At 52.4% G+C, this 53,561-nt stretch carries 50 protein-coding genes and 2 tRNA genes; 18 read left to right on the top strand and 34 right to left on the bottom strand.

The features are described 5' to 3' along the window. Positions 1 to 186 precede the first annotated feature (186 nt). From mtr to ACSZO4_RS05625, 12 genes are all read right to left on the bottom strand, one after another. Positions 187 to 1,431 carry a tryptophan permease gene (mtr, locus tag ACSZO4_RS05680; protein ID WP_437887896.1) on the bottom strand — a complete coding sequence of 415 codons (1,245 nt, stop codon included), beginning with the start codon at positions 1,429 to 1,431 and terminating at the stop codon, positions 187 to 189. Between the two features lie 141 nt (positions 1,432 to 1,572). Beyond that, positions 1,573 to 3,474 carry a DEAD/DEAH family ATP-dependent RNA helicase gene (locus ACSZO4_RS05675; RefSeq protein ID WP_437887895.1) on the bottom strand — a complete coding sequence of 634 codons (1,902 nt, stop codon included), beginning with the start codon at positions 3,472 to 3,474 and terminating at the stop codon, positions 1,573 to 1,575. After that, positions 3,467 to 3,547 carry a protein YrbN gene (yrbN, locus tag ACSZO4_RS05670; RefSeq protein WP_123349176.1) on the bottom strand — a complete coding sequence of 27 codons (81 nt, stop codon included), beginning with the start codon at positions 3,545 to 3,547 and terminating at the stop codon, positions 3,467 to 3,469. The genes ACSZO4_RS05675 and yrbN overlap by 8 nt, the downstream gene beginning before the upstream one ends. A 104-nt stretch (positions 3,548 to 3,651) precedes the next feature. Next, on the bottom strand, positions 3,652 to 4,536 hold the full coding sequence (nlpI, locus tag ACSZO4_RS05665) for a lipoprotein NlpI (RefSeq protein WP_437887894.1): 885 nt from the start codon (positions 4,534 to 4,536) through the stop codon (positions 3,652 to 3,654). Between the two features lie 108 nt (positions 4,537 to 4,644). Further along, the gene (gene pnp / locus ACSZO4_RS05660) at positions 4,645 to 6,780 is read right to left on the bottom strand and encodes a polyribonucleotide nucleotidyltransferase (protein ID WP_437887893.1); all 2,136 of its coding nucleotides are present in this window, start codon (positions 6,778 to 6,780) and stop codon (positions 4,645 to 4,647) included. A gap of 246 nt (positions 6,781 to 7,026) precedes the next feature. Continuing rightward, the gene (rpsO, locus tag ACSZO4_RS05655; RefSeq protein ID WP_004385056.1) at positions 7,027 to 7,296 is read right to left on the bottom strand and encodes a 30S ribosomal protein S15; all 270 of its coding nucleotides are present in this window, start codon (positions 7,294 to 7,296) and stop codon (positions 7,027 to 7,029) included. Between the two features lie 144 nt (positions 7,297 to 7,440). Next, complete coding sequence (gene truB, locus ACSZO4_RS05650; protein WP_437887892.1) at positions 7,441 to 8,388, bottom strand: tRNA pseudouridine(55) synthase TruB; 948 nt, start codon at positions 8,386 to 8,388, stop codon at positions 7,441 to 7,443. Beyond that, positions 8,388 to 8,798, bottom strand: coding sequence for a 30S ribosome-binding factor RbfA (gene rbfA, locus ACSZO4_RS05645; RefSeq protein ID WP_437887891.1), 411 nt, complete (start codon positions 8,796 to 8,798; stop codon positions 8,388 to 8,390). The genes truB and rbfA overlap by 1 nt, the downstream gene beginning before the upstream one ends. Before the next feature lie 136 nt (positions 8,799 to 8,934). Continuing rightward, positions 8,935 to 11,622, bottom strand: coding sequence for a translation initiation factor IF-2 (gene infB, locus ACSZO4_RS05640; RefSeq protein ID WP_437887890.1), 2,688 nt, complete (start codon positions 11,620 to 11,622; stop codon positions 8,935 to 8,937). A 24-nt stretch (positions 11,623 to 11,646) separates the two neighbouring features. After that, positions 11,647 to 13,149 (bottom strand): transcription termination factor NusA, encoded by a 1,503-nt coding sequence (nusA, locus tag ACSZO4_RS05635; protein ID WP_437887889.1) that lies wholly within the window; start codon positions 13,147 to 13,149, stop codon positions 11,647 to 11,649. A gap of 28 nt (positions 13,150 to 13,177) precedes the next feature. Next, the gene (gene rimP / locus ACSZO4_RS05630) at positions 13,178 to 13,630 is read right to left on the bottom strand and encodes a ribosome maturation factor RimP (RefSeq protein ID WP_437887888.1); all 453 of its coding nucleotides are present in this window, start codon (positions 13,628 to 13,630) and stop codon (positions 13,178 to 13,180) included. Between the two features lie 208 nt (positions 13,631 to 13,838). Next, positions 13,839 to 13,915: transfer RNA gene (locus ACSZO4_RS05625), tRNA-Met, on the bottom strand. Between the two features lie 381 nt (positions 13,916 to 14,296). Here ACSZO4_RS05625 and argG point away from each other — a divergent pair. Beyond that, on the top strand, positions 14,297 to 15,640 hold the full coding sequence (gene argG / locus ACSZO4_RS05620; protein ID WP_437887887.1) for an argininosuccinate synthase: 1,344 nt from the start codon (positions 14,297 to 14,299) through the stop codon (positions 15,638 to 15,640). Positions 15,641 to 15,804: 164 nt separating this feature from the next. Here argG and ACSZO4_RS05615 read toward each other — a convergent pair. The 6 genes from ACSZO4_RS05615 to rlmE all read right to left on the bottom strand — a co-directional run bounded on the left by ACSZO4_RS05615 (position 15,805) and on the right by rlmE (position 21,355). Further along, positions 15,805 to 15,891: transfer RNA gene (locus tag ACSZO4_RS05615), tRNA-Leu, on the bottom strand. 11 nt (positions 15,892 to 15,902) lie between these two features. Further along, positions 15,903 to 16,235: a preprotein translocase subunit SecG gene (gene secG / locus ACSZO4_RS05610; protein WP_437887886.1), complete on the bottom strand. Its 333-nt coding sequence runs from the start codon at positions 16,233 to 16,235 to the stop codon at positions 15,903 to 15,905. Positions 16,236 to 16,462: 227 nt separating this feature from the next. Continuing rightward, complete coding sequence (glmM, locus tag ACSZO4_RS05605; RefSeq protein ID WP_437887885.1) at positions 16,463 to 17,800, bottom strand: phosphoglucosamine mutase; 1,338 nt, start codon at positions 17,798 to 17,800, stop codon at positions 16,463 to 16,465. Continuing rightward, positions 17,793 to 18,641 (bottom strand): dihydropteroate synthase, encoded by an 849-nt coding sequence (folP, locus tag ACSZO4_RS05600; RefSeq protein ID WP_437887884.1) that lies wholly within the window; start codon positions 18,639 to 18,641, stop codon positions 17,793 to 17,795. Before folP ends, glmM begins: the two co-directional genes overlap by 8 nt. Before the next feature lie 97 nt (positions 18,642 to 18,738). Further along, a complete protein-coding gene (ftsH, locus tag ACSZO4_RS05595) occupies positions 18,739 to 20,670 on the bottom strand; it encodes an ATP-dependent zinc metalloprotease FtsH (RefSeq protein WP_437887883.1) in 1,932 nt (643 codons plus the stop codon). Positions 20,671 to 20,725: 55 nt separating this feature from the next. Next, positions 20,726 to 21,355, bottom strand: coding sequence for a 23S rRNA (uridine(2552)-2'-O)-methyltransferase RlmE (gene rlmE / locus ACSZO4_RS05590; protein WP_437887882.1), 630 nt, complete (start codon positions 21,353 to 21,355; stop codon positions 20,726 to 20,728). Positions 21,356 to 21,476: 121 nt separating this feature from the next. Here rlmE and yhbY point away from each other — a divergent pair, with 121 nt between their 5' ends. Next, positions 21,477 to 21,770 carry a ribosome assembly RNA-binding protein YhbY gene (yhbY, locus tag ACSZO4_RS05585; RefSeq protein ID WP_437431727.1) on the top strand — a complete coding sequence of 98 codons (294 nt, stop codon included), beginning with the start codon at positions 21,477 to 21,479 and terminating at the stop codon, positions 21,768 to 21,770. Between the two features lie 152 nt (positions 21,771 to 21,922). On the opposite strand, the gene greA is transcribed toward yhbY, so the two are convergent. Beyond that, positions 21,923 to 22,399 (bottom strand): transcription elongation factor GreA, encoded by a 477-nt coding sequence (greA, locus tag ACSZO4_RS05580; protein WP_437887881.1) that lies wholly within the window; start codon positions 22,397 to 22,399, stop codon positions 21,923 to 21,925. Positions 22,400 to 22,647: 248 nt separating this feature from the next. Between greA and dacB the strand changes: the two genes are divergently transcribed. Then, positions 22,648 to 24,081 (top strand): serine-type D-Ala-D-Ala carboxypeptidase, encoded by a 1,434-nt coding sequence (dacB, locus tag ACSZO4_RS05575; RefSeq protein ID WP_437887880.1) that lies wholly within the window; start codon positions 22,648 to 22,650, stop codon positions 24,079 to 24,081. A 77-nt stretch (positions 24,082 to 24,158) separates the two neighbouring features. On the opposite strand, the gene cgtA is transcribed toward dacB, so the two are convergent. From cgtA to rplU, 4 genes are all read right to left on the bottom strand, one after another. Further along, a complete protein-coding gene (gene cgtA, locus ACSZO4_RS05570) occupies positions 24,159 to 25,331 on the bottom strand; it encodes an Obg family GTPase CgtA (protein ID WP_437887879.1) in 1,173 nt (390 codons plus the stop codon). A gap of 15 nt (positions 25,332 to 25,346) precedes the next feature. Next, positions 25,347 to 26,312: a DMT family transporter gene (locus tag ACSZO4_RS05565; RefSeq protein ID WP_437887878.1), complete on the bottom strand. Its 966-nt coding sequence runs from the start codon at positions 26,310 to 26,312 to the stop codon at positions 25,347 to 25,349. A 95-nt stretch (positions 26,313 to 26,407) separates the two neighbouring features. Beyond that, on the bottom strand, positions 26,408 to 26,665 hold the full coding sequence (gene rpmA, locus ACSZO4_RS05560) for a 50S ribosomal protein L27 (protein WP_003025030.1): 258 nt from the start codon (positions 26,663 to 26,665) through the stop codon (positions 26,408 to 26,410). An 18-nt stretch (positions 26,666 to 26,683) separates the two neighbouring features. After that, the gene (gene rplU, locus ACSZO4_RS05555; protein ID WP_003025032.1) at positions 26,684 to 26,995 is read right to left on the bottom strand and encodes a 50S ribosomal protein L21; all 312 of its coding nucleotides are present in this window, start codon (positions 26,993 to 26,995) and stop codon (positions 26,684 to 26,686) included. A 259-nt stretch (positions 26,996 to 27,254) separates the two neighbouring features. Here rplU and ispB point away from each other — a divergent pair, with 259 nt between their 5' ends. Beyond that, on the top strand, positions 27,255 to 28,226 hold the full coding sequence (gene ispB, locus ACSZO4_RS05550; RefSeq protein ID WP_437887877.1) for an octaprenyl diphosphate synthase: 972 nt from the start codon (positions 27,255 to 27,257) through the stop codon (positions 28,224 to 28,226). A gap of 219 nt (positions 28,227 to 28,445) precedes the next feature. Beyond that, positions 28,446 to 28,718, top strand: a complete 273-nt coding sequence (gene sfsB / locus ACSZO4_RS05545; RefSeq protein WP_437887876.1) for a DNA-binding transcriptional regulator SfsB — start codon at positions 28,446 to 28,448, stop codon at positions 28,716 to 28,718. A gap of 61 nt (positions 28,719 to 28,779) precedes the next feature. On the opposite strand, the gene murA is transcribed toward sfsB, so the two are convergent. The 7 genes from murA to mlaF all read right to left on the bottom strand — a co-directional run bounded on the left by murA (position 28,780) and on the right by mlaF (position 33,577). Next, a complete protein-coding gene (murA, locus tag ACSZO4_RS05540) occupies positions 28,780 to 30,039 on the bottom strand; it encodes a UDP-N-acetylglucosamine 1-carboxyvinyltransferase (RefSeq protein ID WP_437887875.1) in 1,260 nt (419 codons plus the stop codon). Positions 30,040 to 30,091: 52 nt separating this feature from the next. Then, on the bottom strand, positions 30,092 to 30,346 hold the full coding sequence (ibaG, locus tag ACSZO4_RS05535; protein WP_437887874.1) for a BolA family iron metabolism protein IbaG: 255 nt from the start codon (positions 30,344 to 30,346) through the stop codon (positions 30,092 to 30,094). Positions 30,347 to 30,473: 127 nt separating this feature from the next. Next, positions 30,474 to 30,767 (bottom strand): lipid asymmetry maintenance protein MlaB, encoded by a 294-nt coding sequence (mlaB, locus tag ACSZO4_RS05530; RefSeq protein WP_437887873.1) that lies wholly within the window; start codon positions 30,765 to 30,767, stop codon positions 30,474 to 30,476. Next, positions 30,767 to 31,402 (bottom strand): phospholipid-binding protein MlaC, encoded by a 636-nt coding sequence (mlaC, locus tag ACSZO4_RS05525; RefSeq protein ID WP_437887872.1) that lies wholly within the window; start codon positions 31,400 to 31,402, stop codon positions 30,767 to 30,769. The genes mlaB and mlaC overlap by 1 nt, the downstream gene beginning before the upstream one ends. 16 nt (positions 31,403 to 31,418) lie before the next feature. Then, positions 31,419 to 31,970 carry an outer membrane lipid asymmetry maintenance protein MlaD gene (mlaD, locus tag ACSZO4_RS05520; protein ID WP_437887871.1) on the bottom strand — a complete coding sequence of 184 codons (552 nt, stop codon included), beginning with the start codon at positions 31,968 to 31,970 and terminating at the stop codon, positions 31,419 to 31,421. Positions 31,971 to 31,974: 4 nt separating this feature from the next. Further along, complete coding sequence (gene mlaE / locus ACSZO4_RS05515; protein WP_437887870.1) at positions 31,975 to 32,757, bottom strand: lipid asymmetry maintenance ABC transporter permease subunit MlaE; 783 nt, start codon at positions 32,755 to 32,757, stop codon at positions 31,975 to 31,977. 7 nt (positions 32,758 to 32,764) lie between these two features. Beyond that, positions 32,765 to 33,577, bottom strand: a complete 813-nt coding sequence (gene mlaF, locus ACSZO4_RS05510) for a phospholipid ABC transporter ATP-binding protein MlaF (protein ID WP_437887869.1) — start codon at positions 33,575 to 33,577, stop codon at positions 32,765 to 32,767. Positions 33,578 to 33,807: 230 nt separating this feature from the next. On the opposite strand from mlaF, the gene ACSZO4_RS05505 reads away from it, so the two are divergent. From ACSZO4_RS05505 to npr, 11 genes are all read left to right on the top strand, one after another. Beyond that, the gene (locus tag ACSZO4_RS05505) at positions 33,808 to 34,785 is read left to right on the top strand and encodes a calcium/sodium antiporter (RefSeq protein ID WP_437887868.1); all 978 of its coding nucleotides are present in this window, start codon (positions 33,808 to 33,810) and stop codon (positions 34,783 to 34,785) included. Between the two features lie 13 nt (positions 34,786 to 34,798). Further along, positions 34,799 to 35,785, top strand: coding sequence for an arabinose-5-phosphate isomerase KdsD (kdsD, locus tag ACSZO4_RS05500; RefSeq protein ID WP_437887867.1), 987 nt, complete (start codon positions 34,799 to 34,801; stop codon positions 35,783 to 35,785). Positions 35,786 to 35,798: 13 nt separating this feature from the next. Further along, positions 35,799 to 36,365: a 3-deoxy-manno-octulosonate-8-phosphatase KdsC gene (gene kdsC, locus ACSZO4_RS05495; RefSeq protein ID WP_437887866.1), complete on the top strand. Its 567-nt coding sequence runs from the start codon at positions 35,799 to 35,801 to the stop codon at positions 36,363 to 36,365. Next, on the top strand, positions 36,362 to 36,937 hold the full coding sequence (gene lptC, locus ACSZO4_RS05490) for an LPS export ABC transporter periplasmic protein LptC (protein WP_437887865.1): 576 nt from the start codon (positions 36,362 to 36,364) through the stop codon (positions 36,935 to 36,937). The genes kdsC and lptC overlap by 4 nt, the downstream gene beginning before the upstream one ends. Continuing rightward, the gene (lptA, locus tag ACSZO4_RS05485; protein WP_437887864.1) at positions 36,906 to 37,472 is read left to right on the top strand and encodes a lipopolysaccharide ABC transporter substrate-binding protein LptA; all 567 of its coding nucleotides are present in this window, start codon (positions 36,906 to 36,908) and stop codon (positions 37,470 to 37,472) included. The genes lptC and lptA overlap by 32 nt, the downstream gene beginning before the upstream one ends. A 6-nt stretch (positions 37,473 to 37,478) precedes the next feature. After that, the gene (lptB, locus tag ACSZO4_RS05480; protein WP_437887863.1) at positions 37,479 to 38,204 is read left to right on the top strand and encodes an LPS export ABC transporter ATP-binding protein; all 726 of its coding nucleotides are present in this window, start codon (positions 37,479 to 37,481) and stop codon (positions 38,202 to 38,204) included. 48 nt (positions 38,205 to 38,252) lie between these two features. Next, the gene (gene rpoN, locus ACSZO4_RS05475) at positions 38,253 to 39,686 is read left to right on the top strand and encodes an RNA polymerase factor sigma-54 (RefSeq protein WP_437887862.1); all 1,434 of its coding nucleotides are present in this window, start codon (positions 38,253 to 38,255) and stop codon (positions 39,684 to 39,686) included. Between the two features lie 22 nt (positions 39,687 to 39,708). Further along, on the top strand, positions 39,709 to 39,996 hold the full coding sequence (gene hpf / locus ACSZO4_RS05470) for a ribosome hibernation promoting factor (protein WP_437887861.1): 288 nt from the start codon (positions 39,709 to 39,711) through the stop codon (positions 39,994 to 39,996). An 81-nt stretch (positions 39,997 to 40,077) separates the two neighbouring features. Further along, positions 40,078 to 40,569: a PTS IIA-like nitrogen regulatory protein PtsN gene (ptsN, locus tag ACSZO4_RS05465; RefSeq protein WP_437887860.1), complete on the top strand. Its 492-nt coding sequence runs from the start codon at positions 40,078 to 40,080 to the stop codon at positions 40,567 to 40,569. Between the two features lie 45 nt (positions 40,570 to 40,614). Next, on the top strand, positions 40,615 to 41,469 hold the full coding sequence (gene rapZ / locus ACSZO4_RS05460; RefSeq protein ID WP_437887859.1) for an RNase adapter RapZ: 855 nt from the start codon (positions 40,615 to 40,617) through the stop codon (positions 41,467 to 41,469). Further along, positions 41,466 to 41,738 (top strand): PTS phosphocarrier protein NPr, encoded by a 273-nt coding sequence (gene npr / locus ACSZO4_RS05455; RefSeq protein WP_437887858.1) that lies wholly within the window; start codon positions 41,466 to 41,468, stop codon positions 41,736 to 41,738. The genes rapZ and npr overlap by 4 nt, the downstream gene beginning before the upstream one ends. Before the next feature lie 47 nt (positions 41,739 to 41,785). On the opposite strand, the gene mtgA is transcribed toward npr, so the two are convergent. The 4 genes from mtgA to ACSZO4_RS05435 form a co-directional block, all read right to left on the bottom strand. Then, positions 41,786 to 42,505 carry a monofunctional biosynthetic peptidoglycan transglycosylase gene (mtgA, locus tag ACSZO4_RS05450; protein WP_437887857.1) on the bottom strand — a complete coding sequence of 240 codons (720 nt, stop codon included), beginning with the start codon at positions 42,503 to 42,505 and terminating at the stop codon, positions 41,786 to 41,788. Positions 42,506 to 42,510: 5 nt separating this feature from the next. Continuing rightward, positions 42,511 to 43,164, bottom strand: a complete 654-nt coding sequence (gene elbB, locus ACSZO4_RS05445; protein WP_437887856.1) for an isoprenoid biosynthesis glyoxalase ElbB — start codon at positions 43,162 to 43,164, stop codon at positions 42,511 to 42,513. 231 nt (positions 43,165 to 43,395) lie between these two features. Beyond that, positions 43,396 to 45,729 carry an aerobic respiration two-component sensor histidine kinase ArcB gene (arcB, locus tag ACSZO4_RS05440; protein ID WP_437887855.1) on the bottom strand — a complete coding sequence of 778 codons (2,334 nt, stop codon included), beginning with the start codon at positions 45,727 to 45,729 and terminating at the stop codon, positions 43,396 to 43,398. 96 nt (positions 45,730 to 45,825) lie between these two features. After that, complete coding sequence (locus ACSZO4_RS05435) at positions 45,826 to 46,782, bottom strand: TIGR01212 family radical SAM protein (protein WP_437887854.1); 957 nt, start codon at positions 46,780 to 46,782, stop codon at positions 45,826 to 45,828. 670 nt (positions 46,783 to 47,452) lie between these two features. Here ACSZO4_RS05435 and gltB point away from each other — a divergent pair. Beyond that, a complete protein-coding gene (gltB, locus tag ACSZO4_RS05430) occupies positions 47,453 to 51,913 on the top strand; it encodes a glutamate synthase large subunit (RefSeq protein WP_437887853.1) in 4,461 nt (1,486 codons plus the stop codon). A gap of 9 nt (positions 51,914 to 51,922) precedes the next feature. Then, entirely contained in the window at positions 51,923 to 53,341 is a 1,419-nt protein-coding gene (locus ACSZO4_RS05425) for a glutamate synthase small subunit (protein ID WP_437887852.1), read from the top strand. Positions 53,342 to 53,561 lie beyond the last annotated feature (220 nt).

Genomic DNA, 53,561 nt, shown 5'->3' with positions numbered 1-53,561 from the left:
AGGCACGAAGAGAGGGCTCGGGACAGCCGAACTGGCGTGCGGTAGATGTGAGGCTGTTACCGCCTTCCAGATACGCCTGGACGGCGGACAGTTTAATCTCGAATGTGTACTTCATAAGAACCTCCGAAAACTGGTTTGGGATTCCAGGTTTCGGGGTTCAGATCATTCGGGAGAGGGCAGCCCTCTCTACCGATAAACCGGTAACAGATTAAAACTCGACAATATATGCACCAGCGCATTGCCCACACCAAACAACAGGATCAGCACAATCATCGGCGTGCCGCCCCAGACGCGAAAAAGTGGGCTGCCAAAACGCTTGCGCGATGCTCTTGCCAGTAAAGCGGGAACAATCGCCGCCCAGATGGTGGCGGCAAGCCCCGCATAGCCAATCGCATACAGAAAGCCATTCGGCCAGAGTAAACCGCCAGCCATTGGCGGCAGAAAGGTCAGTAGCGCCGTTTTAAAGCGCCCGTTTGCGCTGTCATTAAAACCAAACAGGTCGGCAAGATAGTCAAACAGTCCCAGCGTTACGCCAAGGAAAGTGCTGGCAACCGCAAAGTTAGAAAAAATCACCAGCAGCAGATCCAGGCTGCGGTTGTTCAGGACGTTACTCAACGCCTGTACCAACACATCGATATTACCGCCCTTCTCAGCGATGGCGACAAACGCCGGACGCGGAATATTGCCCATCGTTGCCAGTAACCATACCGTATAAAGCCCCAGCGCCAGCAGAGTACCGTAGATCAGGCTGCGGGTAATGGTTCGCGGATCTTTGCCGTAAAACTTCATCAGACTGGGCACATTGCCGTGATAACCAAAAGAGGCCAGGCAAAAAGGCAAGGTCATCAACAGATAAGGCGTATAGACGGTATTTGCTTCTGCGACGTTAAACAGCGTTGCTGGCTGTACGTGCCCCAGCAGGCTGCCAAAAGTCAGAAAGAAGGTAATGATCTTGGCGCCGAGTACGATCGCCGTCATTCGACTGACGGCCCGGGTGGAAAGCCAGACGATAAATGCCACCAGCAGAGCGAAAGCCACTCCGGCCACCCGCGGCGCAACATCGAACGACAGTTGGGCAAAAGTATGGTGCAGGATAGAGCCGCTGGCAGAGATATAGGCGTAGGTCAGAATGTAGAGCACAAAGGCAATCGAGAGGCCGTTAATCACATTCCAGCCGTTGCCCAGCAGATCTCTGGTGATGGTGTCGAAGCTTGAGCCAATACGATAGTTGAGATTGGCTTCCAGGATCATTAACCCGGAATGCAGCATACAGAACCAGGTAAAAATTAACGCCGCCAGTGACCAGAAAAACCATGCACCCGACATAACCACCGGCAATGAAAACATTCCCGCGCCAATGACCGTACCGCCAATAATCACCACTCCCGCCAGCAACGAAGGTGTTGCCTTTGTGGTCGCCAGTGTTGCCATAAACTTCTTTTCTCCTGTCAGGCTAAAATGCCGCAGCATTGTACCAGTACAAGAGTACATAACAGATAAAACAAACCCCGATGTTTCCACCGGGGTTTGTATTTATTACTTTACAGTGTGTAAAGAAAAATCAGCGTGTGATTACGCATCACCAAAGCGACGACGGCTGGTCGTTGCGGTGTTGCCATCTTCACGGCGTGGCGCACGACGCTCACCGCTGAAGCTACGGCCTTCACCGCGGCCGCCTTCGCGACGTTCGCCACCGAAGTTACGGCCGCCTTCACGACGCTCACCGCCGCCACGACGTTCGCCACCACGGTCAGAACGCGGCTGCGCATCACCCAGCAGTTGCATATTCATCGGCTTGTTCAGAATACGCGTGCGGGTAAAGTGCTGAAGAACTTCACCCGGCATACCTTTCGGCAGCTCGATGGTGGAGTGAGTACCAAACAGCTTGATGTTACCGATGTAACGGCTGCTGATATCACCTTCGTTGGCAATAGCGCCCACGATGTGACGCACTTCAACGCCATCATCACGACCCACTTCGATACGATACAATTCCATTTCGCCAGCATCACGACGCTCACGACGTGGACGGTCTTCACCACCACGCTCAGGACGGTCGCCACGCGGGCCACGGTCATTGCGGTCGCCACGACGCTCGAAACGCTCATCACGCTCTTTGAACTCACGACGAGGACGCATTGGCGCATCGGCCGGAACGATCAGCGCACGTTCGCCCTGAGCCATTTTCAACAGTGCGGCAGCCAGCGTTTCGATATCCAGCTCTTCACCTTCAGCAGATGGCTGGATTTTCGCCAGCAGAGCACGGTATTGATCCAGATCGCTGCTTTCCAGCTGCTGCTGAACTTTGGCAGCAAATTTTTCCAGGCGGCGTTTGCCCAGCAGTTCTGCGTTCGGCAGTTCTACTTCCGGAATCGTCAGCTTCATGGTGCGTTCGATGTTACGCAGCAGACGGCGTTCGCGGTTCTCAACGAACAGCAATGCACGACCCGCACGACCCGCACGACCGGTACGACCGATACGGTGAACGTAGGACTCAGAGTCCATCGGGATGTCATAGTTAACAACCAGGCTGATACGCTCAACGTCCAGACCACGTGCTGCCACGTCGGTTGCAATCAGGATATCCAGACGACCGTCTTTCAGACGCTCCAGAGTCTGCTCACGCAGGGCCTGGTTCATATCGCCGTTCAGCGCAGCGCTGTTATAGCCGCTACGTTCCAGTGCTTCAGCAACTTCCAGGGTGGCATTTTTAGTACGGACGAAAATGATCGCCGCATCAAAATCTTCTGCTTCCAGGAAACGCACCAGCGCTTCGTTTTTACGCATGCCGTACACCGTCCAGTAGCTCTGGCTGATGTCCGGACGAGTTGTGACGCTGGACTGAATGCGCACTTCCTGCGGCTCTTTCATAAAGCGGCGGGTAATGCGACGAATCGCTTCCGGCATGGTCGCAGAGAACAGCGCGGTCTGATGTTCAGCCGGGATCTGCGCCATGATGGTTTCAACGTCTTCGATAAAGCCCATACGCAGCATTTCGTCTGCTTCATCCAGTACCAGACCTTTCAGGCCAGACAGGTTCAGCGTGCCACGTTTTAAATGATCGAGCAGGCGACCCGGGGTACCCACAACAACTTGTGGACCCTGACGCAGGGCGCGCAGCTGCACGTCGTAACGCTGGCCGCCGTAAAGGGCTACCACGTTTACGCCATGCATGTGTTTAGAGAAATCAGTCATCGCTTCTGCAACCTGAACAGCAAGTTCACGGGTTGGAGCGAGTACAAGGATCTGCGGTGCACGCAGTTCCGGGTCAATGTTGTGCAGCAGCGGCAGCGAGAAAGCTGCGGTTTTACCGCTACCCGTCTGGGCCATGCCCAGTACATCACGGCCAGACAGCAGGTGCGGAATGCACTCCGCCTGGATCGGAGATGGTTTTTCGTAACCGAGATCGTTAAGGGCTTCAAGAATAGAGGTTTTCAGCCCCAGATCGGAGAAAGTGGTTTCGAATTCAGCCATGTAGTACAAGTGCCTCAATGTCAGTGGCGGCCAGTCTACATAACTCATCGTGAAATTGATCTGCAATTTTCATTGAAAAGTGTGAACCGGCTCAAAGTAGGTGTATTGACGAACAACAACGCCCTCACCAGTTAAGATGATGGCAATCAAAAGATTACGGGCTGATGTGTACGTCAGCTATTGCTGGTCCGATTCTGCCAGGTCGTCTTGCTCCTGGCCCAAGAGCGATAATTCCAACAATGCATAACGGTGCTCAACGAAGTTGTGTACGTTGTTAGCAACCGCTAATTTGAACAGTGCCGTAGCGCTGTCCTTTTCCCCCAGACTTAGGTAGTACTTACCTAAATAGAAGTTGGTTTCACTGAGATGCTCAGCGAGCGAGGTGTTATCCGTTGCGTTCGCCTTGAGGCGATCCATTAACGTTGCTTCGTTAATGTTGCCCAGGTAGAACTCGACAATGTTCCATCCCCATTGCTCTTTATCCGATTTTTCGAAGCGCTGAGACAGTGCTTCTCTGGCCTGCTTCTCATCAAGCTTACGCTCAACGACATAAAGCCACAGGCTACGGAAAGGATCATTGGGATCGTCTTGATAAAACGCCAGCAGATCATCTTGCGCTAACTTGTCACGACCGCCGTAATACAAAGCGATACCGCGATTTAAGTGCGCGTAGTTGTAAGTTGGATCAAGCTCAAGTACAGAATCAAACGCTTCATAGGCAGCATCAAAATTGCCTGCCTGCGTTAAGTAAATGCCTAAGTAATTGAATACCTCAGGCATATCGGGTCGGATAGCCAGCGCTTGTGAAAAATCATTCCGCGCCAGTGCCCTCAGACCGAGACTATCATACAACACTCCGCGCTCATATAAAAGCTGCGCGCGTTCATCATCGGATAAAGCCCGACTGGCAAGAATTTGTTCCATGCGTGCCAGAATCACTTCTTGCTGCAAAGTCGGTTGCAATGGCACCGCCAGGACTTCGCTCTTACGCCAGGCAGAGTTGCTGCATCCTGCCAGCGTTAGAGCTGTCGCAACAAAACACCAGCGCAAAAAAGACTTCATTTCCCACTCCCGAAGACAACAATTGGATGAACGTCCTGTCCCCCGGCTGCAAACACGGCGTCCTGCCCGATAATGTGCCCTCCGCCAGAGCGGAGGGCAAAAACAACCTTACTCGCCCTGCTCTGCTTGTTGCGCTTCCGGCGCAGTTGCAGGCTGAGTCTGTTCGGTAGCTTCTTTAATGCTCAGACGGATACGGCCCTGGCGGTCAACTTCCAGAACTTTCACCGGCACTTCCTGGCCCATTTGCAGATAGTCAGTCACTTTCTCTACACGCTTGTCAGCGATCTGAGAAATGTGGACCAGACCTTCTTTACCGCCGCCGATGGCAACGAATGCGCCAAAGTCAACGATACGGGTGATTTTACCCGCGTAGATACGGCCAACTTCGATTTCAGCGGTGATCTCTTCGATACGACGAATAGCATGTTTCGCTTTTTCACCGTCAGTCGCTGCAATCTTAACGGTACCGTCATCTTCGATTTCGATGGTGGTGCCGGTTTCTTCGGTCAGTGCACGGATAACAGAACCGCCCTTACCGATAACATCTTTGATCTTGTCTGGATTGATCTTGATGGTGTGGATACGCGGAGCGAACTGAGAGATGTCGCCGCGCGGTGCGTTGATCGCTTGTTCCATCACACCCAGGATGTGCAGACGCGCACCTTTAGCCTGGTTCAGAGCAACCTGCATGATCTCTTTGGTGATACCTTCGATTTTGATATCCATCTGCAACGCAGAGATACCTTCACGGCTACCGGCAACTTTAAAGTCCATATCGCCCAGGTGATCTTCATCGCCCAGAATATCAGACAGAACAACAAAGTTTTCGCCTTCTTTCACCAGGCCCATTGCAATACCAGCAACAGCGGCTTTGATCGGCACACCTGCATCCATCAGCGCCAGAGAAGCACCACAGACGGAAGCCATGGAAGAAGAACCGTTGGATTCAGTAATCTCGGACACCACACGTACGGTGTACGGGAATTTGTCCGCATCCGGCATCACTGCCAGCACGCCGCGTTTCGCCAGACGACCGTGACCAATTTCACGACGTTTTGGTGAACCCACCATACCGGTTTCCCCTACAGAGTACGGAGGGAAGTTGTAGTGGAACAGGAACGAATCAGTACGCTCACCCATCAGTTCATCGATGTTCTGTGCGTCACGTGCGGTACCCAGCGTTGCGGTAACCAGCGCCTGTGTTTCGCCACGGGTGAACAGTGAGGAACCGTGAGTACGCGGCAGTACGCCAGTGCGCACGTCCAGACCACGGATCATGTCTTTTTCGCGACCATCGATACGCGGTTCGCCAGCCAGTACGCGGCTACGAACGACGTTTTTCTCGATAGCGTGCAGAATGTCGCCCAGTTCGTTAGCGTCCAGGGTCTCTTCTTCCGCCAGCAGAGCAGCAACGGTCTCAGACTTGATCACGTCAACCAGAGCATAACGCTCTTGTTTGTCGGTTACGCGGTAAGCATCGCTCAGACGAGATTCTGCCAGGGCAGCAACACGAGCATTCAGCGCGTCGTTAGCGGCTTCCGGCTGCCAGTCCCAACGTGGTTTACCGGCTTCTTTCACCAGGTCGTTGATGTTCTGGATAACAACCTGCTGTTGATCATGGCCGAAGACGACTGCGCCCAGCATCTGGTCTTCGCTCAGCAGTTCAGCTTCGGATTCAACCATCAGCACGGCACCTTCAGTACCCGCAACAACTAGGTCCAGCTTACTTTCTTTCAGCTCTTCCTGAGTCGGGTTCAGCACGTACTGGTCGTTGATGTAACCGACGCGCGCAGCACCAATTGGGCCATTGAAAGGAATGCCAGACAGGGACAGTGCGGCGGATGCACCGATCATCGCAACGATGTCCGGGTTAACCTGCGGGTTAACGGAAACAACGGTGGCGATAACCTGAACTTCGTTAACGAAGCCTTCAGGGAACAGCGGGCGCACCGGGCGGTCAATCAGACGCGCAATCAGGGTTTCGCCTTCGCTTGGACGGCCTTCACGACGGAAGAAACCACCCGGGATTTTACCAGCAGCGTAGGTACGCTCCTGATAGTTAACGGTCAGAGGGAAAAAGTCCTGACCTGGTTTTGCTTTTTTCTGGCCAACAACGGTCACGAACACTGCAGTGTCATCCATGCTAACCATAACGGCAGCAGTGGCCTGACGCGCCATCATGCCGGTTTCCAGCGTGACAGTATGTTGCCCGTACTGGAACTTACGAACGATCGGATTAAGCAAAGTATTATCCTTTCTTAATGAATGACAGCACACCCCTGGCATGCTGTCGTTTAAACCCGATCCTCTATGCATCCTCGCGACTAATGACAACCCTAACCCGTGCTCTTCGGGTAAAGCCTCTCATTAGCCGCGCGAACCTCTGCAACGAAGATCATTCTTAGTAACAATACATTATTGTACCGTTAATTGCTGCCGTCTGGTTGAAAAAAGGGGCCTTACGGCCCCTTTCTATGAAACTCGCCAGACTTAGCGACGCAGACCCAGACGCTCGATCAGCGCAGTGTAGCGTGCAACATCTTTACGTTTCAGGTAGTCGAGCAGTTTACGACGCTGAGAAACCATGCGCAGCAGACCACGACGGCTGTGGTGATCTTTTTTGTGCTCTGCAAAGTGACCTTGCAGGTGGTTGATCTGAGCAGTCAGCAGGGCAACCTGAACTTCGGTAGAACCGCTGTCATTTTCGCCACGACCAAACTCGGAAACGATTTTTGCTTTAGCTTCAACGCTTAGAGACATTTTGAACTCCAGTGATAAAAAAAAGAAAGGGTGCCGATCTCTAATTCAGCAACCCAGGTGCAATGCCCGGACATTGTTAAACAATTACCCCGGCATTGAGCGGCGATATTCTACTCGTAGTGTGTGCTTATCGCAAGGTGAGGCTTAGGCCGGCGGGTATTCAACCACCAGACGACGCGGTGCCAGTCGCCCGTCATCTCCCATTTCCCCCATGCCGATAAACACGGCATCATCGCCTTCTGTCACCCGCACCAGTCCCTCTAATGAGGTAACTTCAGTTCTCACCGGTTGACCATTTTTAAAGTACGCGGCCACGACAGAGGTGATATTAACGACCGGGTAGTCCGCAGCCGGACTGTCCATTGGCATCAATAGCGGATCCAGTAATTCTGCTGGCGGAATATCCTGTGATGCAGCCTGCTCAGCTAATGCCTGCAACTGTTCAAGCGTCACCATACGACTGGCCGGGTATTTGCTTACCGCCAGACGACGCAGGAAAATCACGTGCGCGCCACAGCCTAGCTTCTCACCCAGATCATCAATGATGGTGCGAATATAGGTGCCTTTCGAGCAGTGGATTTCCAGTTCGAGCTCATTACCTTCATGGCGAATAAACAGCAGTTCGTAAACCGTAATAGGTCGGGCCTCACGCGGGACGTCAATCCCCTGTCGGGCATACTCGTACAGTTTTTTACCCTGGTACTTGAGGGCGGAATACATAGAAGGTATCTGCGAGGTGTCGCCCCGAAAGCTATCCAGTGCGACAGCAAGTTGCTCTGCACTAAATGTGACCGGGCGTTCGTCGACAATCTGGCCATCGGCATCAGAAGTATCGGTACGCTGCCCGAGTCGGGCAATCACACGGTAACGCTTATCTGAATCCAGTAAATACTGGGAAAACTTGGTCGCCTCACCCAAACAAATGGGGAGCATACCGGTTGCCAGCGGATCCAGCGCACCCGTATGCCCGGCGCGGTTGGCATTGAAGAGACGCTTCACTTTTTGCAGCACATCATTGCTGGAGGCACCTTGCGGTTTATCCAGCAACAATACGCCATGCACATCACGGCCACGACGACGAGGACGACTCATCAGCCCTCCTTGTTATCGCCGCTTTCATCCGGATTCACACGACGCTCATCATCGTGCTTCACGACGCTGGTCACCAGGTTCGACATACGCATGCCTTCAACCAGGGAGTTGTCGTAGAAGAATGTCAGTTCCGGCACAATACGCAGGCGCATCGCTTTGCCCACTAAGGTACGGATAAACCCGGAAGCATCCTGTAACGCACGAATGCCCGCTTTCACTGAGGCTTCATCCTGGTCGTTCAGGAAGGTAACAAATACTTTGGCATACGCCAGATCGCGGGAAACTTCGACACCGGAAACGGTGGTCATCATGCCCAAACGCGGATCTTTGATTTCGCGCTGCAGGATAATGGCAATTTCTTTTTGCAGTTCCTGTGACACGCGCTGCGGGCGACCGAATTCTTTCGCCATAATAAATTCTCCAGAATAAAGACAAAAAAGGGGCCAAAAGCCCCTTTTTAAATTTCTTGCCGGGTGGCGCTCCGCTTACCCGGCCTACTCATTTTCCACTTCAGATTTTGAGCCGCAGCCCAAAAGATGCGGTGGATTAATCGATGCTACGTTGGATCTCGATAATCTCGAACACTTCGATCATATCGCCAACGCGAACATCGTTGTAGTTCTTAACGCCGATACCACATTCCATACCGTTACGGACTTCGTTAACGTCATCTTTGAAGCGGCGCAGGGACTCCAGCTCGCCTTCGTAGATAACCACGTTGTCACGCAGAACACGGATTGGGTTGTGACGTTTGATCGTCCCTTCGGTAACCATACAGCCCGCGATGGCGCCAAATTTCGGTGATTTGAACACATCACGAACTTCGGCCAGACCAATGATCTGCTGTTTCAGTTCCGGAGACAGTTTACCGCTCATCGCCGCTTTCACTTCGTCGATCAGATGGTAGATGACGGAGTAGTAACGCAGATCCAGACTTTCAGCGTCAATCACACGACGCGCAGAAGCGTCGGCACGAACGTTGAAGCCAACCAGGATGGCGTTCGAGGCAGCAGCCAGGGTTGCATCAGTCTCAGTAATACCACCGACGCCGGAACCAATGATTCTGACTTTCACTTCGTCGGTAGAGAGTTTCAGCAGAGAATCGCTGATCGCTTCCACAGAACCCTGAACGTCCGCTTTCAGCACCACGTTCACTTCGTGAACTTCGCCTTCAGTCATGTTAGCGAACATGTTCTCAAGTTTAGATTTCTGCTGGCGAGCCAGTTTAACTTCGCGGAATTTGCCCTGACGATACAGCGCAACTTCACGTGCTTTCTTCTCGTCACGGACAACAGTAGCTTCATCACCCGCAGCCGGAACACCGGACAGACCGAGGATTTCGACCGGAATAGACGGACCCGCTTCGGTAACTTCACGACCCAGCTCATCACGCATGGCGCGAACACGGCCATATTCAAAGCCGCACAGAACTATATCGCCTTTGTGCAGGGTACCTTCACGAACCAGAACGGTAGCAACCGGGCCACGACCTTTATCGAGGAAGGATTCGATTACCGCACCGCTTGCCATGCCGTTACGGATAGCTTTGAGTTCAAGTACTTCAGCCTGCAACAGAATGGCATCCAGCAGCTCGTCGATACCGGTACCGGCTTTCGCTGATACGTGAACGAACTGGCTTTCGCCGCCCCACGCTTCCGGCATGATGCCGTACTGGGAGAGTTCCTGCTTAACGCGATCCGGATCGGCTTCCGGCTTATCAATTTTGTTCACCGCAACCACAACCGGCACCTGTGCCGCTTTGGCGTGCTGGATTGCTTCAATAGTCTGCGGCATCACGCCATCGTCAGCAGCAACAACCAGAACAACGATATCCGTCGCCTGCGCACCACGAGCACGCATGGAAGTAAACGCGGCGTGACCCGGGGTATCCAGGAAGGTGATCATACCGTTGTCAGTTTCAACGTGGTACGCACCAATGTGCTGGGTAATGCCGCCTGCTTCGCCGGAGGCCACTTTCGTGGAACGAATGTAGTCAAGCAGCGAGGTTTTACCGTGGTCAACGTGACCCATGATGGTGACAACAGGCGCACGAGCTTCTGCCGCAGCACCTGTATCACGGTCGCTCATTACCGCTTCTTCCAGCTCGTTTTCACGGCGCAGGGTAACTTTGTGACCCATTTCTTCAGCGACTAACTGAGCAGTTTCCTGATCGATAACCTGGTTGATGGTGGCCATGGCACCCAGTTTCATCATCGCTTTGATGACCTGAGAACCTTTAACCGCCATTTTGTTCGCCAGTTCACCCACGGTGATGGTCTCGCCAATCACAACGTCACGGTTAACTGCCTGAACAGGTTTCTGGAAGCTCTGTTGCAGAGAAGAGCCTTTACGCTTGCCGCCTTTACCGCCACGAACGGCAGCACGGGCTTCTTCACGATCGGCTTTCGACTCGGCATGCTTGTTGCCTTTTTTAGCCGGACGCGCTGCTTTACTGGTACGCGTACGTCCACGGCCGCCTTCAACTTCACGGTCGTTTTCGTCTTCAGCCTGGCGGGCGTGTTGAGAGGTGGTGACATGATAATCGCTCTTATCTTCTTCCACTTTCTCTTGCTCAGCCCAAGCACCAGCGTTTTCTTCAGCCATACGGCGTGCATCTTCAGCAACACGGCGCGCTTCTTCTTCCAGCTTACGGCGTGCTTCTTCTTCGGATTTACGCTTCAGCTCGGCAGTTTCAGCTTCACGGCGGGCTTTTTCAGCATGGGCGGTTTTGGTCATATCGTCGGTTTGTTGATTGCTCACTTTGTCTTTTTCCGCAACTTCACGTTTCGCTTTCTCAGCAGATTCACGTTTCGCTTGTTCTGCGGCCTCACGTTCAGCTTTTTGTTGCGCCTCGCGTTTCGCAGCTTCTTCTGCTTCACGATGGGCTTGCTCTTCCGCTTCACGCTGCGCTTGCTCTTCCGCGGCCAGGCGTTCTGCCTCTTGCGGATCGCGTTTTACAAAGGTGCGTGTCTTGCGGACTTCGATTTGTACCGATTTACTTTTTCCACCGGTACCAGGAATATTGAGAGTACTGCGCGTTTTACGCTGCAATGTCAACTTATCCGGCGCAGAACCATTTTCACGGTTCAGGTGCGCCAGTAAAGTTTGCTTCTCTTGCGCGGACACAGAGTCGTTAGCAGACTTCGGGATCCCTGCGTCAGCAAATTGCTGTACCAGGCGATCCACGGAGGTCTGTATCTCTGCGGCCAGCGTTTTTACGGTTACATCTGTCATGCTGTTCCTTCCTGCTACAGTTTATTACGCTTCGTCACCGAACCAGCAAATATTACGGGCTGCCATGATCAGCTCACCGGCTTTTTCGTCGTTCAACCCTTCAATATCAGCCAGATCATCAATGCCCTGTTCGGCGAGATCTTCCAGCGTACAAACACCACGGGCAGCCAGTTTGAATGCCATTTCGCGATCCAGACCTTCCAGATTCAGCAGATCGTCGGCTGGTTTGTTATCACCAAGGCTTTCTTCCTGGGCCAGTGCCAGAGTGGTCAGTGCGTTTTTGGCACGCTCGCGCAGCGCTTCAACGGTTGCTTCATCAAGACCGTCGATTTCTAACAGCTCTTTCATTGGCACATAGGCCAGTTCTTCAAGCGTTGCAAAACCTTCTTCAACCAGCACCGTCGCGAAATCTTCATCGATATCGAGATACTTAGTGAAGGTGTCAATGGCTGCATGCGCTTCAGCCTGGTGCTTGGCTTGCAGGTCATCAACGGTCATTACGTTGAGTTCCCAACCGCTCAGTTGCGATGCCAGGCGGACGTTCTGACCGTTACGTCCAATTGCCTGAGCCAGATTACCGGCTTCAACTGCAATATCCATGGTGTGCTTGTCTTCATCAACCACGATAGAGGCAACATCAGCTGGCGCCATCGCATTGATGACAAACTGCGCCGGGTTATCATCCCACAGGATAATATCGATACGCTCACCGCCGAGTTCGGTTGACACTGCCTGAACACGTGCACCACGCATACCTACGCAAGCGCCGACAGGGTCGATACGTTTGTCGTTGGTTTTTACTGCAATTTTTGCACGGGAGCCAGGATCGCGGGCAGCGGCTTTAATCTCAATCACTTCTTCGCCAATTTCCGGTACCTCAATGCGGAACAGCTCGATCAGCATTTCAGGTTTGGAACGGGTGACAAATAACTGAGCGCCACGCGCTTCCGGGCGAACTTCATATAAAACGCCACGGATACGATCGCCTGGACGGAAGTTTTCGCGCGGCAGCATATCTTCACGCAAAATCACCGCTTCAGCAGAAGCCGCCATTCCTTCCGATTTAATTTCGAGAGAAATGTTATCGCGATTCACCTTTTTCACTACACCGGTGATGATTTCGCCTTCCTGACCGCGGAACTGGTCAACAACCATCGCACGTTCAGCTTCGCGAACCTTCTGAACGATAACCTGTTTTGCCGTTTGCGTCGTAATACGGTCAAAGGTTACCGATTCAATCTGGTCTTCAACATATCCACCCACGTCGAAGCTCTCGTCTTCAAAACGGGCGGCTTCAAGGGTAATTTCTTTGGTTGGCTGGGTTACTTCTTCGACAATAACCCAACGACGGAACGTATCGAAATCGCCGCTTTTACGGTCAATGCTGACGCGGACATCGATTTCTTGCTCGTATTTTTTCTTGGTTGCTGTAGCCAGAGCACTTTCCAGCGCTTCGAAGATTTTTTCACGCGGCAGCGCTTTCTCGTTAGAAACAGCTTCAACAACAGCCAAAATTTCTTTGTTCATCGGGGGCCTTTCACCTCAATCCAGACTGTTAAAAGTGGGGGACCAGGTTCGCTTTCTGAATGTTGCTCAATGCGAACACTTCATCTTTACCTTCGACCGTAACGGTGATCATCTCGCCATCGACACCTTTGATAATGCCCTGCCATTTACGACGGTTCTGCACCGCCATACGCAGGACCAGTGTCACTTCGTCGCCCGTAAAACGTTCGTAGTGTTCCGCCGTAAATAATGGACGCTCAAGACCTGGTGAAGAGACTTCAAGGTTGTAAGCGACCGTGATGGGATCTTCGACATCCATCACCGCACTGACCTGGTGGCTAACATCAGCACAATCTTCAACAGTGATGCCATTTTCACTATCAATATAGATGCGCAGCGTAGATGTGCGACTACGCACAAATTCAATGCCAACCAGTTCATAGCCCAGTGCTTCGACTGGTGCAGTGATCATCTCTGTTAATTTTTGCTCTAATGTGGACAAGCCCACCCCCAAGACATAAAAAAAGGGCATAAAGCCCAGTTATTCCGTAGTCAGATAACAAAAAACCCCGATAAATCGGGGCTTTAAATAACTGAACCCTAAAGCCGCAACTGCGGCCTGGAGAACCTTCCGGGAGTATTTTTTTCAAATCCAGCGACGAAGGCATTAAGTCTTCATAGTATATTTGAAAAAGAACACTTCGGGAAAGTGGTTGCGGGGGCCGGATTTGAACCGACGACCTTCGGGTTATGAGCCCGACGAGCTACCAGGCTGCTCCACCCCGCGCCTGAAACGTGGCAAATTCTACTCGTTTAACGGTAGATTTGCAAATAATGCTGGGATTTGGTACCGAAGACGGGACGTAAAATCTGCCGACATTATATTGATAAACATAAGTTACTGTCAACTGCGCTCACTTTGCATTTTATGCGCATGGCTTTATATTAACCGGGCCAAAAGTTTTTCTTGCAGCTTATCGGCATTCAGCGCCATTTTGGCAACGAAAATAGCACTCTTCTCTTCCGGTCATCGCGAAAAGATGTTTAAATGAAAACTCATTTATTTTGCATAATCATTCACTCTATTTTCTTCGGTGTATGGTTTAAAAACATCATGGCGTGGCTGTTAAGTCTCTCACCATAGGTTTATCAAGCAGGGATTTATTTTATGACGACGATTCTCAAGCATCTTCCGGTAGGTCAACGTATTGGTATCGCTTTCTCCGGCGGACTGGATACCAGCGCGGCGCTGCTGTGGATGCGCAAAAAAGGTGCCGTTCCTTACGCGTATACTGCAAATCTGGGCCAGCCAGACGAAGACGATTATGACGAAATTCCTCGTCGTGCTAAGGAATATGGCGCGGAGAATGCCCGCCTGATTGACTGCCGTAAGCAGTTAGTTGCCGAAGGGATCGCCGCTATCCAGTGTGGCGCTTTTCACAATACAACTGGTGGACTGACCTACTTTAACACCACCCCACTGGGGCGCGCTGTCACCGGCACCATGCTCGTTGCCGCCATGAAAGAAGATGGCGTAAACATTTGGGGCGATGGCAGTACCTATAAAGGCAATGATATTGAGCGTTTCTACCGTTATGGTCTGCTGACCAATGCCGAGCTCAAAATCTATAAACCCTGGCTGGATACCGACTTTATTGATGAGCTCGGTGGTCGTCAGGAAATGTCTGAATTTATGATTGAGTGTGGTTTCGACTACAAAATGTCGGTCGAAAAAGCCTATTCCACTGACTCAAACATGCTTGGTGCGACCCATGAAGCGAAGGATTTAGAGTTCCTGAATTCCAGCGTCAAAATCGTTAACCCGATCATGGGCGTGAAATTCTGGGATGAGAGTGTGAAGATCCCGGCAGAAGAAGTCACCATCCGCTTCGAACAGGGTCATCCTGTTGCCCTCAATGGCCAGACCTTCAGCGATGATGTTGAGCTGATGATGGAAGCGAACCGCATCGGTGGTCGTCACGGTCTGGGTATGAGCGATCAGATTGAAAACCGTATTATCGAAGCGAAAAGCCGTGGTATCTACGAAGCCCCGGGTATGGCGCTGCTGCATATTGCCTATGAGCGCCTGCTGACCGGTATCCATAACGAAGATACGATTGAGCAATATCATGCGCATGGCCGCCAACTGGGCCGCCTGCTGTATCAGGGTCGCTGGTTTGATTCTCAGGCGCTGATGCTGCGTGATGCGCTGCAACGCTGGGTCGCAAGTGCCATTACCGGCGAAGTGACACTGGAGCTGCGTCGTGGCAATGACTACTCCATTCTCAATACCGTTTCCGACAATCTGACCTATAAAGCAGAACGTCTGACCATGGAAAAAGGTGAGTCAGTCTTCTCTCCTGACGACCGTATCGGCCAGTTGACCATGCGTAACCTGGATATCACTGATACCCGTGAGAAACTCTTTGGTTATGTTCAGTCCGGTCTGCTGTCATCCTCTTCGGCGGCAGGCTTGCCGCAGGTTGAAAGCCTGGAAAATAAAGCGAAGTAATCTGATGTGCCGTACTGAAGAAAGCCGCGAAAGCGGCTTTTTTTATGCTCTTATGCGGAGGTATCAGGCATAAATCGCCATGACGATATCCAGAAGTCTGTTCTGGCAACGCCTGATGACAGACGAAAAAAAAGACGCTTTTCAGCGTCTTTTTTTCGGAATATTGGTACCGAGGATGGGACTCGAACCCACAAGCCCGTTAGGGCACTACCACCTCAAGGTAGCGTGTCTACCAATTCCACCACCTCGGTACGACTACTTCTTATTTAGGGATATCGCTGCCCGGTTGTACCGGTGCTGCTGGCTGAGTTTGCTCGGCTTTAACCGGAGCATTCAGCGTTTCCCATTCGCTTCCTTTATTGGTTTTGTTGGCATTGATATTACCCAATACCAGGCTGATGATGAAGAACAGCGTACCAAGGATACCTGTTGTACGGGTCATGAAGTTACCAGAACCACTTGAACCAAACAGAGTACCAGAAGCGCCTGCACCAAATGAGGCTCCCATGTCAGCGCCTTTACCTTGTTGCAGCATGATCAAACCAACCAGGCTTATTGCCACAATAAGGAAAACAACTAAAAGAGCTTCGTACATAATCAACCTGTTCCTTGCGGTGTTGCCGCATCTCAGAGCTTCAAACCAATAAAAGCGGGGCTGTTATTTATTCCCACCAGAAGCGGGTGTGAATACTAACCAAAGCGAATGACCTTCGCAAGGGCAATTTAAGCGCATTGTATCAAGTGCGGAAAAAAACAGCAAAAACAGAAAACTAGAACAATAAAAAAGCGGCAAAAGCCGCTTTTTTGAGCACGAACTGGCCATCACACCGCTTTAACGGCATCGGCAATGCGTGTAACAAAATCAATAACCTGTGCTTCGTCTTCACCTTCCACCATCACGCGGATGAGCGGTTCAGTACCTGACTTACGCAACAGAACACGGCCACGGTTCCCCAGTGCCGCTTCAACTTCTGCGGTTACCGCCTTAACGGACTCTTCTTCGAGCGGATCGCTGCTGCCTGCCGTGAAATGAACATTCACCAGCACCTGAGGGAACATTTTCATGCCGCTACACAGATCGTGAAGCGTCATGTGATTACGTACCATCGCCGCGACGATCTGCAAACCAGCGACAATGCCATCACCAGTGGTCGTTTTATCAAGCAGGATGACATGCCCGGAGTTCTCGCCGCCAATGCGCCAGCCTTTCTCCTGCATTTTTTCCATCACATAACGATCGCCGACTTTTGCACGAGTGAAAGGAATACCGAGCTGTTTAAGCGCCAGTTCCAGCCCCATATTGCTCATCAACGTCCCGACGGCGCCACCACGCAGCTGCCCCTGGCGCAGACTCTCACGGGCGATAATGTACAGGATCTGGTCACCATCGACTTTATTGCCTTCATGGTCAACCATGATCACCCGGTCGCCATCACCATCGAAGGCAATACCAATATCGGCCTTTTCTGCCAGAACCCGTGCCTGCAAAGCACGTACATCGGTCGCCCCAACTTCGGCATTGATGTTGACACCATCAGGCTCACATCCCATGGCGATAACCTTCGCCCCCAGTTCGCGGAATACGCTCGGCGCAATATGGTAAGTCGCCCCGTTGGCACAATCGACAACGATTTTAAGCGTATTCAGGCTCAGTTCATTAGGGAAAGTGGCTTTGCAAAATTCAATATAGCGACCGGCAGCGTCAACAATGCGACTGGCTTTACCCAGTTCAGCGGAATCAACACAGGTCAGCTCTTTCTCCATTTCGGCTTCAATCGCCTCTTCTACGGCGTCCGGCAGCTTTGTACCGTCGATGGAAAAGAATTTGATGCCATTGTCATAGAAAGGGTTATGAGAGGCTGAAATGACAATGCCGGCTTCCGCGCGAAACGTACGAGTAAGGTAAGCCACCGCAGGGGTCGGCATCGGGCCGGTGAAGGAAGCGGAAAGACCAGCGGCAGCCAGACCAGCCTCTAATGCAGATTCAAGCATATAGCCTGAAATGCGGGTATCCTTGCCGATGATGATTTTTCGTGAACCATGACGGGCCAGGACTTTACCCGCCGCCCAGCCCAGCTTTAAGACAAAATCAGGAGTGATAGGCGCGTCGCCAACGCGACCACGGATGCCATCGGTACCAAAATATTTACGATTACTCATAGCGTTTCTTTTCCTTCGCTGACAATGTGGCTTCAACCACCCGCATGGCTTCTACCGTCTCTTTCACATCATGAACCCGAATAATATGCGCACCCTGCATCGCCGCAATCACGGCACAGGCCAGGCTGCCACTTAGCCTTTCCGTCGGCCCTACGTTCAGCAACTGGCCCACCATCGATTTACGCGACATTCCGACCAGCAACGGAAGATCAAAGTGGTGGAATTCAGCCAGCCGCGCAAGTAACGCATAATTGTGGGAGAGATTCTTACCGAAACCAAATCCTGGGTCGAGCAACAATTTGTCTTTTGCGATCCCGGCACGTTCACATCTGGCAATCTGGTCAATAAAGTAGCGATTCACATCAGCGAATACATCGTCATAGCGCGGAGCTTCCTGCATGGTTTTTGGCTGACCCTGCATATGCATCAGGCACACCGGTAAACCCGTCGCTGCGGCAGCCTCCAGCGCGCCAGGCTCAGTTAATGAGCGGATATCGTTAATAATGTGCGCCCCGACTCTGGCTGATTCACGAATCACTTCAGGTTTAGAGGTATCCACCGAAATCCAGACTTCAAAACGCTGAGCAATCGCCTCCACAACCGGGATAACGCGCGCCAGTTCCTCTTCCACACTCACGTCTGCCGCACCCGGACGGGTAGATTCGCCACCAATATCAACAATGGTCGCACCGGCATTGATCATCAGGTTGGCGTGCTTAACCGCATCAATCAGCGTGTTATGTGTCCCGCCATCGGAAAAGGAATCCGGTGTGACGTTGAGGATCCCCATTACGTGAGGATGTGAAAGATCGAGAATGCTGCCCTGGGCATGAAGTTTCATGAGTGAACCTGATTTTTACCATAAGCCAATAAAGAAAAACCCCGGAGCATACGCCCCAGGGTTTCAGCAGAAGAACCTGACATCAACAACGGGTAACTTATTTATCGCCCAGTTGCTCTGACATGGTATTACCCGCATTCGGCGTGCCTGGTTCATCGACCGGGCGCGGCGCGCGAGGGGTACCACTGTTGTCAGAATTGCTTGTACCTGGATCTTCCCAACCTGCAGGTGGACGCACGTCGCGACGAGCCATCAGATCGTCAATCTGAGGAGCATCAATGGTTTCATACTTCATCAGCGCGTCTTTCATCGCGTGAAGGATGTCCATGTTCTCACCCAGGATATGGCGAGCGCGGTCGTAGTTACGTTCAATCAGGGCTTTCACTTCCTGATCGATGATACGCGCCGTTTCATCGGACATATGCTTCGCTTTCGCAACGCTACGACCGAGGAATACTTCACCTTCTTCTTCCGCATACAGCAGCGGACCAAGTTTGTCGGAGAAGCCCCATTGAGTCACCATGTTACGTGCCACGTTGGTCGCGACTTTAATATCGTTCGACGCACCTGTTGAAACATGTTCAACACCGTAAATGATCTCTTCTGCCAGACGACCGCCGTAAAGGGTGGAAATCTGACTTTCGAGTTTCTGGCGGCTGGCGCTGATGGCATCGCCTTCCGGCAGGAAGAAGGTGACACCCAGAGCACGACCACGCGGAATAATCGTCACTTTGTGCACCGGATCATGCGCCGGCACCAGGCGACCAATAATCGCATGACCTGCTTCATGATAGGCCGTCGATTCTTTCTGCGCTTCCGTCATCACCATGGAGCGACGTTCCGCACCCATCATGATCTTGTCTTTCGCTTTCTCGAACTCAACCATAGAGACGACGCGCTTGTTACCGCGGGCAGCAAACAATGCCGCTTCGTTCACCAGGTTTGCAAGATCGGCACCCGAGAAGCCAGGCGTACCACGTGCAATGATCGCAGCATCGATGTCCGGAGACAGCGGCACACGGCGCATATGCACTTTCAGGATCTGTTCACGGCCGCGAACATCCGGCAGCCCAACCACAACCTGACGGTCGAAACGACCTGGACGCAGCAGTGCCGGGTCAAGTACGTCCGGACGGTTAGTTGCCGCAATGACGATAATGCCTTCATTGCCTTCGAAACCATCCATCTCAACCAGCATCTGGTTCAGCGTCTGCTCACGTTCATCATGACCACCGCCCAGACCTGCGCCACGCTGGCGGCCTACGGCGTCAATTTCATCGATGAAGATGATGCACGGTGCGGCTTTCTTGGCTTGTTCGAACATGTCACGCACACGAGATGCGCCGACACCGACAAACATTTCTACAAAGTCAGAACCGGAAATGGTAAAGAACGGCACTTTGGCTTCACCGGCGATAGCTTTCGCCAGCAGCGTTTTACCGGTACCCGGAGGCCCCACCATCAGAACGCCTTTCGGGATTTTACCTCCCAGCTTCTGGAAGCGGCTTGGCTCACGGAGATACTCAACCAGCTCACCGACTTCTTCTTTTGCTTCATCGCAACCTGCGACGTCAGCAAAAGTGGTTTTAATCTGATCTTCGGTGAGCATACGCGCCTTGCTCTTGCCGAACGACATGGCGCCTTTGCCACCCCCGCCCTGCATCTGGCGCATAAAGAATATCCAGACCCCAATCAGCAACAGCATCGGGAACCAGGAAATAAAGATTGAAGCCAGCAGGCTAGGCTCTTCCGGCGGCTCTCCCACCACTTTGACGTTTTTAGTCAAAAGGTTATCAAGCAGTTTCGGATCGTTCACCGGGATGTAAGTCGTGTAACGGTTACTATCTTTCTTGGTAACGTTGATCTCACGTCCGTTGATACGCGCTTCGCGAACCTGGTCCTGATTGACCTCTTGCAGGAAGGTAGAGTAATCCACCTTACGGCCATTAGACTCGCTGGGCCCAAAGCTCTGGAATACTGACATCAGCACGACGGCAATGACCAGCCAGAGTATTAGGTTTTTCGCCATGTCACTCAAGGGATTAACCTCATATTACAACTGTGTTAAAAACAGCGTCAGGTTACTATAGTTTTCGCCCGGTCGCTACAATGTACACTTCTCGTGAACGGGCACGGGAAGAGTCCGGCTTACGAACTTTCACTTTCGTAAACAGGGAGCGAATTTCTCGAAGATACTCATCAAATCCTTCGCCCTGAAACACTTTCACTAAAAAACTACCGCCTGGTGCCAGCACATCTCTACACATGCCCAGCGCCAGTTCAACCAGATACATTGAGCGGGGAATATCAACCGCCGGCGTACCACTCATATTCGGTGCCATATCGGACATAACAACCTGAACTTTGCTGTCGCCGACGCGATCCAGTAACGCTTTCAGGACTAATTCATCACGAAAATCGCCCTGAAGGAAGTCCACACCAACGATTGGATCCATAGGCAAAAGATCGCAAGCGATGATACGTCCTGTCCCACAGATTTGCGTCACGGCGTATTGAGACCAACCGCCAGGTGCCGCACCGAGATCGACTACCGTCATTCCCGGCTTAAAAAGTTTGTCACTTTGCTGTATTTCATCAAGTTTAAACCAGGCACGGGAACGTAACCCCTTTTTCTGTGCCTCTTGAACATATTTATCGCTAAAGTGTTCCTGAAGCCAGCGGCTCGAGCTGGCAGAACGCTTTTTACCTGTCATTTAACATTCCGTCTGGGTTCATCATATACAGCAACGTAAAATTCCACGCAGCGATTTGGTGATATAAGGGAGATGGCGGTAGAATGACCCGTTTTCAATCCCAACGTAAGCAAAATATACGATGAATCTTAGTACTAAACAAAAACAGCACCTGAAAGGTCTGGCACATCCGCTCAAGCCGGTCGTTATGCTTGGCAACAATGGTTTGACCGAAGGGGTGCTGGCCGAGATCGAACAAGCGTTAGAGCACCATGAACTTATCAAGGTCAAAATCGCTACTGAAGACCGCGAGAATAAAACCTTGATCGTGGAAGCGATCGTGCGCGAAACCGGCGCCTGTAACGTACAGGTCATCGGGAAAACGCTGGTGCTTTATCGTCCTGCTAAAGAGCGCAAAATCTCGCTACCACGTTAAGGATATCCTGAATTGAACACAAAATCTGTGTAAAACGAGGGGTTTTCGCTGGTAGACGAGCAAAATGCCATGCTCATGAAGTTGTTAAAAGGCCGCAGTGCGGCCTTTTTCTTTTCTTTACAATACGTCAACAAGTGATTGTTGCGAAACCATCAGATGTATTCAACCTTGATAATTTCGAATTCAACGTCGCCGCCTGGGGTGCGAATGTTGACAACATCATCCTGCTCTTTACCTACCAGACCACGGGCGATAGGCGAGTTTACCGAGATCAGATTCTGTTTAAAATCCGCTTCGTCGTCACCCACAATACGATAAGTTTGCTCTTCATCGTTATCGAGATTCAGAACAGTCACTGTAGAACCAAAAATTACGCGACCGTTGTTCGGGATTTTAGAAATATCGATCACCTGCGCATTGGACAGTTTGGCTTCAATGTCCTTAATACGCCCTTCACAAAAACCCTGCTGCTCACGCGCGGCGTGATACTCAGCGTTTTCTTTCAGGTCACCATGCTCACGCGCTTCCGCAATGGCGGCAATAATGACGGGGCGACGCACAGACTTCAGATGGTCCAGCTCTTCGCGAAGTTTTTCGGCACCACGTAAGGTCATCGGAATAGCTTGCATTTTTATACCTCTTAAACATTCCTGTATGGAGCAATCGTTCTGCCCCGGCAGCTATATCTGGCCGCAAAAGGCAGATAACCCCGGACCAGAAGCAAAAGAAAACTGACCCGGAGACAAAGTTCCAGGTCAGCGGCAATTTTTCAATTTGATACGTATTTTAACCGGAAGTTCACTATGGGTCATCGTTTACTTTCCGGGTCGATGCGCCGTAGTATGACGGCTTGTTTCCAGGTTGTTAGCGCGAGATTATGCGATTTTCCAGATTTATCATCGGATTGACCACAAGTATAGCCCTGAATGTTCAGGCCGCGAATGTCGACGAGTACATTAATCAGCTGCCTGATGGCGCAAACCTCGCCCTTATGGTGCAGAAAGTGGGCGCTTCAGATGCAGAAATCGACTATCACGGTAAACAGATGGCTCTGCCTGCCAGTACACAAAAGGTTATTACCGCACTGGCCGCTCTGCTGCAACTTGGCCCGGATTTCCGTTTTACCACCACTCTGGAAAGCAAAGGCACCCTCAACAATGGCGTGCTAAAAGGTGATTTGATTGCCCGATTTGGTGGCGATCCGACGCTAAAGCTTCAGAACATCCGCAATATGGTCGCCACGCTGAAAAAATCAGGGGTACAAAAGATCGAGGGAAATATACTGATCGACACCTCGATTTTTGCCAGCCATGACAAAGCCCCCGGCTGGCCCTGGAATGATATGACCCAGTGCTTCAGCGCGCCACCGGCGGCGGCGATTGTCGATCGTAATTGTTTCTCGGTTTCGTTATACAGCGCGCAAAAAGCCGGCGATCTGGCTTATATCCGCGTCGCCTCTTACTACCCGGTCAATATGTTCAGTCAGGTTCGCACCCTGGCTCGCGGCTCTGCAGATGCGCAGTTTTGCGAGCTGGATGTGGTGCCTGGCGACTTAAACCGGTTCACTCTGACAGGTTGTCTGCCCCAGCGCAGCGAGCCGCTTCCTTTGGCTTTCGCCATTCAGGACGGAGCCAGCTATGCCGGCGCTATCCTTAAAGCCGAACTGGCCGATGCGGGGATCAGCTACAGCGGCACCTTGTTACGTCAGACCCTGGTGAATGAGCCAGGTACAGTGATCGCCTCCACGCAGTCTGCTCCTCTGCATGAACTTCTTAAAATAATGCTGAAGAAATCGGACAATATGATTGCCGATACGGTATTTCGAATGATTGGCCATGCCCGCTTCGGCGTGCCCGGCACCTGGCGCGCTGGCTCAGACGCCGTACGACAGATTTTGCGCCAGCAGGCAGGTGTCGACATTGGCAATACCATTATTGCCGATGGTTCCGGCCTGTCGCGTCATAACCTGATTGCTCCGGCAACCATGATGCAGGTGTTGCAGTATATTGCTCAGCACGATAGCGAGCTCAACTACATCTCCATGCTGCCACTGGCGGGTCATGACGGCTCATTGCAGTATCGCGCAGGCCTCCATGAGGCAGGTGTTGACGGTAAAGTCTCCGCCAAAACGGGTTCATTGCAGGGCGTCTACAACCTGGCAGGTTTTATTACCACCGCCAGCGGCCAGCGAATGGCATTTGTGCAGTACCTTTCAGGCTATGCGGTCGAACCGGCGGACCAACGTAATCGCCGTATTCCACTGGTACGTTTTGAAAGCCGTTTATACAAAGATATCTACCAGAACAACTAATAAAAAAGCCGGGAAGCGTTTCTTCGCTTGCCCGGCTTTTCGTCTCGTCGATAGCCTCTGGGGCTTACACGACAGCGTTAACGTTTATAGATGAACTCGACACCTTCTTCGTCGTCTTCATCCCAGTCGTCATCATCCAAATCGTCTTCTTCAATCTCTGCTTCTTCGAGCTGCTGACGATGGTAATCGTCCCACATAAACTCAACTTTCGCAGGCTGCGTTTCTTCCTGAGCCTTAGCCACTGGATTTTCGATGATAAAGGTCATCACGTCCCAGCAGAGATCTTTTACACCCTGTTGGCTGGCGGCAGAGATCAGGTAATACTTATCTTCCCAACCCAGCGCATCGGCAATCTCTTTCGCTTTGGCTTCTGCCGTCGCTTTATCCATCATGTCGATTTTGTTGAACACCAACCAACGCGGTTTAGCAGCTAACTGCTCGCTGTATTTTTCCAGCTCACCGATGATGATCCGCGCATTTTCAACCGGATCGGAACCGTCGATCGGCTCAATATCAATCAGGTGCAGCAAAACGCGGCAACGCTCAAGGTGTTTCAGGAAGCGAATCCCCAGGCCTGCGCCTTCAGCAGCACCTTCAATCAGACCTGGAATATCGGCAACCACAAAGCTCTTTTCGTTGTCCATACGAACAACGCCCAGGCTTGGCACCAGCGTGGTAAACGGATAATCGGCCACTTTCGGTTTTGCCGCAGAAACTGCGCGAATGAAGGTGGATTTACCCGCATTAGGCATCCCCAGCATACCGACGTCTGCCAGCAGCATCAGCTCCAGTTCCAGCTCGCGCTTATCGCCTGGCGTACCCATCGTTTTTTGACGTGGAGTACGGTTTACAGAGGATTTGAAACGGGTGTTGCCCAGACCATGCCAGCCGCCTTTTGCTACCATCAGACGTTGACCGTGGTTGGTCATATCGCCCATGGTTTCGCCAGTGCCCTGGTCGATGACTCGCGTCCCCATAGGAACTTTGACAGTCACGTCTTTGCCGCGCTTACCGGTACAGTCACGGCTCTGGCCATTCTGGCCACGTTCCGCACGGAAGGACTTTTCAAAACGGTAATCGATCAGGGTGTTCAGGTTTTCGTCCGCTTCAAGCCAGACATCGCCACCATCACCACCATCACCACCATCAGGGCCACCATGGGGAATGTATTTCTCGCGGCGGAAGCTCACGCAACCATTGCCGCCATCACCTGCTACGACCAGGATCGTCGCTTCATCAACAAACTTCATTTTACTCTCCGTTATTCATTCGCCTGCGCGGGGCAATGTGACTGTCACTTCACGCTTACGCCATCGTCCCCAGAGACGATGACCAATGGCGGAATACATCGCTCCCGCAACCACGACAAACGCACCGAGATAACCGATAAGGTTTAACATCGGTCTGGCGAAAAGATCGGGCCAGGCCATTGATAATAAATCCGAAAAAAGCAGTGTAAACAGGGGAGTCAGCGTAATTAACGCACTCACCTGAGCAGCCTGCCAGCGCGCCATCGCTTCTGCGAGCGCACCGTAACCTACCAGCGTATTGAGGCCGCAAAAAATCAAACATGCCAGTTGCCAGCTATCGAGCTGAAAAATGACTGCAGGTTTTGCCAGCGGCAATAACGCCATTGTACATAAAGTGTACAGCAAAAAGAGGATTTGCTGTGAGGCCAGACGGCGCAATAAAACTTTTTGCGCAACCCCATAGCTCACCCAGACCGTGGATGCTGCAACACCAAAGATCACACCCCAGGTGTAATCGGTCAGCCGGGTAAATATTTCCACCAGACTGGTGTTAAAAAACATCGCCAGTCCGCTTATCAGCATCAGGGCACCCACTACCTGAGTGCCGCGCATCTTCTCTTTCAGGATAAACACGCTGGCAACCATCATGCCGACCGGAGCAAGCTGGCCAATAACCTGTGAGGCTGTCGGGCTGACATATTGCAAAGAGGAGCTGAACAGGATGAAGTTCCCGAACAGGCCTCCGGTTGCGATTGCCAGTAATAGCAACCACCTGGGCTTACGAAAAATACGTAAAGGCGGGAGCTTACGGTTGCAGGCAAGAATGATACCAAGGCCTATTCCCGCCATCAAAAAGCGATAAAACACCACCGTCGGGGGTTCCATCACCTCCAGCACTTGCTTCATCGCAATTGGCAACGCCCCCCAGCACATTGCGGTAGTCAGTGCCAGAAGGATACCAATGCCTGCCTGCTGTTTCATGCCCGTGTTCCCTGCCAGAATTTCACCGGACTTTTAATGTAAAAAGCCCCGCAACGTGTTGCGGGGCTTTTATCCGTTACCGGGACGCGAAAAACTTATTCAGCAACGATGCTGATGAACTTACGGTTTTTCGGGCCTTTAACTTCAAATTTCACTTTACCGTCTGCTTTAGCAAACAAAGTGTGGTCTTTGCCGCAACCAACGTTAGAGCCAGCGTGGAATTTGGTACCACGTTGACGAACGATGATGCTACCAGCCAGAACTGTTTCGCCGCCAAAACGCTTCACGCCCAGGCGTTTAGCTTCTGAGTCACGACCGTTACGAGTCGAGCCACCAGCCTTTTTATGTGCCATTTAATCTGCTCCCCTGTCTTAAGCGCTGATGCCAGTGATTTTCACATCAGTGAACCACTGACGATGGCCCTGCTGCTTACGGTAGTGTTTACGACGACGAAACTTAACGATTTTAACTTTCTCGCCACGACCATGAGCAACAACTTCAGCTTTGATTACGCCGCCATCAACGAAAGGAACGCCGATTTTGACTTCTTCACCGTTTGCGATCATCAGAACTTCAGCGAATTCAACAGATTCGCCAGTTGCGATGTCCAGCTTTTCCAGGCGAACGGTCTGACCTTCGCTTACTCGGTGTTGTTTACCACCACTTTGGAAAACCGCGTACATAAAAAACTCCGCTTCTGCGCACAGCTTATTAATTATTAAGAGCGCGCTAAAAATATTCACAATAGGGCGCGAATATTACGCAAAACCTGCGCCTTTGACAAGTGCTAGCATCACTCCATGAAGAAAAAAAACACAACACGTACTGCGACGTTTATCTGGCGCGTTTTTTCAGTACAATCAGCAATACTATTCTAACCCGTAACCCTTTGTTATCCCATTTTGATATGTGGTAAACAGGACTGAAAGCCCGGCTTTTGCGATGAATTTAGAAAAAATCAATGAGTTAACCGCGCAAGATATGGCGGGTGTTAATGCGACGATCCTACAGCAGCTCAACTCGGATGTTCAGTTAATCAACCAGTTGGGTTATTACATCGTGAGCGGTGGCGGTAAACGGATCCGTCCGATGATCGCTGTACTCGCGGCTCGCGCGGTGGGTTATGAAGGTAATGCGCATGTCACTATCGCTGCGTTAATCGAGTTTATCCACACTGCCACCCTCTTACACGACGATGTTGTGGATGAGTCCGATATGCGTCGTGGCAAAGCGACGGCTAACGCCGCTTTTGGCAATGCCGCCAGCGTGTTAGTCGGGGACTTTATCTATACACGCGCGTTTCAGATGATGACCAGCCTGGGGTCATTACGCGTGCTGGAGGTGATGTCCGAGGCGGTGAACGTTATTGCTGAAGGCGAAGTTTTGCAGTTGATGAACGTCAACGACCCCAATATCAGCGAAGAAAACTATATGCGCGTCATCTACAGCAAAACGGCGCGCCTGTTCGAAGCGGCTGCACAATGTTCAGGCATGCTGGCGGAGTGTACGCAAGCTCAGGAAAATGGCCTGAAGGATTATGGTCGCTATCTGGGTACAGCATTCCAGCTGATTGATGATTTACTGGATTACAGTGCAGACGGTGAAACGCTCGGTAAAAATACCGGGGATGACCTTAACGAAGGCAAACCGACGTTACCGCTACTCCATGCGATGCACCACGGCACACCAGAGCAGGCACGCATGATTCGCGAGGCCATTGAACAGGGGAATGGTCGTCATCTTCTGGAACCGGTTCTGGAAGCGATGGCCGAATGTGGTTCCCTGGAGTGGACCCGCCAACGCGCAGAGGAAGAAGCAGACAAAGCCATCAGCGCCCTGCAAGTCCTTCCTGATTCTCCGTGGCGTGAAGCCCTTATTGGCCTGGCGCATATCGCCGTTCAGCGCGACCATTAATCGCAAAAACTTTCCCGCTATAAAGAGCGGGAAAGTTTCAAAAAATCCTCTCATAGCATCTATAAAACCGCAATAAACCCACACTTCTCAGTCTTGGTGAATTCTTAATTTAAAAGAACTTACATGAACTTTTTAGATCTCAAGCTCCTGCATATGTATATTGGCACATACTGACTTACTGTCATCTTCAGGCAGAGGTCTGAGACCAGGGAGAAGCATATGGAAAGTAAATTTATTGACTGGCATACGGCGGACATCATTGCAGGGTTGCATAAAAAAGGGACATCACTGGCCGCAGAGTCTCGTAAGAATGGATTATCGTCTTCAACACTGGCGAATGCGTTAAGTCGCTCCTGGCCGAAAGGAGAACTGATCATCGCACGAGCGCTGGAGACGGAGCCCTGGGTGATCTGGCCGTCGCGTTACCATGATCCGGTGACGCATGAGTTCATAGACCGAACCAGTTTGATGCGGCAAAAAAGGGCAAAATAAGGCAGAAGAACAGCCCCTCGCTGCAATGAGCAGGGGCTGCTTAAGCGGTTAAATCCGACGATTACTCGCCTTGCACGCGTTCGATGTTAGCGCCAAGCGCACGCAGTTTATCTTCGATACGCTCATAACCACGGTCAATGTGATAAATACGGTCGACAACAGTGGTGCCTTCCGCAATACACCCTGCCAGCACCAGGCTTGCAGATGCACGCAGATCCGTAGCCATCACCTGTGCGCCGGATAATTTTTCCACGCCGTAGCAAATCGCCGTGTTGCTTTCGATTTCCGCATGCGCTCCCATACGAATCAGCTCAGGGATATGCATAAAGCGGTTTTCGAAAATCGTTTCGGTGATAACCCCGGTCCCTTCAGCAACCAGGTTGAGCAGCGTAAACTGTGCCTGCATGTCGGTCGGGAAAGCCGGATGTGGCGCAGTGCGAACGTTAACCGCTTTCGGCCGTTTGCCATGCATATCCAGGCTAATCCAGTCTTCACCCACTTCAATGTCGGCACCGGCTTCACGCAGCTTAGCCAGTACAGCATCCAGGGTGTCAGGCTGCGCGTTCCGGCACACAATCTTGCCGCCGGAGATGGCTGCCGCTACCAGGAAAGTACCGGTTTCGATACGATCGGGCAACACACGATAGGTACCGCCCCCCAGACGCTCAACGCCCTGGATGGTGATACGATCGGTACCCTGCCCGGTTATCTTCGCCCCTAACGCATTGAGGAAGTTGGCGGTATCAACAATTTCCGGTTCACGTGCTGCGTTTTCAATGATGGTCGTCCCTTCAGCCAGCGTCGCCGCCGACAGAATGGTCACCGTCGCACCGACGCTGACTTTGTCCATCACGATATGGGCACCCTTCAGACGCCCGGCAACACTCGCCTTAACGTAACCTTCTTCCAGTTTGATTTCGGCGCCAAGCTGTTCCAGGCCGGTGATGTGCAAATCAACCGGACGCGCACCAATAGCGCAGCCGCCTGGCAATGAAACCTGACCCTGACCAAAACGCGCCACCAGCGGCCCCAGCGCCCAGATAGAAGCACGCATGGTTTTAACCAGATCGTAAGGCGCACAGAAAACATTTACGTTGCTCGCATCGATCCACACGGATCCATTGCGTTCCACCTTGGTGCCCAGTTGGCTGAGCAGCTTCATGGTGGTGTCGATGTCTTTCAGTTTCGGAACGTTGCGGATTTCAACCGGCTCCTCTGCCAGCAGTGCGGCAAAAAGGATAGGCAGCGCGGCGTTTTTTGCGCCTGAAATTGTGACTTCACCCTGGAGCCGGGTTGGCCCCTGTACACGAAACTTATCCATTCATCTGTTCTCTGTTAAGAATTCACACGTGCTGCGGGCATGCGCCCGTAGCTCAAAAACCGTTTAGTTTGCGATCGCGCGCCCATTCCAGCGGCGTGTACGCTTTGATCGACAGAGCATGAATGCGGTTGTCCGCAATATATTCCGCTAATGGGCCATATACTGCCTGCTGTTTCTTGACGCGGCTCATGCCGTCAAATACCTCACCCACAGCAATAACCTGAAAGTGACTGCCATCGCCAGTGACGTGGGCTTCCTGGAGAGAGAGTGCATTCATCAGCACTGTCTGAATTTCATGATTTTCCATGGGCGTTAATTTCATCTGATAGTGAAAACAAGCCACACATCTTAGAGGAAAGTGGCGCGGTCTTAAATAAGCAAAAAGCCTCGCTGATAAATCAAACGAGGCTTGTGAGAGTAACGTACTGAAAAAGTTAGCGGGGCAGTACGTCCACGGGCAAATTATACAAGTCAGCCAGCGTCTTCAGGTTTTCACTGACACCTTCAAGCGAAACCTGATGACCCTGTTTTTTACCCAGATCGATAAGATGGATCAGCAGCGCAACCCCAGCGGTGTCAATACGCGTAACACTCTGTAAATCGATACACTTAACCCCATCCATCACCTCAACACGTGCTTCCCATAAAGGGTTAAGCACGTCCTGATCCAGATCGCCCTGTAATGCCAGCCGCTCGCTTTCTCGCGTCCAGCTAAGCTGAACCGCCATTATTTTTTCTCTTCCAGGCTGATTTTCTGCTGAGAAATAGACTGCAGCTGCGCCGTCAGGCCATCAATGCCTTTGGTACGCAGCAGATCGCTCCATTCGTTTTGCTTGGTGGTGATCATGCTCACGCCCTCAGCAATCATGTCATAAGCCTGCCAGTTGCCGGACTGAGTATTTTTGCGCCACTGGAAATCCAGACGAATCGGAGGACGGCCATTAGGATCGATGATGGTCACGCGGATCGGCACGATAGTGGCATCGCCCAGCGGTTGTTCCGGCGCAATCTGGTAGCTCTGACCGTGATACATCGCCAGCGCCTGGCCATACGCCTGTTTCAGATACTCGCGGAAAGCGGCAAAATAGGCTTCACGTTGTGCCGGGGTCGCATCTTTATAATAGCGGCCCAGCACTAACGCACCCGCATACTTCACCTGCACATAGGGCAGCAATTCCTGATCCACCACATCGCGCAAATAATCCGGGTTGGCGCGAATTTTCGGCTGCTCGTTTTTAAGGCGATCGAATGTCTTCTGCGCCGCCTCCTGCATCGCTTTATATGGATTGCTTTGATCTGCCGCGCTGGCAAGACCCAGCGGCGCAACGATCAGCATAGCCACCATTAACAGACGTTTAAACATGCCTCAAATCTCCTCGTTAATTCGCCGAACCGGCAGACGGTGCGCTGGAAGTATGTTCCTGTTGTTGCGGCTGCGCATCGCCAGAATTCTTATTGTCACTCCCTTTACTGTTGTAAAGGAATTGTCCGATCAGATCCTCAAGAACCATAGCGGACTTGGTATCCTGAAGGGTGCTCCCCTCTTTAAGCATAGAAGTTCCCAGCTCAGGATCGTCAAAACCAACGTTCAGCGCCAGATACTGCTCGCCCAAAAGCCCTGATGTCCGAATCGCTAATGAGCTGGTGTCCGGGATCTGGTTATAACGCTCCTCAATATCCAGCGAAACGCGCGGCAGATACGTTTTAGGATCCAGTTCAATATCTGCAACCCGACCCACTACGACGCCACCAATACGAACAGGAGAGCGTGCTTTCAGGCCACCAATGTTATCGAAGGTGGCATAGATACGGTAAGTGGGCTCAGTACGCATTGACGCAACATCCGCGGCTTTCAGACAGATAAAGAGCGCAGCCAGCAGTGCCACCAGTACAAAAATACCAACCCAAATTTCACTTTTTTTCGTTTGCATGAACTTAATTCCCAAACATCAATGCGGTGAGCACAAAATCAAGGCCAAGGACAGCCAGTGAAGAGTGCACAACAGTGCGTGTCGTCGCCCGGCTAATCCCGGCAGAAGTCGGGATCGCGTCATAACCATTGAATAAGGCAATCCAGGTTACAGTGATCGCGAACACGACGCTTTTAATCAGGCAGTTGATCAGGTCAAGACGCCAGTCGACCGCATCTTGCATCGCCGACCAGAAGAAACCTGAGTCGATTCCTTTCCAGTTCACACCCACCAGCGATCCGCCCCAAATCCCGACGGCAACAAAAATAATAGTCAGCAGAGGAAGCGAAATCACCCCCGCCCAAAAGCGCGGAGCAATGACCCGACGCAACGGATCCACCGCCATCATCTCTAGACTTGAAAGTTGCTCAGTCGCGCGCATCAGGCCGATCTCTGCGGTCAACGCTGAACCCGCACGACCGGCATACAGCAACGCCGCAACAACGGGCCCCAGCTCGCGCAGAAGCGATAGCGCCACCAGCATACCAAGGCTGGTTTCCGCGCTGTACGTCGTCAGCACCAGGTAACCCTGCAGGCCCAATACCATACCGATGAAGACGCCGGAAACAAGGATAATCAGCATAGACAGGACGCCAACATGATAAAGCTGGCGTACTAATAACGGCGCATGTTTACGGACTTCAGGCTTGCCTACGATCGCATTAAACAGCATTAAACCGGCACGACCGAAGGTCGCGATCGTTTTGATCCCGCGATGCCCTAACGACGCCAGTGCTTGTAGCAGCATGAGTGTCTTAACTCCCTGTCTCTAATAAATCGAATTGATACTCACCTGCGGGGTAACGGAAGGGAACCGGGCCATCAGCAATACCGTCAAGGAACTGACGAACGCGAGGATCATTGTTCTCTTGCAGCCCATGCGCGCTGCCGTGCGCAACGATTTTCTTATCCGCAACGATGTACGCATAGTCGGCGATACTCAGCACTTCGGGAACATCGTGGGAAACCACAATACAGGTCACACCCAGCACGCTGTTCAGATCAGAAATCAGCTTAACCAGCACCCCCATTGTAATCGGATCCTGACCAACAAAAGGTTCGTCGAACATGATCAAATCGGGTTCCAGCGCGATTGCGCGGGCCAGTGCAGCACGGCGTGCCATACCGCCCGACAGCTCGGAAGGCATTAATTTAGCCGCACCGCGCAAACCGACCGCTTCGAGCTTCATCATCACCGTACTTTTGAGCAAAGCTTCGGGTAAATTTGTGTGTTCACGCAGCGGGTAGGCCACATTTTCAAAAACATTTAAATCAGTAAAGAGCGCGCCTGACTGAAACAACATGCTCATTCTTTTACGCACGGTGAATAGTCTGGAACGACTCATCTGCGGAATGTTTTCACCGTCAAACAAAATCTCGCCTTTGTCAGGAGGGATCTGCCCACCAATAAGGCGTAAAAGCGTCGTTTTGCCAATCCCGGATGGCCCCATGATCGCAGTGATCTTTCCGCGTGGCACCACCAGTGAGATGTTGTCAAAAATCGGACGGTTGCTACGTGAAAAACTCACACCATGAATATCGACGAGATTCGCCACTGTCTGGCTCATTCTTTCTTCCTTATAAGCCTGCCGGATCCAGGCGCTATGGCCGATAACATCAAGAACCCGACATTTTTACAGAATATTACCTGCCAGAGTTAGCGAAAGCTGGCATTTGTTTTACTTTTGAGCCGCATAAAGTCAAAATTAAGACTTCTTTACACCGCTCGTCATTCCCGGTATTTCCCGGCGATCGCAGCCTGCGGACCGGCAGATTATACCTCAAGAAAGGACGTTAGATGCTTTTAGCGACGGCGCTATTAATAATTGGTTTGCTTTTGGTCGTCTACAGCGCCGACCGTCTGGTGTTCGCAGCCTCCATTCTGTGCCGAACGTTGGGTATTCCCCCTTTGCTGATTGGCATGACCGTCGTCAGCATTGGCACCTCTCTGCCGGAAATCATTGTCGCCGTCGCCGCTTCAATGCACGGGCAACTTGATTTGGCAATCGGAACGGCTATCGGTTCCAACATCACAAATATTCTTTTGATTTTGGGCCTCGCCGCGTTTCTCCAGCCTTTTACCGTGCATTCCGATATCTTACGCCGTGAGTTGCCGTTAATGTTGGTGGCCAGTACGCTTGCAGGGATGGTGCTGTTCGACGGGCAACTGACCAGGCTTGACGGTATTTTTTTACTGCTTCTCGCCGTGCTGTGGCTGGTGTTCATTGTTAACATCGCCCGCCAGGCAGAACAGCAGGGGGATGATAGCCTGACCCGTGAGCAACTGGCCGAATTGCCCCGTGACGGTAGCCTGCCGGTGGCTTTCTTGTGGCTTGGCATCGCATTAATTATCATGCCAATGGCCACGCGGATGGTGGTGGATAATGCCACGGTAATGGCCAACTACTTCGCCATGAGTGAGCTCACTATTGGCCTCACCGTGATTGCCATTGGCACTGGCCTGCCAGAGCTCGCCACCGCGATTGCTGGCGCACGTAAAGGTGAAGACGATATTGCCATTGGCAATATTATCGGCTCGAATATTTTCAATATCACACTGGTTCTGGGGTTACCGGCGCTGATTGCGCCAGGGGCGTTTAATCCCCTCGCCTTCACGCGAGATTATGGCGTCATGCTGCTGGTGAGCATCATCTTTGCCTTTATCTGCTGGCGACGCAAACGCCCAACCGGCAGGGGCCCCGGCGCTCTGTTGCTGGGCGGATTCTTTATCTGGCTGGCGTTGTTGTTCTGGTTAACGCCGCATTTGACAGGATAAGCGGAAGCACATTATGTCGCATTTAGATCTGCAACAGGGTTTCGACTTTCAGCAAGCCGGGCGGGACGTTGTGAATATTGAGCGTGAAGGCCTCGCGCATCTCGATCAGTATATCAATCAAGATTTTGCCAGGGCTTGTGAGAAGATATTCTATTGCCGCGGCAAAGTCGCCGTCATGGGAATGGGAAAATCGGGCCACATTGCCCGTAAAATATCCGCGACCTTTGCCAGCACCGGCACCTCGTCTTTCTTCGTGCATCCTGGCGAAGCCGCGCACGGCGATCTCGGCATGGTTGAGGAAAACGACGTGGTGATTGCGCTGTCGAATTCCGGAGAGTCGAACGAGATCCTGGCCCTGATTCCGGTCCTTAAGCGACTGAAGATATTATTAATTTGCCTGACCAGCCGGCCTGAAAGTAGCATGGGTCGGGCGGCAGATATCCATTTGTGCGTCAAGGTTCCCAAAGAGGCATGCCCGCTGGGTCTGGCCCCAACGTCCAGCACCACTGCGGCATTAGTTATGGGGGATGCACTGGCAGTCGCCTTGCTCAAAGCCCGGGGTTTTACCGCCGAAGATTTTGCGCTTTCCCATCCGGGCGGCGCATTAGGGCGCAAGCTTCTGCTGCGTGTGAGCGATATCATGCACACCGGTGACGAAATCCCGCGCGTCAGCAAAGAGGCGAGTCTGCGTGATGCACTACTGGAAATCACCCGCAAGAATCTCGGTCTGACCGTCATCTGCGATGATTTGATGAAAATTGAAGGTATTTTCACCGACGGTGATTTACGTCGGGTTTTCGATATGGGTGCCGATGTCCGTAGCCTCGGCATCAAAGATGTAATGACGCCGGGCGGCATCCGCGTAAGGCCTGATATTCTGGCGGTAGAAGCCCTGAATGTCATGCAATCACGCCATATAACATCTGTTCTGGTTGCCGATGGCGACCAGTTGCTGGGTGTGGTACATATGCATGATTTGCTGCGCGCAGGCGTCGTATAAAAAGGATGAGTAAATGAGTAATGTTGGTTCGTCGGTAGAGACCTGCTACGGTCCTGTTAGCACCCAGGTCATGGCGAAAGCGGAAAAAATTCAGCTGTTGATACTGGATGTCGATGGCGTGTTATCGGATGGCCTGATCTATATGGGCAACAATGGCGAAGAGCTGAAAGCCTTCAATGTTCGCGATGGTTACGGTATCCGTTGTGCATTAACATCTGGCATTGAAGTGGCCATCATTACCGGGCGAAAAGCTAAACTATTAGAAGACCGCTGCGAAACCTTAGGGATAGCGCATCTTTACCAGGGTCAGTCAGACAAACTGCTGGCCTACCGTGAGCTGTTGACGAAGTTTGCATTGCAGCCGGAGCAGGTGGCTTATGTCGGTGATGACCTGATTGACTGGCCGGTGATGGCAGAAATTGGCCTGAGCGTTGCCGTTGCAGATGCGCACCCGCTGTTGATCCCTCGCGCGGATTACATTACGCGCATTGCCGGAGGCCGTGGCGCCGTCCGTGAAGTTTGCGATTTATTATTACTGGCGCAAGGTAAACTTGATGAGGCCAAAGGGCAATCAATATGAGTAAAACCATACGTTGGGTCATCATCATGCTGGCGCTGCTCGTACTGGTACTGATTGGCGTCAATCTGGCGGACCGGGAACAACCGGCCCCCGTAAACACCAACAACAGTGATCCAACGTATAAAAGCGAGCATACCGATACGGTAGTCTACAGCCCGGAAGGCGCCCTGAACTACCGACTGATCGCCCAGCATGTGGAGTATTTCTCTACGGACGCGGTCACATGGTTTACCCAGCCAGTCCTGACGACCTTTGATAAAGACAAAACCCCTGGCTGGTCGATTAAGGCGGATAAAGCCAAACTGACCAACGACAGAATGCTTTATCTTTACGGCAATGTTGAGGTCAACGCGCTGACTGCGGACGCTCAACTACGAAAAATTACGACGGATAACGCCCAAATAAATCTGGTCACTCAGGATGTGACCTCCGATGACCAGGTGACGTTATACGGAACGACATTTAATTCCACCGGCCTGAAAATGCGCGGCAATTTACGCAGCAAAACCGCAGAGCTGATTGAAAAGGTTAGAAGCTCATATGAAATTCAAAACAAACAAACTCAGCCTTAATGTTGCCCTGGCCAGCGTCCTTTTTGCTGCCAGCCTTCCGGCGCTTGCGGTCACTGGTGATACTGAACAGCCAATCCATATCGACTCGGATCAACAATCTCTGGATATGCAGGGCAACGTCGTCACCTTCACCGGTAATGTTGTTGTGACCCAGGGCACGATCAAAATTAACGCTGACAAAGTTGTGGTAACACGTCCTGGCGGAGAGCAGGGAAAAGAGGTGATTGACGGTTACGGCAATCCAGCGACCTTTTATCAGTTACAGGACAACGGTAAACCGGTAAAAGGCCATGCCTCACATATGCATTACGAACTGGCCAAAGACTTTGTGGTTCTGACGGGCAATGCCTATCTTGAACAGCTTGATAGCAATATCAAAGGCGACAAAATCACCTACCTGGTGAAAGAGCAGAAGATGCAGGCGTTCAGCGAGAAAGGTAAACGTGTCACCACGGTTCTGGTACCGTCGCAGTTGCAGAATAAGAGCAACGATCAGAATCAAAACCCGGCTCCGGCGCAAAAAAAGAGTAACTAATACGTTATGGCAACATTAACTGCAAAGAATCTCGCGAAGGCCTACAAAGGTCGTCGCGTCGTGGAAGACGTGAGCCTGACCGTCAATTCGGGTGAGATCGTCGGCCTGTTAGGCCCTAATGGCGCCGGGAAGACCACCACGTTTTACATGGTCGTGGGCATTGTGCCGCGCGATGCTGGCAATATCATTATTGATGATGAAGACATTAGCCTGCTGCCGCTGCATGCGCGTGCCCGTCGTGGTATCGGCTATCTTCCACAGGAAGCGTCCATTTTCCGTCGCCTCAGCGTTTTTGATAACCTGATGGCCGTCCTGCAGATTCGGGACGACCTCAGCGCAGAACAGCGCACTGACCGGGCGAACGAATTGATGGAAGAGTTTCATATTGAACACCTGCGCGATAGCCTTGGCCAGGCATTATCCGGCGGTGAACGTCGTCGTGTAGAAATCGCCCGCGCCCTGGCGGCTAATCCTAAGTTTATTCTGCTGGATGAACCCTTTGCCGGCGTTGACCCGATTTCCGTTATCGACATCAAACGTATCATTGAGCATTTACGTGACAGTGGGCTGGGTGTGTTAATCACCGACCACAACGTGCGTGAAACTCTGGCAGTCTGCGAGCGTGCCTATATCGTCAGTCAGGGCCACTTAATCGCCCATGGAACCCCACAGCAAATCCTTGAAGACGAACACGTTAAGCGCGTATATCTTGGGGAAGACTTCAGACTCTGATAGGGTAGAGTTTATTGACGTGTTTAGTCGGAGAGTACTGCTCTGAATATGAAGCAAGGTTTGCAATTAAGGCTCAGCCAACAGCTGGCCATGACGCCGCAGCTGCAACAGGCTATTCGCCTGTTACAGCTGTCCACGTTGGAACTCCAGCAAGAACTTCAGCAAGCGCTGGAGAGTAACCCGTTGCTGGAACAAACCGATCTTCATGAAGAAGTGGAAACGCAGCAGTCTCAGGATAGCGAAAACCTCGACAGCGTAGATGCGCTCGAACAGAAAGATATGCCAGAAGAGTTACCTCTGGATGCCAGCTGGGACGAGATCTACACCGCAGGCACGCCTTCCGGTAGCAGCACCGATTACATTGATGACGAACTGCCCGTCTATCAGGGCGAAACCACGCAGTCATTGCAGGATTACCTGATGTGGCAAGTGGAGCTGACGCCTTTCTCCGACACTGACCGGGCCATCGCAACCTCCATTGTTGATGCCGTGGACGATACCGGTTACCTCACCGTGCCCCTGGAAGATATCCTTGAGAGCATGGGGGATGAAGAGATTGGCCTTGATGAAATCGAAGCGGTGCTTAAGCGTATCCAGCGTTTCGACCCGGTGGGCGTCGCGGCAAAAGATCTGCGTGACTGTCTGCTAATCCAGCTTTCACAGTTTGCCAAAGACACGCCCTGGCGCGATGAAGCGCAGCTGATCATCAGTGAGCATCTTGATCTGCTGGCTAATCATGATTTCCGCACCCTGATGCGCGTTACCCGTCTGAAAGAAGATGTACTGAAAGAAGCAGTGAATTTAATCCAGTCGCTGGATCCGCGTCCGGGTCAGTCAATCCAGACCGGCGAACCTGAGTATGTCATTCCGGATGTACTGGTTCGTAAACACAACACCCGCTGGGTGGTGGAACTGAACTCAGACAGCATCCCGCGTTTGCAAATCAATCAGCACTACGCCGCAATGTGTGGCGGTGCGCGTAACGATGCAGACAGCCAGTTTATTCGCAGTAATTTACAGGATGCGAAGTGGCTGATAAAAAGTCTGGAAAGCCGTAACGACACCCTGCTTCGGGTAAGTCGCTGCATCGTCGAACAGCAGCAAGCCTTTTTTGAACAGGGAGAGGAGTTCATGAAACCGATGGTGCTGGCGGATATCGCCCAGGCCGTTGAGATGCATGAATCGACCATCTCCCGTGTGACCACGCAAAAATACCTCCACAGTCCGCGAGGCATTTTTGAACTCAAATATTTTTTCTCCAGCCACGTGAATACCGAAGGTGGCGGCGAAGCCTCGTCGACGGCAATCCGGGCGCTGGTGAAAAAATTGATCGCCGCAGAGAATCCTGCGAAGCCACTGAGTGACAGTAAACTGACGTCCATGCTGTCCGACCAGGGCATCATGGTAGCGCGGCGTACCGTTGCAAAATATCGAGAGTCTTTATCCATTCCGCCGTCAAATCAGCGTAAACAGCTGGTCTGACCCAACCGATAAGGAAGACACTATGCAGCTTAACATCACAGGACAGAACGTCGAGATCACCGAGGCCCTGCGTGAATTTGTCAATGCCAAGTTCGCGAAACTCGAGCAATACTTCGAGAGGATTAATCAGGTCTATATTGTGTTGAAAGTGGAGAAAGTGACTCATACCTCGGATGCGACTTTGCATGTAAATGGTGGTGAAATTCATGCCAGTGCGGAAGGTCAGGATATGTACGCTGCTATTGACGGTTTAATTGATAAACTGGCGCGCCAGCTGACGAAACATAAAGATAAACTGAAACAACACTAATTGTCCGGGCATGAGCCTGGTGCATTTCCACCCTACCGCGACCCGGTAGGGTGACTGCACTGGCATTGCTCAGGTGAAATTATGATGAACAACGATTCCGCTCTACAATTGAGCAATGTCCTTAACCAGGAATGTACCCGTAGTGGCGTTCACTGCCAGAGCAAAAAACGTGCGCTGGAGATCATCAGTGAGCTTGCCGCAAAGCAGTTAAGCCTGCCGCCTCAGGTGGTTTTCGAAGCGATCCTCACGCGCGAGAAAATGGGCAGTACGGGTATTGGCAATGGGATTGCTATCCCTCATGGCAAGCTCGAAGAAGATACGCTTCGCGCGGTGGGTGTTTTTGTGCAACTGGAAACGCCGATTGCCTTTGATGCCATTGATAACCAACCTGTCGATCTGCTGTTTGCACTCCTTGTGCCAGCTGACCAGACAAAAACGCACTTACATACCCTCTCTTTAGTGGCAAAACGCCTGGCTGACAAAACCATCTGTCGCCGCCTGCGCTCTGCACAAAGTGATGAAGAACTGTACCAAATCATCACGCTGACAGAAGGCGAACAGGACGATGCGTAGCCAATTCGTCACCGTTTCATCCATGGCAGTGAGGAGAAATGGCCCATGGTCCTGATGATTGTGAGTGGTCGTTCTGGCTCGGGGAAATCCGTTGCGTTGCGCGCGCTGGAAGACATGGGATTTTACTGCGTCGATAACCTGCCCGTCGTCCTGCTTCCTGAACTGGCAAGAACCCTGGCCGACAGACAAACCTCAGCGGCTGTCAGTATCGATGTGCGTAATATGCCGGAATCGCCTGAAATCTTTGAGCAGGCCATGAGTAACCTGCCAGAGTATTTCTCGCCGCAGTTGCTGTTCCTCGATGCCGATCGCAACACCTTAATTCGCCGTTACAGCGACACCCGCCGCCTGCATCCGCTTTCCAGCAAAAATTTATCTCTGGAAAGCGCTATTGATGAAGAAAGCAATCTTCTTGAACCTCTGCGCTCCCGTGCGGATCTCATCGTCGACACTTCTGAAATGTCGGTACATGAGCTGGCAGAGATGCTGCGAACCCGCCTGCTTGGCAAGCGTGAACGCGAGCTGACGATGGTGTTTGAATCCTTTGGCTTTAAGCACGGGATCCCAATAGACGCCGACTATGTTTTCGACGTCCGCTTTTTACCAAACCCGCACTGGGACCCCAAACTTCGTCCGATGACCGGCCTCGACAGACCTGTCGCCGCCTTCCTCGACAGGCACACCGAAGTCCACAATTTCATCTACCAGACGCGCAGTTATCTCGAACTTTGGTTGCCGATGCTGGAAACCAATAACCGTAGCTACCTGACCGTGGCGATTGGCTGTACTGGTGGTAAGCACCGCTCTGTCTATGTTGCTGAACAGCTTGCCGATTACTTCCGTTCGCGCGGCAAAAACGTTCAGTCCCGTCACCGTACGCTGGAAAAACGTAAAACATGACCGTAAAACAAACTGTCGAAATCACCAACAGGCTGGGTATGCATGCGCGCCCGGCCATGAAACTGTTTGAACTGGTTCAGGGGTTTGATGCTGAAGTTCTCCTGCGCAATGACGAGGGAACGGAAGCGGAAGCCAGCAGCGTGATCGCCTTGCTGATGCTGGATTCAGCCAAAGGACGACAGATTGAAATTGAAGCAAATGGCCCTCAGGAAGAAGAGGCGCTGGCCGCGGTTATTGCACTATTTAATGCCGGATTTGACGAAGAGTAACCCTCTCCTGCCGGAGAGGGCCGCACGCTTCAATCACCAGTATTCAATCAATGGAGCCGGTTGCGCTCCAGAAATGTTTCCCCACCTAACTGACGCATCTGACGCAGGATCCACGCCTGCCGACTGCGCACATACCCCGAAGGCGCATCAGCCCGAAAGCGGTGGGGATTGGGTAACACTGCCGCCAGCAGTGCGGCTTCCGACATCGTGAGCTTGCTGGCAGGCTTATGGAAATAACGCTGCGCGGCCTCTTCCACGCCAAATACTCCGTCACCGAACTCAGCAATATTCAGATAGACAGTAAGGATCCGTCGCTTGGTCCAGACAACCTCCATCGTGAGCGTCAGACCCGCCTCCAGCCCTTTACGCAACCAGCTCTTGCCATCCCATAGCAGCAGGTTTTTCATCGTCTGCTGGGAAATTGTCGATGCGCCACGAATGCGGTTTTCATGCCGCTCATTATGCGACAGGGCTTTTTCGATCGCGCCAAAATCCAGACCCCAGTGTTCCGGGAAACGCTGATCCTCTGAAGCGATCACCGCCAGCGCTACCCAGGGCGAGATCTCATCCATGGAAACCCAGTCCGAATGCGCAACATAGCCAAAATCACCCGTAAGCCAGGCCTTCGCCTGCCGCTCAACCATCACCGCGGAGAAAGGAACGGGCAGAAAACTGAACAGAATAATGCCTCCGCCCCAGAAAATAGCCAGCGCCAGCGCCATCCGTAAAAGTAGTCGTTTGATCCGGATTTTAAGCGGACCACTCACTCCTCTCATTTCGTGAGTACCAGCACACGCGCCACCAACTTTTCAATGCCCGTTGCCGCCTCAACGATGTTCTGCGCCAGCATATACGCCGGGGTTGTCACCACTTTGTTATCTTCATCGACCACGATGTCGTCCACCGGGCAAGGCACATGCTCTGCGCCCATATCCTGCAACGCTTCCGCCGTGTCGATGTCCGTACCTATGGTCAGGCGTAGCGGGAAATCGAAAATTTTCGGCAGCATGGCCGGGGCAATGCAGATAAAGCCGAGCGGTTTACCCGCCTGATGCATCTCACGCGCCAGACGTTTTAGCCCGGCATCGACCACGCATTCGCCTCCCTGGCTTGCAAAATTGCTGAGGTTTTTTGCCGCGCCAAATCCGCCGGGAACAATGAGCGCATCCAGATCGTTTACTGATGCATGCGCCAGTGACTGGATAGATCCGCGGGCGATACGGGCCGCTTCGATCAACACATTTCGGCTTTCATTCATGGGATCGCCGGTCAAATGATTGATCACATCAGACTGGAGTTTATCAGGGGCAAAACACACCGCTTCAGCGCCTTCCCGGGCGATCGCAAGGAGAGTAATCACCGCTTCATGGATCTCCGAACCATCATAAACACCACACCCACTGAGTACGACTCCGACTTTTTTCATTTCGCTTATCCTTTAACCAACAGGCGGTAGATAATTAAAAATTTTGATAAGGACGCTATGCTTCACACATTTCACTGATTGATGTAACATATCATTTAAGATTTGCTATCTTATGTGCGTGCAGTTCAATTTTTCAGACTCCGCCCTTGTAAAAAAAATCTATAACTTTACGGCGCAGCCACGATTTCCCTGGTGTTGGCGCAGTATTCGCGCACCCCGGTTAATCCGGGGTCATTTTTTTCCAGCGTCCGCTACCCAGGTTTTCAACACCGCCACATCCTGTTGCCACTCCTGTTTCATCTCTTCGATCCATTCACCAACGTTATCCCACCATGCAGGAAGATCCGGAGACTGGATTTGCTGCCCTAACTGTTGCAGATGGCGCAGGCCTATTGATCCCGCAGCACCTTTGATCTTATGCCCTTCTTCAACGATCCCTTTTTGATCTCTGGCGGTTAAATTTGACTCCAGCACGCTAAGGTAGCCAGGCATCATTTTCTCAAACACCGCTACGCCGTCAGTAATCAGTTTCGGCCCGACCAGCTCCATGTACTGCTCGAGCATGGCAACATCCAGCAGATTTTGCGATTTGTTATCCGTTGCGGTCATCGTCTCATCCTCGTTGACACTGGTATCCCAGAATTTTTTAATCATGGCAGTTAATGCCGGGACTGCCAGCGGTTTGCTTAACACGTCATCCATTCCGGCCTCAAGATACTCATTTTTATCTTTCAGGACGTTAGCCGTCAGGGCCACCAGGGGCGGAAGATCATCACGGGAGAACTGGCTGGTGAGCAGACGGGAAATATCCAGCCCGGTCATGTCCGGCAACTGGATATCCAGCAAGACCAGGTCGTACTCGCCTGGCCGGAACATCTCAAGCGCCGCTTTACCGGTCATAGCCACATCCACGCTGCTGCCCAGTTTTTCCAGCACCGAACGCGCGACAATGACATTGAGCTCAATATCCTCCACCAGCAGCACGTGCAGGGCCGGCAGCGGCATATCATCATCCTCAAAAGCATCTTCCACCTCTTCCGCCAGCGCAGGGGCATGCACGGTAAGGGTAAAGAGCGAGCCTTTACCTGCCTGGCTGGCCACCACAATATCGCCGCCCATGCTTTTTGCCAGCCGTCGGGAGACCGCAAGGCCAATGCCGGTTCCGGTGGCGGGTTTGCCACCGTCGCTGTCTTTGACCTGGTAATACATGGCGAAGATTTTATCGAGCTCTTCACGAGGAATTCCCATACCGGAATCTTCCACCTCGAAGTGCAATATGTCGCCCTCATCGTAGCGCACGCGCACCGTGACCTGCCCTTCGCGGGTAAACTTGACGGCGTTGCTGATAAGGTTCCAGAGGATCTGGCGCAGACGTGTGCCATCGGTCACCACTTTATGTGGCAGAGGCAGAGTTGGCTCCATCACAAAACGCAGCCCTTTCTGGTGCGCCTGCAGGCCGGATAAATTCTCCAGATCGGCCAGGAAGCTGGTGAAATCAACGGGTTGATTATCCAGCTGGACTTTACGCCGTTCAATTTTATCCATGTCGATAATATCGTTGAAGATATTTCCCAGCGTGACGGCGGAGACATGAATGGTCTTCAGGTATTTTTCCTGCTCATCGCTCAGTTCGGTATCAAGCAGAATACGGCTCAGACCGACAATGCCATTAAGCGGCGTACGCAGCTCATGGCTGATGGTAGAGATAAAGGTGGTCTTATCGCGGCTGGCTCGCTCCAGAGCGTCCTGATAACGCTTACGCTCGGTAATATCGCGTCCGAAGCCCATCAGCCCGTGGCGCTTGCCTACGCGGTCATAATAGGGAACTTTGCGGATTTCAAAACAGGCTTTGCGCCCGTCCGGGTAATCCAGCCACTGCTCATAGGTGAGCGAGACATTGTGACGGAACACTTTTTCATCGGTCTCAATGACTTTTTCCGCCGCTTCCGGGGTATACACATCCTGTGGCTTGAGTTTAATAAGCTGCTTTTCGCTCTTCCCGGTAAGCAACTCCATTGCTCTGTTGCAGCCAGAGAATTCTTTGTCCTCGTTGCGATAGAACACCAGGTCCGGCGAAGCGTCGAGGAAAGAGCGTAAAAATGTCGACTGCTGTTCAAGCTGGATCTGCGTCTGTTCACGCTCCTGCATCTCAATCTTGAGGCGTTCAAAGGTCGATGACCGCTCCGCTTCAGCCTTTTCGCGGTCCGCCATCTCCTGATTGAGCCGGGCGATATTGTCCTTCAACTGGACGTTCAGTTTGAGGTCACGATCGCGCATCTCCTCGAGCTTATCGACCAGCCGTGACAGACGCTGGCGCGACTCTTCCAGCTGCTCAACGACCACCGACAGAAAATAGACTGCCCAGGGGGTAATAAGCAGACCAAAAAAGATAGAGCGGATCACGTCGATGCTTTCCACCTGCCCATGCAGCACCATGGTCACCGCCATCTGCACGACAATCGCAAGCACCACCAGCGCCAGTGCCAGCAGCATAGAGAAACGCACCAGGCCGAGCTTCATCATCAGGTCGACGTAATATTGCGCCAGTAAACGGATTTGCTTCATAACGATTTCCTCAAACAATTCCGCTCAATAATACTCAATTCTGAGCAAGGCGTTGAAGGTTGTGCGAAAAATGCGGCAATGATTGAGATCTGGTCTTCACCCGCAGATTTTTTCGGCGGCTAAAGACTGCGGGACGGGCGTCCAGCAGCGCCCAAGGGCGGAACCCTGGACTCCCCGTTCGTTGAGGTAGCGATCCAACTCAACCATCCCCGTCCAGCGGTTTTCGCACCACAGCGGAGCCAGCAATGTCGGACGACGGGCGCTGGCGGAAATACGATGATAAATGACGTCAGGCGGCGTATGGCGAATCATCTCCCCCGCAGTCACCGTGTAATCTGCCAGTTCGATGCCGCTCAGGCGTCCGGCTTGCCAGGCTTTCGCCATGGTACTGCCTTTCACAATATGCAGGGGATGCAGTTTGATACCGTCAACGCCGGTCTCCACCACGCGAGTGAGCGTTTGCAGGCATTCTGCCTGCCCTTCCCCCGGCAACCCGACGATCAGGTGGCTACAGACTTTCAGCCCGCGCTCACGGGCCAGCCGGGTCGTATTCTGGTAGCAGGCGAAATCATGGCCGCGATTGATACGATGCAGTGTTTTATCGTGTGCCGTTTGCAGCCCAAGCTCCAGCCACACCTCATAACCTAAATCATGGTATTCGCTGAGCAGATCAAGCACCGCCTCCGGAACACAATCGGGGCGCGTACCGACGCATAACCCGACAATGCTGGCCTGGCTGACAGCCTGCTGATACATGGAACGCAGGACCTGAACTTCAGCCCAGGTACTGGTGTAAGCCTGAAAATAGGCGAGATAACGTTTTGCCCGATTCACCAGGTGAGCCTGGTGGGCCAGCTGCTCGGCGATGGAACGATGCTGCTGCGCTTCGTCGGCAAAGGAGGCAACGTTGCAAAACGTACAGCCGCCACGCCCGATTGTGCCATCACGATTTGGACAGCTAAAACCACCGTGTAAGGTGAGTTTATGAACTTTTTCACCATAGCGGCGGGCAAGATCCCCACCAAACATATTGACTAATTTTTGTAACTGCATAATCTGAAAGGCCGTGCTCTGGAAAGGGCCAAGCCTGCCATTTTTAGCTTCCGACGGCGATGATGTGGATCAAACGCCCGGCAACGCTTTTATCTACTGCATAAAAAATCGATATTACCGCAATTTCATTCACATTGAAGACAATTACTTTTCCTTATGTTCGCGCGATATTTTGCAAAAATAATGTCACGCCTGCAAAACAGTGTTTTTAATCGCAAAGCATAAATACAGCAGGATAAAACACCGAAAGGTACTCGTAAGTTAGTACAGTGGCGCAATAACCACGCTTTCCGATAGTGAGTAAGATCACATAACGGAGCGCGTTACTATTGGGTTCCAACAATGTAAAAAAGGTTAAATACTGATTATATTCATGCGCTTAAGATGCATTTAGCACATTATTGTATAAATAAGCCTGGCATTTGACCTGAATACGGATTCCCGATAAGTTGGGAATCCGCTGGAAGCTTTCTGGATGAGCAGTCTGCTCATCATATTTATGCAGTTATTGTGATTCCCTCTTAAGCAAGTCCTCAATACTTGTGTACCGATGCGAAAAGGAAATTAAAGAGGGCGACATTCGAGGCATATGCCCCGTCGCCATGCTCTTTTTACGCCTGTGCGCGTCGGTCAGGAGGGAGTCCCGTAGAGCCTGGGGAGGTTCACTGATATGTTGTACGATAAATCCCTTGAGAGGGATAACTGTGGTTTCGGCCTGATCGCCCACATAGAAGGCGAACCTAGCCACAAGGTAGTGCGTACCGCCATACACGCACTGGCCCGTATGCAGCACCGTGGCGCAATTCTCGCCGATGGTAAAACCGGTGATGGTTGTGGTTTGCTGCTGCAAAAACCCGATCGCTTCTTCCGCATTGTTGCCGAAGAACGTGGCTGGCGCTTAGCCAAAAATTACGCTGTCGGCATGCTGTTCCTTAATCAGGACCCTGATAAAGCCGCCGCCGCTCGCCGTGTGGTCGAAGAAGAACTTCAGCAAGAAACGCTGTCGATTGTTGGCTGGCGCGATGTGCCAACCAATGAAGGCGTGCTTGGTGAAATCGCGCTCTCCTCGCTGCCCCGCATTGAGCAGATTTTCGTTAATGCCCCGGCAGGCTGGCGTCCACGTGATATGGAACGCCGTTTGTTTATCGCCCGTCGTCGCATCGAAAAGCGTCTGGTGGAAGATAAAGATTTCTACGTTTGCAGCCTCTCCAATGTCGTGAACATTTATAAAGGTCTGTGTATGCCGACAGACCTGCCGCGTTTCTATCTGGATCTGGCGGACTTACGTCTGGAATCGGCCATTTGCCTGTTCCACCAGCGTTTTTCCACCAATACCGTACCACGCTGGCCGCTGGCCCAGCCGTTCCGCTACCTGGCGCACAACGGTGAAATCAACACCATCACCGGTAACCGTCAGTGGGCACGCGCACGTACCTATAAATTCAAAACGCCATTGATCCCGGATCTTCATGATGCCGCGCCGTTCGTCAACGAAACCGGCTCTGACTCCAGTTCAATGGATAATATGCTTGAGCTGCTGCTGGCAGGCGGTATGGACATCGTCCGTGCCATGCGTCTGCTGGTTCCGCCAGCCTGGCAGAACAACCCGGATATGGATCCGGACCTGCGTTCATTCTTCGACTTCAACTCCATGCACATGGAACCCTGGGATGGCCCGGCCGGTATCGTGATGTCCGACGGCCGTTTCGCCGCCTGTAACCTCGACCGTAACGGCCTGCGTCCTGCGCGCTACGTAATCACGAAAGATAAGCTGATTACCTGTGCCTCAGAAGTCGGGATCTGGGATTACCAGCCTGATGAAGTGGTCGAAAAAGGTCGCGTTGGCCCTGGCGAACTGATGGTTATCGACACCCGTGGTGGTCGTATTCTCCATTCCGCTGAAACCGATGACGATCTGAAAAGCCGCCACCCTTATAAAGAGTGGATGGAGAAAAACGTCCGTCGTCTGGTGCCGTTTGAAGATCTGGCTGACGATCAGGTTGGCACCCGTGAAATGGATGATGACCTGCTGTCGAGCTACCAGAAACAGTTTAACTACAGCTTTGAAGAGCTGGATTCGGTTATTCGCGTACTGGGCGAAAATGGCCAGGAGGCCGTCGGTTCAATGGGTGACGATACCCCGTTTGCCGTGCTCTCCAGCCAGCCGCGTATTATTTATGACTACTTCCGTCAGCAGTTTGCGCAGGTGACCAACCCGCCAATCGACCCCCTGCGTGAAGCCCATGTCATGTCGCTGGCAACCAGTATCGGTCGTGAGATGAACGTCTTCTGTGAAGCGGAAGGCCAGGCGCACCGCCTGACCTTTAAATCACCGATTCTGCTGTACTCCGATTTCACCCAGCTCACCACGATTAAAGAAGAGCACTATCGTGCTGACGTGCTGGACATCACCTTCGACGTGACGCAAACCACGCTGGAAGAGACGGTCAAGGCGCTGTGCGATAAAGCTGAACAGATGGTGCGTAACGGTACGGTACTGCTGGTGCTGTCTGACCGTGCTATCGCCAAAAATCGCCTGCCGGTCCCGGCACCGATGGCGGTAGGGGCGATCCAGACTCGCCTGGTGGATAAGAGCCTGCGCTGCGACGCCAACATCATTGTTGAAACCGCAAGCGCTCGTGACCCGCACCATTTTGCCGTGCTGCTGGGCTTTGGTGCCACCGCCATCTATCCGTACCTGGCCTACGAAACGCTGGCTAAGCTGGTCGACAGCAAAGCTATCGAGAAAGATTACCGTACCGTGATGCTGAACTACCGGAACGGCATCAATAAAGGTCTGTACAAGATCATGTCCAAAATGGGCATCTCGACCATTGCCTCCTACCGTTGCTCGAAACTGTTCGAAGCGGTCGGCCTGCATGAAGATGTATCCGGTCTGTGCTTCCAGGGTGCTGTCAGCCGCATCAGCGGCGCAAGTTTCTCTGACTTCCAGCAGGACCTGCTGAACCTGTCCAAACGCGCCTGGCTGGCACGTAAGCCGCTGGAACAAGGCGGACAGCTCAAATACGTTCATGGCGGCGAATACCACGCCTATAACCCGGACGTGGTGCGTACCCTCCAGCAGGCAGTGCAGAGCGGCGAATACAGCGATTATCAGCAGTATGCAAAACTGGTGAACGAGCGTCCGGCGGCAACGCTGCGCGACCTGCTGGCAATCACCCCGAACGGCGAAACGGTCAGCATCAATGATGTTGAACCCGCGAGCGAGTTGTTCAAACGTTTTGACACCGCAGCGATGTCGATTGGCGCACTGAGCCCGGAAGCCCACGAAGCACTGGCAGAGGCCATGAACAGCCTCGGCGGCTTCTCTAACTCCGGCGAAGGCGGCGAAGATCCGGCGCGTTACGGCACCAATAAAGTGTCACGTATCAAGCAGGTCGCCTCTGGTCGCTTCGGCGTGACCCCGGCGTATCTGGTTAACGCTGACGTGATCCAGATTAAAGTCGCTCAGGGCGCGAAACCGGGTGAAGGCGGTCAGTTACCGGGTGACAAAGTGACCCCGTACATCGCCAAACTGCGTTATTCCGTTCCGGGTGTGACCCTGATTTCACCTCCGCCGCACCACGATATTTACTCTATCGAGGATCTGGCGCAGCTGATTTTCGACCTCAAACAGGTCAACCCGAAAGCGATGATCTCCGTGAAACTGGTTTCCGAACCGGGCGTTGGCACCATCGCAACCGGTGTGGCGAAAGCCTACGCGGACCTGATCACCATTGCAGGTTATGACGGCGGTACGGGTGCAAGCCCGCTCTCCTCCGTGAAATACGCGGGCTGCCCGTGGGAGCTGGGCCTGGTGGAAACCCAACAGGCGCTGGTGGCTAACGGTCTGCGTCACAAAATTCGTTTGCAAACCGATGGCGGTCTGAAAACCGGCCAGGACATCATTAAAGCGGCGATTCTGGGGGCAGAAAGCTTCGGCTTCGGCACCGGCCCGATGGTAGCCCTGGGCTGTAAATACCTGCGTATTTGCCACCTCAACAACTGCGCAACCGGTGTGGCAACTCAGGATGACAAACTGCGTAAAAACCACTATCACGGCCTGCCGTTCAAAGTGACCAACTACTTTGAATTTATCGCCCGTGAAACCCGTGAGTTGATGGCGCAGTTAGGCGTAAAACGCCTGGTCGACCTGATTGGTCGTACTGACCTGCTCAAAGAGCTGGACGGGTTTACCGCCAAACAGCAGAAGCTGGATCTGTCCAAACTGCTGGAAACCGCTGAACCGCATCCGGGCAAAGCGTTGTTCTGTACCGAGAACAACCCGCCGTTTGATAATGGCGTGCTCAATGCACAGCTGCTGCAACAGGCGAAACCTTTTGTTGATGAACGCCAGAGCAAAACGTTCTGGTTTGACATTCGCAACACTGACCGCTCTGTCGGCGCGTCACTGTCCGGCTATATCGCGCAATCCCATGGCGATCAAGGGCTGGCTGCTGACCCAATCAAAGCGCACTTCAGCGGTACCGCAGGCCAGAGCTTCGGCGTGTGGAACGCAGGCGGCGTTGAGCTGTACCTGACTGGCGATGCTAACGACTACGTAGGCAAAGGCATGGCAGGTGGTTTAGTGGCGGTTCGCCCGCCGGTGGGCTCAGCTTATCGTAGCCATGAAGCAAGCATTATCGGTAACACCTGCCTGTACGGCGCAACTGGTGGTCGTCTGTACGCCGCAGGCCGCGCAGGTGAGCGTTTCGGGGTGCGTAACTCCGGTGCAATCACCGTGGTTGAAGGTATTGGTGATAACGGCTGCGAATACATGACCGGTGGTATCGTCTGTATCCTCGGCAAAACGGGCGTCAACTTTGGCGCAGGTATGACGGGCGGCTTCGCCTACGTACTGGATGAAGACGGCGAATTCCGCAAACGCGTGAACCCGGAACTGGTGGAAGTGCTGAGCGTCGATGACCTCGCTATCCACGAAGAGCATCTGCGCGGTCTGATCACCGAGCACGTACAACATACCGGTTCTTCACGTGGCGAAGAGATCCTGGCGAACTGGCCGACCTTCTCAACGAAGTTCGCCCTGGTTAAACCAAAATCCAGCGATGTGAAAGCTCTGTTAGGTCACCGTAGTCGTTCCGCAGCTGAGCTGCGGGTGCAGGCGCAGTAAGGGGTAGCAATGAGTCAGAACGTATACCAGTTTATAGACTTACAGCGTGTCGATCCGCCGAAGAAACCGCTGAAGATCCGTAAAATTGAATTTATTGAGATTTACGAGCCATTTTCGGAAGGCCAGGCCAAGGCGCAGGCAGATCGCTGCCTCTCCTGTGGTAACCCATACTGCGAGTGGAAATGTCCGGTCCACAACTACATCCCGAACTGGCTGAAGCTGGCCAATGAGGGACGTATTTTTGAAGCCGCTGAGCTGTCACACCAGACCAACACCCTGCCGGAAGTCTGTGGGCGCGTTTGCCCGCAGGACCGCCTGTGTGAAGGCTCCTGTACGCTGAACGATGAGTTCGGCGCGGTGACCATCGGCAATATCGAACGCTATATCAACGATAAAGCGTTCGAAATGGGCTGGCGTCCGGACCTCACTGGCGTGAAGCAAACCGACAAACGCGTTGCCATCATCGGCGCCGGTCCGGCAGGGCTTGCCTGCGCCGACGTGCTGACCCGTAACGGCGTCAAAGCCGTCGTGTTTGACCGTCACCCGGAAATCGGCGGTCTGCTGACCTTTGGTATCCCGGCCTTCAAGCTGGAAAAAGAGGTGATGACCCGCCGCCGTGAAATCTTCACCGACATGGGTATTGAGTTCAAACTGAACACCGAAGTCGGTCGCGACGTACAGCTTGATGACCTGCTCAAAGATTACGATGCCGTATTCCTGGGCGTGGGCACCTATCAGTCAATGCGTGGCGGGCTGGAAAACGAAGATGCGGACGGTGTCTTTGATGCGTTGCCGTTCCTCATTGCCAACACCAAGCAGATCATGGGCTTTGGTGACTCCGCAGATGAGCCGTATATCAATATGGAAGGCAAGCGCGTTGTGGTTCTCGGCGGTGGCGATACCGCAATGGACTGCGTGCGTACGTCTATTCGTCAGGGTGCGAAGCATGTGATTTGTGGCTATCGCCGCGATGAAGAAAACATGCCGGGTTCCCGTCGCGAAGTAAAAAATGCGCGTGAAGAAGGCGTTGAGTTTCAGTTCAACGTTCAGCCGCTGGGTGTGGAAATCAATGCCAACGGTAAAGTGAGCGGCGTGAAAATGGCGCGTACCGAGATGGGCAAACCGGATGAAAAAGGCCGTCGTCGCGCAGAAATCGTCCCGGGCTCTGAGCATGTGGTGCCGGCAGATGCCGTGGTGATGGCGTTTGGCTTCCGTCCTCACAGCATGGAATGGCTGGCGAAACACAGCGTTGAGCTGGACTCGCAGGGCCGTATCATCGCGCCGGAAGGCAACGAGAACGCGTTCCAGACCAGCAACCCGAAAATCTTTGCCGGTGGCGACATTGTGCGTGGTTCGGATCTGGTGGTTACCGCTATTGCCGAAGGCCGTAAAGCTGCTGATGGCATTATGAACTGGCTGGAAGTGTAACCCCGCCTTTGTTTTGAAACGGAAAAGCCGGATAAACAATTATCCGGCTTTTTTTATGCTTCTGACCCGTCCTGAATAGCGTTGACACGTTCCTGACTTAAATCCGGAGAACGTGATGATGACTGAGTTCAAACGCACCCAATGCGATTATCCTCTATCCTTTAAAATAGCCGTTGTTGAGCAGGTCGAAAAAGGCGAGATGACCTATAAACAGGCCCAG

The sequence above is a fragment of the Phytobacter sp. V91 genome, from assembly GCF_965644225.1.
GTDB lineage: Bacteria > Pseudomonadota > Gammaproteobacteria > Enterobacterales > Enterobacteriaceae > CBFFRJ01.
The sequence above is the reverse complement of the archived record's forward strand: the minus strand, read 5'-3'. Positions and strand labels throughout refer to the sequence as shown.

Excerpts from the sequence above, each read along its gene's own strand:
- yrbN (WP_123349176.1), bottom strand. The coding sequence starts at position 3,547 with ATGAAAATTGCAGATCAATTTCACGATGAGTTATGTAGACTGGCCGCC.
- rplU (WP_003025032.1), bottom strand. The coding sequence starts at position 26,995 with ATGTACGCGGTTTTCCAAAGTGGTGGTAAACAACACCGAGTAAGCGAA.
- yhbY (WP_437431727.1), top strand. The coding sequence starts at position 21,477 with ATGAATCTTAGTACTAAACAAAAACAGCACCTGAAAGGTCTGGCACAT.
- rpoN (WP_437887862.1), top strand. The coding sequence starts at position 38,253 with ATGAAGCAAGGTTTGCAATTAAGGCTCAGCCAACAGCTGGCCATGACG.
- lptB (WP_437887863.1), top strand. The coding sequence starts at position 37,479 with ATGGCAACATTAACTGCAAAGAATCTCGCGAAGGCCTACAAAGGTCGT.
- lptC (WP_437887865.1), top strand. The coding sequence starts at position 36,362 with ATGAGTAAAACCATACGTTGGGTCATCATCATGCTGGCGCTGCTCGTA.
- hpf (WP_437887861.1), top strand. The coding sequence starts at position 39,709 with ATGCAGCTTAACATCACAGGACAGAACGTCGAGATCACCGAGGCCCTG.
- glmM (WP_437887885.1), bottom strand. The coding sequence starts at position 17,800 with ATGAGTAATCGTAAATATTTTGGTACCGATGGCATCCGTGGTCGCGTT.
- mlaD (WP_437887871.1), bottom strand. The coding sequence starts at position 31,970 with ATGCAAACGAAAAAAAGTGAAATTTGGGTTGGTATTTTTGTACTGGTG.
- rpmA (WP_003025030.1), bottom strand. The coding sequence starts at position 26,665 with ATGGCACATAAAAAGGCTGGTGGCTCGACTCGTAACGGTCGTGACTCA.
- elbB (WP_437887856.1), bottom strand. The coding sequence starts at position 43,164 with ATGAAAAAAGTCGGAGTCGTACTCAGTGGGTGTGGTGTTTATGATGGT.
- ispB (WP_437887877.1), top strand. The coding sequence starts at position 27,255 with ATGAATTTAGAAAAAATCAATGAGTTAACCGCGCAAGATATGGCGGGT.
- rlmE (WP_437887882.1), bottom strand. The coding sequence starts at position 21,355 with ATGACAGGTAAAAAGCGTTCTGCCAGCTCGAGCCGCTGGCTTCAGGAA.
- lptA (WP_437887864.1), top strand. The coding sequence starts at position 36,906 with ATGAAATTCAAAACAAACAAACTCAGCCTTAATGTTGCCCTGGCCAGC.
- rbfA (WP_437887891.1), bottom strand. The coding sequence starts at position 8,798 with ATGGCGAAAGAATTCGGTCGCCCGCAGCGCGTGTCACAGGAACTGCAA.
- truB (WP_437887892.1), bottom strand. The coding sequence starts at position 8,388 with ATGAGTCGTCCTCGTCGTCGTGGCCGTGATGTGCATGGCGTATTGTTG.
- cgtA (WP_437887879.1), bottom strand. The coding sequence starts at position 25,331 with ATGAAGTTTGTTGATGAAGCGACGATCCTGGTCGTAGCAGGTGATGGC.
- ibaG (WP_437887874.1), bottom strand. The coding sequence starts at position 30,346 with ATGGAAAATCATGAAATTCAGACAGTGCTGATGAATGCACTCTCTCTC.
- dacB (WP_437887880.1), top strand. The coding sequence starts at position 22,648 with ATGCGATTTTCCAGATTTATCATCGGATTGACCACAAGTATAGCCCTG.
- ACSZO4_RS05565 (WP_437887878.1), bottom strand. The coding sequence starts at position 26,312 with ATGAAACAGCAGGCAGGCATTGGTATCCTTCTGGCACTGACTACCGCA.
- infB (WP_437887890.1), bottom strand. The coding sequence starts at position 11,622 with ATGACAGATGTAACCGTAAAAACGCTGGCCGCAGAGATACAGACCTCC.
- folP (WP_437887884.1), bottom strand. The coding sequence starts at position 18,641 with ATGAAACTTCATGCCCAGGGCAGCATTCTCGATCTTTCACATCCTCAC.
- rpsO (WP_004385056.1), bottom strand. The coding sequence starts at position 7,296 with ATGTCTCTAAGCGTTGAAGCTAAAGCAAAAATCGTTTCCGAGTTTGGT.
- argG (WP_437887887.1), top strand. The coding sequence starts at position 14,297 with ATGACGACGATTCTCAAGCATCTTCCGGTAGGTCAACGTATTGGTATC.
- mtr (WP_437887896.1), bottom strand. The coding sequence starts at position 1,431 with ATGGCAACACTGGCGACCACAAAGGCAACACCTTCGTTGCTGGCGGGA.
- mlaB (WP_437887873.1), bottom strand. The coding sequence starts at position 30,767 with ATGGCGGTTCAGCTTAGCTGGACGCGAGAAAGCGAGCGGCTGGCATTA.
- ptsN (WP_437887860.1), top strand. The coding sequence starts at position 40,078 with ATGATGAACAACGATTCCGCTCTACAATTGAGCAATGTCCTTAACCAG.
- nusA (WP_437887889.1), bottom strand. The coding sequence starts at position 13,149 with ATGAACAAAGAAATTTTGGCTGTTGTTGAAGCTGTTTCTAACGAGAAA.
- ACSZO4_RS05425 (WP_437887852.1), top strand. The coding sequence starts at position 51,923 with ATGAGTCAGAACGTATACCAGTTTATAGACTTACAGCGTGTCGATCCG.
- arcB (WP_437887855.1), bottom strand. The coding sequence starts at position 45,729 with ATGAAGCAAATCCGTTTACTGGCGCAATATTACGTCGACCTGATGATG.
- greA (WP_437887881.1), bottom strand. The coding sequence starts at position 22,399 with ATGCAAGCTATTCCGATGACCTTACGTGGTGCCGAAAAACTTCGCGAA.
- mlaC (WP_437887872.1), bottom strand. The coding sequence starts at position 31,402 with ATGTTTAAACGTCTGTTAATGGTGGCTATGCTGATCGTTGCGCCGCTG.
- ACSZO4_RS05675 (WP_437887895.1), bottom strand. The coding sequence starts at position 3,474 with ATGGCTGAATTCGAAACCACTTTCTCCGATCTGGGGCTGAAAACCTCT.
- ACSZO4_RS05435 (WP_437887854.1), bottom strand. The coding sequence starts at position 46,782 with ATGCAGTTACAAAAATTAGTCAATATGTTTGGTGGGGATCTTGCCCGC.
- kdsC (WP_437887866.1), top strand. The coding sequence starts at position 35,799 with ATGAGTAATGTTGGTTCGTCGGTAGAGACCTGCTACGGTCCTGTTAGC.
- ACSZO4_RS05505 (WP_437887868.1), top strand. The coding sequence starts at position 33,808 with ATGCTTTTAGCGACGGCGCTATTAATAATTGGTTTGCTTTTGGTCGTC.
- sfsB (WP_437887876.1), top strand. The coding sequence starts at position 28,446 with ATGGAAAGTAAATTTATTGACTGGCATACGGCGGACATCATTGCAGGG.
- secG (WP_437887886.1), bottom strand. The coding sequence starts at position 16,235 with ATGTACGAAGCTCTTTTAGTTGTTTTCCTTATTGTGGCAATAAGCCTG.
- mlaF (WP_437887869.1), bottom strand. The coding sequence starts at position 33,577 with ATGAGCCAGACAGTGGCGAATCTCGTCGATATTCATGGTGTGAGTTTT.
- mlaE (WP_437887870.1), bottom strand. The coding sequence starts at position 32,757 with ATGCTGCTACAAGCACTGGCGTCGTTAGGGCATCGCGGGATCAAAACG.
- rapZ (WP_437887859.1), top strand. The coding sequence starts at position 40,615 with ATGGTCCTGATGATTGTGAGTGGTCGTTCTGGCTCGGGGAAATCCGTT.
- nlpI (WP_437887894.1), bottom strand. The coding sequence starts at position 4,536 with ATGAAGTCTTTTTTGCGCTGGTGTTTTGTTGCGACAGCTCTAACGCTG.
- gltB (WP_437887853.1), top strand. The coding sequence starts at position 47,453 with ATGTTGTACGATAAATCCCTTGAGAGGGATAACTGTGGTTTCGGCCTG.
- ftsH (WP_437887883.1), bottom strand. The coding sequence starts at position 20,670 with ATGGCGAAAAACCTAATACTCTGGCTGGTCATTGCCGTCGTGCTGATG.
- murA (WP_437887875.1), bottom strand. The coding sequence starts at position 30,039 with ATGGATAAGTTTCGTGTACAGGGGCCAACCCGGCTCCAGGGTGAAGTC.
- npr (WP_437887858.1), top strand. The coding sequence starts at position 41,466 with ATGACCGTAAAACAAACTGTCGAAATCACCAACAGGCTGGGTATGCAT.
- kdsD (WP_437887867.1), top strand. The coding sequence starts at position 34,799 with ATGTCGCATTTAGATCTGCAACAGGGTTTCGACTTTCAGCAAGCCGGG.